The sequence below is a fragment of the Ruegeria sp. SAZD013 genome, from assembly GCF_059612525.1.
In genome coordinates, this window is record NZ_JBXWQT010000021.1 from 107182 (window position 1) to 164852 (window position 57671).

Annotated in this window: 52 protein-coding genes, 1 tRNA gene and 2 pseudogenes (2 of these 55 only partly in view); 30 read left to right on the forward strand and 25 right to left on the reverse strand. The window is 55.9% G+C overall.

Translation table 11 applies throughout. The features are described 5' to 3' along the window. A protein-coding gene (locus tag AC2FLU_RS12200; protein ID WP_480473962.1) for an acetyl-CoA carboxylase carboxyltransferase subunit alpha crosses the window boundary here: on the forward strand, positions 1–681 show its 3' portion. The gene continues 282 nt to the left of window position 1, outside the view; 681 of the gene's 963 nt are visible here — the last part of the coding sequence; the start codon falls outside the window, past its left edge; its stop codon occupies positions 679–681. A gap of 3 nt (positions 682–684) precedes the next feature. Here AC2FLU_RS12200 and AC2FLU_RS12205 read toward each other — a convergent pair whose 3' ends face one another. The 3 genes from AC2FLU_RS12205 to AC2FLU_RS12215 form a co-directional block, all read right to left on the reverse strand. Further along, the gene (locus AC2FLU_RS12205) at positions 685–1815 is read right to left on the reverse strand and encodes a lytic murein transglycosylase (protein WP_480554774.1); all 1131 of its coding nucleotides are present in this window, start codon (positions 1813–1815) and stop codon (positions 685–687) included. 113 nt (positions 1816–1928) lie between these two features. Continuing rightward, a complete protein-coding gene (locus AC2FLU_RS12210) occupies positions 1929–2576 on the reverse strand; it encodes a GntR family transcriptional regulator (protein ID WP_480473964.1) in 648 nt (215 codons plus the stop codon). A 30-nt stretch (positions 2577–2606) separates the two neighbouring features. After that, positions 2607–3302, reverse strand: a complete 696-nt coding sequence (locus AC2FLU_RS12215; RefSeq protein WP_496808192.1) for a M48 family metallopeptidase — start codon at positions 3300–3302, stop codon at positions 2607–2609. Between the two features lie 100 nt (positions 3303–3402). Here AC2FLU_RS12215 and AC2FLU_RS12220 point away from each other — a divergent pair, with 100 nt between their 5' ends. The 7 genes from AC2FLU_RS12220 (at position 3403) to AC2FLU_RS12250 (ending at position 7283) form a co-directional block, all read left to right on the forward strand. Then, on the forward strand, positions 3403–3729 hold the full coding sequence (locus AC2FLU_RS12220) for a TIGR02300 family protein (protein ID WP_480473966.1): 327 nt from the start codon (positions 3403–3405) through the stop codon (positions 3727–3729). Between the two features lie 144 nt (positions 3730–3873). Beyond that, positions 3874–3949 (forward strand) — tRNA-Ala (locus AC2FLU_RS12225). 797 nt (positions 3950–4746) lie between these two features. Then, positions 4747–5088 carry a hypothetical protein gene (locus tag AC2FLU_RS12230; protein ID WP_480473967.1) on the forward strand — a complete coding sequence of 114 codons (342 nt, stop codon included), beginning with the start codon at positions 4747–4749 and terminating at the stop codon, positions 5086–5088. A 96-nt stretch (positions 5089–5184) separates the two neighbouring features. Then, entirely contained in the window at positions 5185–5616 is a 432-nt protein-coding gene (locus AC2FLU_RS12235; RefSeq protein WP_496808190.1) for a c-type cytochrome, read from the forward strand. A gap of 10 nt (positions 5617–5626) precedes the next feature. Further along, the gene (locus tag AC2FLU_RS12240) at positions 5627–5968 is read left to right on the forward strand and encodes a copper resistance CopC family protein (RefSeq protein ID WP_480494746.1); all 342 of its coding nucleotides are present in this window, start codon (positions 5627–5629) and stop codon (positions 5966–5968) included. Positions 5969–5970: 2 nt separating this feature from the next. Further along, a complete protein-coding gene (locus tag AC2FLU_RS12245; protein WP_496715113.1) occupies positions 5971–6837 on the forward strand; it encodes a CopD family protein in 867 nt (288 codons plus the stop codon). Positions 6838–6848: 11 nt separating this feature from the next. Continuing rightward, complete coding sequence (locus AC2FLU_RS12250) at positions 6849–7283, forward strand: c-type cytochrome (protein WP_480473972.1); 435 nt, start codon at positions 6849–6851, stop codon at positions 7281–7283. Positions 7284–7954: 671 nt separating this feature from the next. Here the strand turns inward: AC2FLU_RS12250 and AC2FLU_RS12255 are convergent. Further along, the gene (locus AC2FLU_RS12255; RefSeq protein ID WP_496811993.1) at positions 7955–9691 is read right to left on the reverse strand and encodes a caspase family protein; all 1737 of its coding nucleotides are present in this window, start codon (positions 9689–9691) and stop codon (positions 7955–7957) included. A 290-nt stretch (positions 9692–9981) separates the two neighbouring features. Here AC2FLU_RS12255 and AC2FLU_RS12260 point away from each other — a divergent pair, with 290 nt between their 5' ends. Beyond that, on the forward strand, positions 9982–10479 hold the full coding sequence (locus tag AC2FLU_RS12260; RefSeq protein WP_496808187.1) for a hypothetical protein: 498 nt from the start codon (positions 9982–9984) through the stop codon (positions 10477–10479). 114 nt (positions 10480–10593) lie between these two features. Here the strand turns inward: AC2FLU_RS12260 and AC2FLU_RS12265 are convergent, their stop codons facing one another. From AC2FLU_RS12265 to AC2FLU_RS12280, 4 genes are read right to left on the reverse strand one after another with little or no spacing between them, the layout of a single operon-like run. Continuing rightward, positions 10594–11145 (reverse strand): VOC family protein, encoded by a 552-nt coding sequence (locus AC2FLU_RS12265; RefSeq protein WP_209505961.1) that lies wholly within the window; start codon positions 11143–11145, stop codon positions 10594–10596. Between the two features lie 41 nt (positions 11146–11186). Then, positions 11187–12719: a sensor histidine kinase gene (locus tag AC2FLU_RS12270; RefSeq protein ID WP_480473975.1), complete on the reverse strand. Its 1533-nt coding sequence runs from the start codon at positions 12717–12719 to the stop codon at positions 11187–11189. Continuing rightward, positions 12704–13396 (reverse strand): response regulator, encoded by a 693-nt coding sequence (locus AC2FLU_RS12275; RefSeq protein ID WP_496715120.1) that lies wholly within the window; start codon positions 13394–13396, stop codon positions 12704–12706. Before AC2FLU_RS12275 ends, AC2FLU_RS12270 begins: the two co-directional genes overlap by 16 nt. A gap of 13 nt (positions 13397–13409) precedes the next feature. Continuing rightward, on the reverse strand, positions 13410–14936 hold the full coding sequence (locus AC2FLU_RS12280) for a DUF4153 domain-containing protein (RefSeq protein WP_480554786.1): 1527 nt from the start codon (positions 14934–14936) through the stop codon (positions 13410–13412). Between the two features lie 280 nt (positions 14937–15216). Between AC2FLU_RS12280 and AC2FLU_RS12285 the strand changes: the two genes are divergently transcribed. Both AC2FLU_RS12285 and AC2FLU_RS12290 read left to right on the forward strand, forming a co-directional pair. Further along, positions 15217–16743: a malonate--CoA ligase gene (locus AC2FLU_RS12285; protein ID WP_480519355.1), complete on the forward strand. Its 1527-nt coding sequence runs from the start codon at positions 15217–15219 to the stop codon at positions 16741–16743. 65 nt (positions 16744–16808) lie between these two features. Next, positions 16809–18494 carry a tryptophan halogenase family protein gene (locus AC2FLU_RS12290; protein ID WP_496715123.1) on the forward strand — a complete coding sequence of 562 codons (1686 nt, stop codon included), beginning with the start codon at positions 16809–16811 and terminating at the stop codon, positions 18492–18494. Between the two features lie 73 nt (positions 18495–18567). Here the strand turns inward: AC2FLU_RS12290 and AC2FLU_RS12295 are convergent, their stop codons facing one another. From AC2FLU_RS12295 to ugpB, 5 genes are all read right to left on the reverse strand, one after another. Further along, positions 18568–19503, reverse strand: coding sequence for a glycerophosphodiester phosphodiesterase family protein (locus tag AC2FLU_RS12295; protein ID WP_480554787.1), 936 nt, complete (start codon positions 19501–19503; stop codon positions 18568–18570). Continuing rightward, positions 19503–20558 (reverse strand): sn-glycerol-3-phosphate ABC transporter ATP-binding protein UgpC, encoded by a 1056-nt coding sequence (ugpC, locus tag AC2FLU_RS12300; protein ID WP_480624180.1) that lies wholly within the window; start codon positions 20556–20558, stop codon positions 19503–19505. Before ugpC ends, AC2FLU_RS12295 begins: the two co-directional genes overlap by 1 nt. Positions 20559–20561: 3 nt before the next feature. Next, complete coding sequence (gene ugpE, locus AC2FLU_RS12305) at positions 20562–21398, reverse strand: sn-glycerol-3-phosphate ABC transporter permease UgpE (RefSeq protein WP_267365578.1); 837 nt, start codon at positions 21396–21398, stop codon at positions 20562–20564. Positions 21399–21418: 20 nt separating this feature from the next. Further along, entirely contained in the window at positions 21419–22300 is an 882-nt protein-coding gene (gene ugpA, locus AC2FLU_RS12310) for a sn-glycerol-3-phosphate ABC transporter permease UgpA (RefSeq protein ID WP_209505975.1), read from the reverse strand. Positions 22301–22363: 63 nt separating this feature from the next. After that, on the reverse strand, positions 22364–23674 hold the full coding sequence (gene ugpB / locus AC2FLU_RS12315; RefSeq protein WP_480914603.1) for a sn-glycerol-3-phosphate ABC transporter substrate-binding protein UgpB: 1311 nt from the start codon (positions 23672–23674) through the stop codon (positions 22364–22366). 178 nt (positions 23675–23852) lie between these two features. Between ugpB and AC2FLU_RS12320 the strand changes: the two genes are divergently transcribed. Beyond that, on the forward strand, positions 23853–24758 hold the full coding sequence (locus tag AC2FLU_RS12320) for a LysR substrate-binding domain-containing protein (protein ID WP_209598847.1): 906 nt from the start codon (positions 23853–23855) through the stop codon (positions 24756–24758). 99 nt (positions 24759–24857) lie between these two features. Here the strand turns inward: AC2FLU_RS12320 and AC2FLU_RS12325 are convergent, their stop codons facing one another. Continuing rightward, on the reverse strand, positions 24858–27098 hold the full coding sequence (locus AC2FLU_RS12325; protein ID WP_496811994.1) for a HEAT repeat domain-containing protein: 2241 nt from the start codon (positions 27096–27098) through the stop codon (positions 24858–24860). Between the two features lie 209 nt (positions 27099–27307). Between AC2FLU_RS12325 and AC2FLU_RS12330 the strand changes: the two genes are divergently transcribed. The 6 genes from AC2FLU_RS12330 (at position 27308) to AC2FLU_RS12355 (ending at position 30635) form a co-directional block, all read left to right on the forward strand. Next, entirely contained in the window at positions 27308–27679 is a 372-nt protein-coding gene (locus tag AC2FLU_RS12330; RefSeq protein WP_480483831.1) for a YciI family protein, read from the forward strand. 3 nt (positions 27680–27682) lie between these two features. Then, a complete protein-coding gene (locus tag AC2FLU_RS12335) occupies positions 27683–28918 on the forward strand; it encodes an RNA polymerase sigma factor (RefSeq protein ID WP_496808185.1) in 1236 nt (411 codons plus the stop codon). Positions 28919–28986: 68 nt separating this feature from the next. Continuing rightward, positions 28987–29373 carry a VOC family protein gene (locus AC2FLU_RS12340; RefSeq protein WP_496808184.1) on the forward strand — a complete coding sequence of 129 codons (387 nt, stop codon included), beginning with the start codon at positions 28987–28989 and terminating at the stop codon, positions 29371–29373. Between the two features lie 24 nt (positions 29374–29397). Continuing rightward, positions 29398–29619 (forward strand): MAPEG family protein, encoded by a 222-nt coding sequence (locus AC2FLU_RS12345; RefSeq protein WP_480624183.1) that lies wholly within the window; start codon positions 29398–29400, stop codon positions 29617–29619. Between the two features lie 5 nt (positions 29620–29624). Beyond that, on the forward strand, positions 29625–29963 hold the full coding sequence (locus AC2FLU_RS12350; protein WP_496808183.1) for a TfoX/Sxy family protein: 339 nt from the start codon (positions 29625–29627) through the stop codon (positions 29961–29963). 12 nt (positions 29964–29975) lie between these two features. Continuing rightward, positions 29976–30635: a DUF2461 domain-containing protein gene (locus tag AC2FLU_RS12355; protein ID WP_480554799.1), complete on the forward strand. Its 660-nt coding sequence runs from the start codon at positions 29976–29978 to the stop codon at positions 30633–30635. 150 nt (positions 30636–30785) lie between these two features. Here AC2FLU_RS12355 and AC2FLU_RS12360 read toward each other — a convergent pair whose 3' ends face one another. The 6 genes from AC2FLU_RS12360 to AC2FLU_RS12385 all read right to left on the reverse strand — a co-directional run bounded on the left by AC2FLU_RS12360 (position 30786) and on the right by AC2FLU_RS12385 (position 35264). Then, entirely contained in the window at positions 30786–32132 is a 1347-nt protein-coding gene (locus AC2FLU_RS12360; protein WP_480519333.1) for an adenylate/guanylate cyclase domain-containing protein, read from the reverse strand. A 230-nt stretch (positions 32133–32362) separates the two neighbouring features. Continuing rightward, positions 32363–33733 (reverse strand): N,N-dimethylformamidase beta subunit family domain-containing protein, encoded by a 1371-nt coding sequence (locus AC2FLU_RS12365; protein ID WP_496808182.1) that lies wholly within the window; start codon positions 33731–33733, stop codon positions 32363–32365. 6 nt (positions 33734–33739) lie between these two features. Next, entirely contained in the window at positions 33740–33991 is a 252-nt protein-coding gene (locus AC2FLU_RS12370; protein ID WP_496715128.1) for a hypothetical protein, read from the reverse strand. A 4-nt stretch (positions 33992–33995) separates the two neighbouring features. After that, positions 33996–34316 carry a hypothetical protein gene (locus AC2FLU_RS12375; RefSeq protein ID WP_496715129.1) on the reverse strand — a complete coding sequence of 107 codons (321 nt, stop codon included), beginning with the start codon at positions 34314–34316 and terminating at the stop codon, positions 33996–33998. Further along, positions 34313–34570 (reverse strand): hypothetical protein, encoded by a 258-nt coding sequence (locus tag AC2FLU_RS12380; RefSeq protein WP_496715130.1) that lies wholly within the window; start codon positions 34568–34570, stop codon positions 34313–34315. The genes AC2FLU_RS12375 and AC2FLU_RS12380 overlap by 4 nt, the downstream gene beginning before the upstream one ends. Then, positions 34545–35264: a CoA transferase gene (locus AC2FLU_RS12385; protein WP_496715131.1), complete on the reverse strand. Its 720-nt coding sequence runs from the start codon at positions 35262–35264 to the stop codon at positions 34545–34547. Before AC2FLU_RS12385 ends, AC2FLU_RS12380 begins: the two co-directional genes overlap by 26 nt. Positions 35265–35387: 123 nt before the next feature. Between AC2FLU_RS12385 and AC2FLU_RS12390 the strand changes: the two genes are divergently transcribed. Beyond that, entirely contained in the window at positions 35388–36167 is a 780-nt protein-coding gene (locus AC2FLU_RS12390) for a GlxA family transcriptional regulator (RefSeq protein ID WP_496808181.1), read from the forward strand. A 98-nt stretch (positions 36168–36265) separates the two neighbouring features. On the opposite strand, the gene AC2FLU_RS12395 is transcribed toward AC2FLU_RS12390, so the two are convergent. Genes AC2FLU_RS12395 through AC2FLU_RS12405 form a run of 3 tightly spaced genes read right to left on the reverse strand, consistent with a single transcriptional unit; the run spans position 36266 to position 41067 of the window. Further along, a complete protein-coding gene (locus AC2FLU_RS12395) occupies positions 36266–37381 on the reverse strand; it encodes an ABC transporter permease (RefSeq protein WP_480473994.1) in 1116 nt (371 codons plus the stop codon). Further along, the gene (gene rbbA / locus AC2FLU_RS12400; protein WP_496808180.1) at positions 37382–40075 is read right to left on the reverse strand and encodes a ribosome-associated ATPase/putative transporter RbbA; all 2694 of its coding nucleotides are present in this window, start codon (positions 40073–40075) and stop codon (positions 37382–37384) included. Then, the gene (locus AC2FLU_RS12405; protein WP_480623466.1) at positions 40072–41067 is read right to left on the reverse strand and encodes an HlyD family secretion protein; all 996 of its coding nucleotides are present in this window, start codon (positions 41065–41067) and stop codon (positions 40072–40074) included. Before AC2FLU_RS12405 ends, rbbA begins: the two co-directional genes overlap by 4 nt. 441 nt (positions 41068–41508) lie before the next feature. Between AC2FLU_RS12405 and AC2FLU_RS12410 the strand changes: the two genes are divergently transcribed. The 5 genes and pseudogenes from AC2FLU_RS12410 to AC2FLU_RS12430 all read left to right on the forward strand — a co-directional run. Further along, entirely contained in the window at positions 41509–43419 is a 1911-nt protein-coding gene (locus tag AC2FLU_RS12410) for a CHASE2 domain-containing protein (protein ID WP_480519321.1), read from the forward strand. After that, positions 43416–44096 (forward strand): DUF928 domain-containing protein, encoded by a 681-nt coding sequence (locus AC2FLU_RS12415; protein ID WP_480494782.1) that lies wholly within the window; start codon positions 43416–43418, stop codon positions 44094–44096. Before AC2FLU_RS12410 ends, AC2FLU_RS12415 begins: the two co-directional genes overlap by 4 nt. A gap of 38 nt (positions 44097–44134) precedes the next feature. After that, positions 44135–45964 carry a caspase family protein gene (locus AC2FLU_RS12420; protein ID WP_496811995.1) on the forward strand — a complete coding sequence of 610 codons (1830 nt, stop codon included), beginning with the start codon at positions 44135–44137 and terminating at the stop codon, positions 45962–45964. Positions 45965–46205: 241 nt separating this feature from the next. Beyond that, positions 46206–46822, forward strand: a pseudogene (locus tag AC2FLU_RS12425) (transposase family protein); the annotation flags it as partial. A 477-nt stretch (positions 46823–47299) separates the two neighbouring features. Further along, positions 47300–47443: pseudogene (locus AC2FLU_RS12430) on the forward strand (IS6 family transposase); the annotation flags it as partial. Positions 47444–47829: 386 nt separating this feature from the next. On the opposite strand, the gene AC2FLU_RS12435 reads toward AC2FLU_RS12430, so the two are convergent. Beyond that, a complete protein-coding gene (locus AC2FLU_RS12435) occupies positions 47830–49476 on the reverse strand; it encodes an arylsulfatase (RefSeq protein WP_496808178.1) in 1647 nt (548 codons plus the stop codon). Between the two features lie 882 nt (positions 49477–50358). Then, positions 50359–51012: a GntR family transcriptional regulator gene (locus AC2FLU_RS12440; protein ID WP_170328650.1), complete on the reverse strand. Its 654-nt coding sequence runs from the start codon at positions 51010–51012 to the stop codon at positions 50359–50361. On the opposite strand from AC2FLU_RS12440, the gene AC2FLU_RS12445 reads away from it, so the two are divergent. The 6 genes from AC2FLU_RS12445 to AC2FLU_RS12470 form a co-directional block, all read left to right on the forward strand. After that, positions 51011–52303 carry a Gfo/Idh/MocA family protein gene (locus AC2FLU_RS12445; protein ID WP_496808177.1) on the forward strand — a complete coding sequence of 431 codons (1293 nt, stop codon included), beginning with the start codon at positions 51011–51013 and terminating at the stop codon, positions 52301–52303. The two genes, AC2FLU_RS12440 and AC2FLU_RS12445, sit on opposite strands and share 2 nt — an antisense overlap. Positions 52304–52403: 100 nt before the next feature. Continuing rightward, on the forward strand, positions 52404–53414 hold the full coding sequence (locus AC2FLU_RS12450; RefSeq protein WP_480483577.1) for a sialic acid TRAP transporter substrate-binding protein SiaP: 1011 nt from the start codon (positions 52404–52406) through the stop codon (positions 53412–53414). A 30-nt stretch (positions 53415–53444) separates the two neighbouring features. Then, positions 53445–54020 carry a TRAP transporter small permease gene (locus AC2FLU_RS12455; protein ID WP_480520424.1) on the forward strand — a complete coding sequence of 192 codons (576 nt, stop codon included), beginning with the start codon at positions 53445–53447 and terminating at the stop codon, positions 54018–54020. Continuing rightward, positions 54017–55312 (forward strand): TRAP transporter large permease, encoded by a 1296-nt coding sequence (locus AC2FLU_RS12460; protein WP_170753386.1) that lies wholly within the window; start codon positions 54017–54019, stop codon positions 55310–55312. Before AC2FLU_RS12455 ends, AC2FLU_RS12460 begins: the two co-directional genes overlap by 4 nt. After that, positions 55312–57198, forward strand: coding sequence for a bifunctional sugar phosphate isomerase/epimerase/4-hydroxyphenylpyruvate dioxygenase family protein (locus tag AC2FLU_RS12465; RefSeq protein WP_496808176.1), 1887 nt, complete (start codon positions 55312–55314; stop codon positions 57196–57198). The genes AC2FLU_RS12460 and AC2FLU_RS12465 overlap by 1 nt, the downstream gene beginning before the upstream one ends. Continuing rightward, on the forward strand, positions 57140–57671 hold the 5' portion of the coding sequence (locus tag AC2FLU_RS12470) for a shikimate dehydrogenase (RefSeq protein ID WP_496808175.1). Its footprint extends 401 nt past the window's final position; the window shows 532 of its 933 coding nt (coding positions 1–532); its start codon is at positions 57140–57142; its stop codon lies beyond the right edge, outside the window. The genes AC2FLU_RS12465 and AC2FLU_RS12470 overlap by 59 nt, the downstream gene beginning before the upstream one ends.

The window sequence follows — 57671 nt, forward strand, 5'->3', positions numbered from 1 at the left end:
GATCTCGCCGTTATCGGTGGTCTTGCGCGCTTTAACGATCAGCCGGTGATGGTGATCGGCCACGAAAAGGGCAGCGATACCAAGTCGCGGATCGAACGCAATTTCGGGATGGCCCGACCTGAAGGGTATCGCAAGGCAGTTCGTCTGATGGAGATGGCCGGGCGTTTTGGACTACCTGTCATTACCTTGATCGACACTGCTGGCGCCTATCCGGGCAAAGGAGCAGAGGAACGCGGCCAATCCGAGGCGATTGCCCGGTCGACCGAAATGTGTCTGAAAATCGGCGTGCCGCTGGTTTCGGTCATCATCGGCGAAGGCGGCTCGGGCGGCGCTGTGGCGTTTGCGACCGCAAACCGCGTGGCGATGCTGGAGCATTCGGTCTATTCGGTGATCTCGCCGGAAGGCTGCGCATCAATCCTGTGGAAAGATGCCGAAAAGATGCGTGAAGCGGCCGAGGCGCTGCGTTTGACCGCTCAGGATTTGCACAAGCTGGGCGTATGTGACCGGATCATCCCGGAACCCAAGGGTGGCGCACATCGCGATCGACCGGCAACGGTTGAGTCGGTGCGCGCGGCCATCACCGCCATGTTGACTGAACTGGACGGCAAGGATGGGGCGGCCCTGATAAAAGACCGCCGTCAGAAATTCCTTGATATCGGGTCGAAGGGGCTGGCGGCGTAACCGTCAGCCACCCAAACTGCGCAGCAAAGCAACCGAAGGCTCACCTGTCACGGGCAGACCGTTGGCGCTTTGATAAGCGCTGATGGCTGTGGTGGTGTTGTTTCCGATCACGCCATCTGCGCCTTGCGTGTCATACCCCGCAGATGTCAGGCGGCGCTGCAATTCCTTGCGGTCGTCCAGCGTAAGCCCACTTGCATCCGGCCCGAACGAGGCCTGAAACGGCGCCCCGCCCGCGATCCTGTCCGCCAGATGACCGACGCCGATCGCGTAGCTGTCCGAGTTGTTATAGCGTTTGATTACCTGGAAATTGCGGAACACGGCGATGCGGGGGCCCGGTATTTGCGGCTGCAACACGGCCACCGGAGTACCGGAAACACGCCCCGCCTCGCCCCCCCAGGGCTGCCCCCGCACCCAACCTGCACGCGACAGGTAAGCAGCGGTGGAAGCCAGCGAATCCGTCGGATCATCCGACCAGATGTCGCGCCGCCCGTCGCCGGTGAAATCCACGGCATAGGCTAGATACGAGGTCGGAATGAACTGCGTGTGCCCCATCGCACCGGCCCAACTGCCGGTCATGTTGGCAGGCGTGGTATCGCCGTTCTGAAGGATCTTCATCGCCGCGATCAACTGACTTTCAAAGAACTGCCCACGCCGGCCATCATAAGCAAGCGTCGACAGCGCCGATACAACGGGCACATCACCGCGGCGCGCGCCGTAACGGCTCTCCAGCCCCCAGACGGCCACGACGATTTCCTTATCCACGCCATATTGCGCCTCGATCCGCGACAGGGTGCCGTTATGTTTCCGCAGCATCTGCTGGCCGGTGCTGATCCGTTCGTCCGAGGCCGCGATGGCTAGGTAGTCTTCGAGGCTGCGCTTGAATTCGACCTGATTTCGGTCGCGTTCGATTACGTCGGGCAAATACCCGGCCCCCTGAAAGGCGCGGTCAACGGTTGTCCGGGAGATCCCCTGCGACGCTGCCCTGCCCTTGAAACCGGCAACCCAGGCATCCCACCCGGCATTAGGAACAGCCCGCATCCGGGTTGCAGGCGTGCCGGACGGAGCGGCACCGCCTGTACAGGCGGCCAAAAGCGTTGATCCGAGGCAAATGGAAAAAGTCCGGCGAGTGATCATGGTTTGGGTCTGCTCTTGTTTGTGATTTGCCGCAAGAGTAACCCAGCCGGGTTGCACAGGCCAGAACAGTGACACCTTGGACGGGCGCTTTGACGATGTCGGCAGGAAGCCGCTCAGCTGACCAGCAAACGCAGCCCCTGCGTCACATCCGAGCGCACTGCCAGCCGCAATCCCGGCTCGTCCCCGGCCTTGAGCGCCGCAATGATCAGCTTGTGATAATGTGGCGGCTCTGCGCGCCTGAGACGTCCGTAAAGCGCCCGCATCGTTGGGCCAAGTTGCAGCCAGACGGTTTCAGCAATGGCCAGCATCGCAGGGGCCTGAGCGCGCAGATACAGGGTTCTGTGAAATTCCAGATTCGAGCGGATATAGCCAACCGCATCCCGTTTGGTCACCATCTCGGCAACTGTCATGTTGATGCTCTGCAACCTATCGATCAGGGCCATGTGTGCCCTGGGCAAGGCCCGGCTTGCCAGTTCGACCTCAAGCAAGGCGCGCAAGGCAGCCAGTTCCTCAATCCGGTCATTCGTCAGCTCCGGGGTCGAAACCCGGCCCGATGTGGACAGGAACAATGCCCCTTCTGCGGCCAGGCGGCGGACCGCCTCTCGCGCCGGAGTCATTGAAACACCAAATTCCTTGCCGATGCCCCGCAGCGTCAGGGCCTGCCCCGGTGCCATCTCACCATGCATTATCCGGGATCGCAGCGCCCGGTACACCCGGTCATGTGTTGCGGTCTGGGTTTCGGAAGGGCGCGCGGTCAACATATGCTCATGTGATCACAAAAAGGCGCCACGTCAACTCGGCTCTGTGTCAAATCTGTAGCGATGCAAATCGGCCCCGTTGTCGCGCAACCAACGGCGGGGCGGCTGATACGGGCCAAAGATCTTTTCAACCTGCGCCCAGAAGGCAGGCGAGTGGTTCATCTCGGCAAGATGTGCCACCTCATGCGCCGCGACATAGTGCAACACGTCAGGAGGTGCCAGAATAAGGCGCCACGAAAACATCAACCCGCCATGCGAGCTGCACGACCCCCAACGCGACCGCGTGTCACGCAGGCTGAGTGTCGTGTACGAACGCCCCAGCATAGCTGCATAATCATCACAGGCGCCGGTCAACCGGTCTCGCGCCAGTTCCTTCAGGAACCGGCCCAACCTGCGGGCCTCGGCCCCTGTCGGCACGGCAACCTCATCTGCATTCAGCATAACCCGTCGCCCGGTGGCAGGGACGATTCGGCGTGCTTTCCCCTCGATCGGGATCACTTGCCCAAACTGCACTGAGGCCATATCGGGCCGACCCTGAAGATGCTGCCGGATCCACCCTTCTTTGGTGCGCGCAAAGCTCAAGGCCTCGGATTCCGGCACGCCATTCGGGTAAGTCAACGTGACGCGCCCATCCAGCTGGGAGATTCGCAGGCTGATACGCCGCGCCCGAGCCGATTTGCGCAATCTCAGTGGCACCGGCGGTGTCCCTGGCAATGCGTGCTCTCCCATATCGCGACCTCTCTTGCGCAAAGACTTTGACAGTGCCCTCTGCCTGTGGCAGGTGAGCTGAATCATTTAGACGACTCACCTGATATCAAGGGGATTTGACATGCCCAAGGAAGAATGGGGCGTAAAGCGTGTTTGCCCGACAACTGGTAAGCGGTTTTACGACCTGAACAAAGACCCCATCATCAGCCCCTACACTGGCGAGATTGTGGAGCTTGAAACAGTCAAAAGCCGCATGATCGCGGCGGATGCGGAAGACGCGGCTTCGGTCAAAGCACGTGAAAACACGGCGGATGACGATCTGGTTCTGGACGATGATGACAGCGTCGACGTGGATTTGGATGACGATCTGCTGGACGACGATGATGACGACAGTGATGACGTTTCACTGGACGACATCACCGACATGACGTCAGACGACGACAACTGATCAAGTAAAAGGCGATCCCCTGGGATCGCCTTTTACTTGAGAGGGACAGCCCGGACGGAAATTCGCGTCCAATTCCAATTTTGGACTTGCACTCGCAGCCGCTGTCTCCTAAACGTCCGTCCACCATACCGATGGTACAATGATGGGGCCTTAGCTCAGTTGGGAGAGCGCTTGCATGGCATGCAAGAGGTCAGGGGTTCGACTCCCCTAGGCTCCACCAAAACCTAACAGAACAACTAGATAGCAAGCATTAGAGCGGTGTGACACACAGATGTGACACAAAATGAAGCTGCATGCGTACCTCTCACTGTCTAGACACGGCATATATTACTTCCGTTGGCCCCTGCCCGACACAAGACCAAAACCCCACACTGGACCAAGCACCACACATCGGACAGTGCATTGGGCTATCGCCCACCAGCCCCGGAAACCATCATTCCAATGGATCAGAGGCCGACGATGCACTAACAATCAAACTGGACTAGTCAAATGAGGCTGTTCACTATCAACAGCGGCCTCGTGATCAACAAACATAAACTGGCTAGACTGGTTGTTTGCGAGTGCGTCCTTGCAAAGTAGCTTACTCAAACGCCCCACAACGAGCTTCGCCGATAGCGTCATGGTGAGGTCCATAGCATCCCTCTGCACCATGGCCGTGCCAGTCACCGTGGTGATGCCTGTCCGTGCATGCGGCCATAGCTATAAGTATAGCCAAAAACGCCACCGTTCTCCGGGTTGCTTTTATGCTGTTGCTCTGACCCATTTGCGAAGCACCTTACCAACAATTTGGCAACCTACGCTTTGACACAAGTCAACACTCAACTGCGACGTCGTCCACATCACTGCAGTTAGGGGTTTAGTACGAAGGACCTTCTCATGTTGCTAGCTACGAGGAGGCGGGCCCAAAAAACTCGAAATTAAGTTGGTCACAATCCATAATTATAAACGTGATGGCGTTGTCATGCTTGGTCTGCTGCAGTAGCGTCCTGAACCATGGTCATCCGACGATACTCAATTGTGCTACTAGTCAGCGTTCTGGTCACCCTGACCGGTTTTGGCACCGTTGTTCATGCGCTATCAGATGGCTGCATCGGCCTTCACTGTGAAAGCCACATGCAATCAACAGAACACGCTTCCGTGGCTAAAAATAGCATCGATAAGTCGTCCCCAAACAGCCACCATGACCCGGACAGTTCAGGAACCGGCGAGTGTAATCCCTCTATCTGCCAAGCCATTGTTTTGCTCGCCCAGAACGGAGAAGCCGCGCAGGATCAACGTGAAATTGATCCAGAGTTTCAGATTGGAACTCAAGCCAAGCCGATTGAACCGGATAACCCATACAAGCCCCCTGACCTTTGAAGCAGCGTAAATCCTTGCGAACATCTGCGACCTGCGCGTGCCGCTGTTCGCAATGAACCGCAGCACTATAAGCTTCCAAAATGTCAGGACCAATCCATGAAAAAAAGTTACTTACTAGTCGGTGTATGCACCGTCGCTGCCGTCGCCGCTTTCATAACCCTTCGGCCCGGTTCAATCGAAGAGACTACGCCGCAGGAGGCACTTGAAGGCGATGCTATGGTCGCAATTCAGATGCCGTCAACTGAGGGCAATGCTGTAATCGGTCAGCGTGTCTTTGATGTCTCCTGCGCTACTTGCCACGGCGTCAACGCGGTCGGAGTAGAAGGCGCAGGACCGCCTCTGATCCACAAGATATACGAGCCCAGCCACCACGCTGACGAAGCCTTTCAGAGGGCGGTTTCACAAGGTGTAAGAAGCCATCATTGGCAGTTTGGTGACATGCCGCCGGTCGAAGGATTGACGCGAGGCGACGTTGCCATGGTGATCGCGTACATTCGTGAAATCCAGCGTGCTAATGGAATAAATTGAGGACAGAACCATGAAGAAGATCATAACGCTCGCAATCATGGCTGCTATTCCCAGCGGGGTACTGGCGCATTCCAAGGCCGAAGAAACGACACCTGCCAACGGGGCTACTGTAACCTCTGTGCCCGCCGAAATTGGCCTCAGCTTCACCAAGGACATCCGGTTGACACGGATTGAGATGGCCCATGAAGAGCAAGCGGCGATACGCTTGGATTTGGGGGACCAAACAAGTTTCCGTCAGGTGTTCACGATCCCATTGCCGGGCAATGGAACCGGCACCTATGTCATCGAGTGGCGTGGTTTAGGTAAAGACGGCCATGCGATGCAGGGCGAATTTTCCTTTTCCGTGGAATGAGCATGCCAGACATTTGGGGAGTTGTCGCAATCCTCGCAAAGCTGGTGCTCTACATCGGCTTTGCTGGGTCCACCGGGCTTGTCGTCGTGAAGTGCCTCTATTCCGAACTAGTCGCGCCGATAAGCCTTGCGATGAAGCGCCAAGCCATGGTCTTGGCGTGGCTTTCCCTCGCAGCAACGGTATTTGGCTTCATGCTCCGAGGAGCCGCCTTAACAGGCGGAGTTGACGGCATGGTCGATCCAGAGATGCTTGGCTTGCTTTGGCAAACATCCGTAGGCGACGTACTTGTTTATCGCCTTGCAGGCGCAGTGTTGATCCTTGTGGGACTGTCTGTTCCTCGCTTTGGCCTATGGATCGCGCTGTTGGGTGGCGCATTGGCCATGTGGTCCTTTGCACAGATCGGACATGTGCCGGAACTGGAGAGTTTTGGTGTCCAACTCTTGCTCCTGTTGCATCTTCTATGTGTAGCCTTTTGGGTGGGTATCTTTAGCCCGCTGCGGGGTATGGCTCTCATGCCTGAACACCTGACAGATGCTGCTGAACTAGGGCACAGGTTCGGACAAGCTGCTGCACTGATTGTGCCAACGCTGGTCGCGGCGGGTCTCTGGATGGCTTGGTTGTTTGTTGGCAATCTCCAAGGGCTCTTGTTCACTAGCTACGGTCAGACTCTGTTGCTCAAAGTGTTCCTTGTGGCGCTGTTGTTGATCCTCGCCGCTGCCAACAAGCTCCGATTTGTTCCGGCCTTACAAAGCGGAGAGGCTAAAGCAGCGCAACGCCTCGCCCGATCTATCGAGGTTGAGGCAATAGTCGTATTTGCGGTTCTGGCGACAACGGCGACACTCACCAGCGTACTAACGCTTCCGAGTTAAGGTAGGTAGAGATGAACAAACACCTGTATGCACTCGCTATATGCAGTATTGGTACTAGCGTCGCTGCAGATCATGAGTTGTTAGACCGGGACCTCGCGAATGGGCAAAAACTCTACGCAGAGTACTGTGCCTCGTGCCATGGAGTTAATCTGGAAGGCCAACCCGACTGGCAGACACCCGGCGATGACGGAGTGTTACCCGCCCCACCACATGACGTGACAGGGCACACATGGCACCATGATAACCAGCTACTGTTCGAGTATACCAAACTAGGTGGGGCAGACGCATTGGCAGCACGCGGTATTAAAGACTTCAACAGCGGCATGCCGGGCTTTGAGGGCACCCTGACTAACGACGACATATGGGACGTGCTGGCTTACATACGCTCCACTTGGCCTGACGATGTTCAGCAAATGCAGGCTAGTCGCAACCTTCCTCATCAGTAAAGGGCAGTAGTCTGGTGTCGGTTTGGGTATACACAGTTCAACGTAGCAGGTTGAGTGCTTCTAAGTGTGACACTAAGGTGAGACACTCTGTAAACCAGCACACTACAATAGTGTTTACTATCAGGGCATTAGGCGTTCGGCAGCGTTTCCCCCAGGCTCCGCCAAAACCTAACAATACAACCAGTTAGCAAGCAATAGAGCGGCGTGACACACAAGTGTGACGCAAAATGAAGCTGCATGCGTATCTCTCACTGTCCCGACACGGCATCTACTACTTTCGTTGGCCCCTACCCGACGCGGCACCAAAACACCGCACCAGACTAAACACACCGCGTAGAACCTTCGTGTTTCATTGCGTACTAGATGCCCTAATGAGACTGGTACTCTGGCACGGCGTCTTGCAGTGTGCGGTGACACAATAGCAAGGCACATAGAAGCATCGGGCACGAACCACGGCGAACTCCGCACAAAGGTGCATGAGCACTTCACTTCCTACATTGGCATCCAAACCCGTTGGAATGACCCTGACTTCTTTTTGTGACAATCAGCGCAGATACGCAGATCAGTTGCCGAAAGCGCCTGTTCCTGCTGATCCGCCACGTGGCGAACGCGGATGCGCTTGGGCAAGCGAGCCTGTCTGCTGGGCCGCGCTACACCCATTCCGACTTCACTCAGCGCCGTGTAATTGTCATATCAAAGAAAAATGCAGCATCAAACCGACCCTGATTGGAATGCACGGTTTTGCCACTGGTAAATTCCTTCGAAAAACTCTGAGTGACCGAGAATGGTACAACTCGGGTTTTTCCAAACAGGTATCCCACGTTTCCTGAGATCCGCAGTTTTCCGTTGTCAGACAGCGATGCGCGAAACTTTTGCGGACGCGACGCACCGGTTCCAGTATTGTCTTGAGCACTAATAAGTTGAAACCCGGCGGCTGATTTGCGGTACACCACTCGCAGCATTGTTTTAGGCTTTTCGTTGGCAAGTTCGCCGCCATTGTAACGTGGGTCCGGTCGTCTTTTGAATTCGATGACATAGTCACCATAGAAGGCGGTTTGGGCGTTCTCGTTTGGGGGCGACTTGGGTACGGCCACCAGTATCTGAGGGTCTGCTTGTTGGTCGCTTTGCGCGGATGGTTCTGGTTTTGCTACATTTTTCAGAAAGGCGTAGCTTTGTGCTGTGAGGTATCCGGTTCTTTCTGCGCCATTTTGCCTCTGAAACTCTTTCAGAGCTTCACGGGACCGAGGCCCGAAGATCCCATCCACTGATCCAACTGAAAACCCAAGCGCGTTCAGGCCGCGTTGAATGCTCCGGTATTCGTTTCGGTTCAGATTCAGACTGGCCTCGATGTCCGAATTCGAGCGTGGCAACGGTGCAGGCGCGTCTAGGCGGCTTTCGGTTCCAGGGGGTGAAATCGTCGTTTTCGGCGTGACGAGTGTGGCAATCTTCCGATTTGTGTGTCCGACCACATCCGTAACCTGTTGAGAATATTGCCCCGCGCGGGTGTCTGGATACAGCTGCGCGATCAGCTTTAAAGCGCCCTGCTTCGCGCTTTCGTCTTCCAGCTGCATGGCCTCGCCCAGAACACGTTGCGCCGACCGCTCGCGCTCATCGACAGGGCGAACGACATTGGCAGCATCTGCAGTGGCATCGTCACTATTGATTGGCTCTTTGAGTGCTGCTGGGACAAGGAAAATGTCATGACCGGGCAGAGACCCATAGGTGAATGGCTCCTGATACCCATCTGTAAGTTCGTAAACTGTATCCCGCACCTTCCGGAACATCTTCCCAAGCTCCAACCCGGGTACCTCGATATGTTCAAGAAAGGCCTCTGCATACGGGCTGTTGCGACCGTCACCATCCAGCGCCAAAGTCCCGCCTCGCGCTGAATACCCGACAAGAACCCCACTGGGATCGATGCGGCCTAACCCTTGACCAATTGATCGGGTTGCAGTGGTTCGAACCATATCGCTCACGAACGGGTTGTTCCGACACGCATCCACTATGACCAGCTTCAAGCCTTTCGCGGTCGAAACGGCGTTGAGCACCGTATCCAGACGGATTGCCTCGAATTCTACGTCCTTGTCACTCCCGAGTTCGGCATTGGTCGGTATCAGGTAGTTTGTGTTGTCGATTTCGATCCCGTGACCTGCAAAATAGACTAATACCATATCCGCATCGACTACATCCTCAGAGAAGTCTCTTAAGGTCAGGCGCATTTCGCGGTAGTCGAGGTTTTGTTTTGCTGTGACATGAAAGCCGATCCTCTTGAGGGCGGCAGAAATATCCTGGGCGTCATTGGCTGAGTTTGGGATGTTTGACACATGCTCATATCGTGCATTTCCAATTACCAAAGCCACACGTTTTGCATGAGGCGTTTCCGCAAGCGCTGCGTTCAGTCCGAACATCAAAACGAAGCTCAGATATATCCACGATCCAAAGAAGCATTGGTGCAATTGGCGCGTTAACATGGCAAAATCGTCCACTGAAACCGGACCTAATATAGCATAAATGGAGTTTATGGGCGACGTTGTTGTCAAACCAACTGCTTCACTTGGGCCTTGTGTGACGTCAGCACCCACCGGACAGATTTAGGGGTTTGAGCAACGGAGGATTTCTGGTTCTCCGCAATATCACCCGCACGATCGCGGCTTACTAACGCACGCTTGTCACGCCCGATACGCCCTATGATCGCTTTGTGAAAGGCGAGGATGCGGCGCTGTTACAAGCAGATTTGCGCGGCCTCGTGCTTTTCGACAAGATCGGCTGCCGAAACTGCCATATCGATGCCGCGCTCTCCACAGCGGGCACTGAAAAGCCACTTGGGACTTACCGAATATTCCCGGTGTTTTGGGACGGCAATCCCTATCTGGTAAAATACGATCTGCTTCTTGAGGAGCGTCCCGTCCGGTTTCGCGTGCCCTGCCTGCGCAATGTCGCGCTGACCGCGCCCTATTTCCACAATGGCTCGGTAAGCGATCTGGAAGAGGCGATCAGAGTTATGGCCGTTTCTCAGTTGGGACGCACCCTGAGCGATGATCCTTTGGCAGACATCCACATTGTGGCCGCGAGCGCTGAAGACACAGTTCCAGGGCGGAACACGGACATGCTCATCAATCGCGCAGTGAGCCGACAAGAGGTGTCTGATATTGGCGAATTCCTGCGGTCACTCACGGTGGCCACGCTTCCCGATTAGGTTTTTTGCATAAAGAAGACCCGTAAAGGGGCATTGGATCGATCAATCGACTTTGCCGGTTTCGATTTTGTTGGGGATCGCGATGCCCACCGCTCAGGTTAAACGACATGTGGGCTACATTCTTGGAGTACGCTCCGAGACGATATTCTCGATCGCATCGGCAAGGTGGACGTCGGCAATCGCAAGATCACCACGTTCAACGCGCAGCCTGTGCGCTTCGGCCAGAACGTCACCATGAGTCGCACCTTCAGGCGGCTCAAAGCGGTAACTCGCAAGCTCGATCCTCAAACCCAACGGATCGTGGAAATAGATCGAGTTCATGAAGCCCCGGTCTTTGATTGGCGTGTGCTTGATACCCCTCTCGTCAAGCCGTTCCTCGACCTGCATGAGAACCGAGCGTGACACCGCGAAGGCCAGATGATGAACCGCGCCAACCTGATCCCTGAGCAAACTGCCGGACGGTTTTCGATCTTCATTGGTGAACACCGTGATCGTCTGGCCGTTACCAGCGGCAAAGTACAAGTGACCCTGTGAATGATCGTCCAGGTTTGGTTGATCGAAGATAAGCGAAAACCCGAGAAGACCCTCCCAGAAGTCTATTGACGTTTGCCGGTCTGCACCAGTCAGGGTGATGTGGTGAATGCCCTGTGCCTGCAATTTGCGCATGTTGAGTTTCCTCCCGTTTGATGAGTTCTCACCTCGCCCGGCTAGTTGAAGGTGAGAAGAAAACAAGCGCCTTGATTGCTTGGTACAACACTGAGTTGCCCACCAATTGCTTCCATGGTCGCTTTGACAATATTCAGGCCCATACCTGTGCCACCGGCCTCTCTTTTTGTCGTAAAGAAGGGCTGCAAAATCTTGTCCTTGTTCCCTTCACTGATACCGGCGCCATTATCCGCAATTTTTAGACTGATGACACCGTCGTTCTGATAGGCTGTCAGCACGGCATTCTGCGCGCCGTGTTGCTGAGCGTTCTCGAGCATATGTGTCAGTATGATGTGCAGGGTGGGTGCCGCGACGGGCAAGGGCAAGTTATCGTTTTCAGCCTTGATGGCAAGCGCCGGGAACGTCTGGACGACCTGATCAGTGATGTCGTTCAGACAGCATGTACCGTTGATGGCACTCTGATCGGCCAGGCTGAAGGCGCGCATGTTGGCCAGCAGATCCTCCATCCGCTTTCCGCCCTTTTCTACAGTGTCCAGCAGGCGGTGTTTCTGCGCAGATGGCAAATCGTCGTCGCGCAGCAGCTCTGCCGCGCCTTTCAGGGCGGTGAGGGGTGACTTCAGCTCGTGGGTGACATGGGCGGTGTACGTTTTCAATCCGTCCTGCTTGTCCTGCAAGCGTTCCGTCAGCGATTGGAAACTATGGCTCAGATCCGCGATTTCCCGCGTGCCAAGCTGGTCTGGTGGTTCCCATGCCTGACCACCGTGGCCCGCCATCTGGCTGCGCTGGATCAACAGGTGGATCGGCCGGGTGATGAACCGCCAGAATACGTACCCGATAAGCGCCGCAGACAAAGCGACAAATGCCGCGGCCTTGGCAAGGTTGAAACGTTCGCCGTACAGAAAGCGGAAAATATGGTTCGGGGTGCGGCTCAGGTAAACCGCCCCGATCAAGGTCTGATCCACGTACACTGGCATCGCCACGAAAACGCGCACGCGGGCACCGCGGCTGAGGGTATAAAGCGCAGGCGTTGCGTCCTCGCGCACGCGGGTGCGTGCGACCGAGACGGTTTTCCCTGAAAGGGCCTCGCGAACCTCGTCAACATGGCCCAGCTTCTGCCCGATTTCCGCGGTTCCGGCAAACACGTTCCCATCGACATCCAGCATCCGGTAACCCGCAAGGGTTTGCGCTTGGGCGGCGTTGGCGATGCGGCTTAGCGGGGCGGCGATGGCCTGATAAACCGAACCGGGTCGGACGGTTGCGGGCCGCGCGTCCGGGCGCGGTGGCAGAACCGTTTCGCGATTGACCGACAGTGATGGGAACACCGCGTGCTCGGTTGAGATTGCACTCGGGCGGGGCGGCTTGATCCCGGCTGCATCTGCATAAAGCTCGGCATACGCCGCTGACATAACCGCAGCCTGTGTCAGCAGGCTTTCTTCGGTCTGTTGCACCAGTTGACTATCATAAAAGCGGAACAGGACCAGCCCGGCAAAGGGCAAGCACAGGACAATGCCCAGCACCAGCAGAACGATGGTCCACAATCTGGGGCGCCATTTACGGTTCAGCCGGGCGTGCATGCACCCATCCTGAGGCCGACACCGTGAATGGTCACGATCCCCTCGGCACAGCCGGCCTGGGCAAGTTTGGCACGGACATTGCGTATATGGCTGTCAATGGTGCGGTCCGAGACGTGGATGTTATAGCCGTAAAGCGCATCAATCAGCTGCGCCCTGGACAGAACGCGGTCGGGACGGGCCATCAGAGTTGCCAGCAGCCGAAATTCCGATCCGGTCAGCTTCACAGGGGTTGAAGCGAACCTGCACAGGTGCCGCTCTGCATCCAGGTGCAGGCTGCCTTGCGACAACACCGGGTCGGGCTGGGCAGGTGTCGGCGCGCTGCGTTTCAGGATGGCCTTGATCCGGGCCACCAATTCGCGTGGGGAAAAGGGTTTCGTCAGATAATCATCGGCGCCCAGCTCCAGCCCGACGATACGGTCGACCTCGTCATCGCGGGCGGTCAGGAACAGGATCGGCACGTCCGAGGATTTGCGGATGTCCCTGCATACTTCCAGACCATCCTTTTCGGGCAGCCCGATATCCAACACGATCAGGTCGGGGCTTTCCTGGCGGTTTGTATCAAGCGCGGTCAGGCCGTCACTGGCCAGAAGTGGCGCATAGCCTGCCTTTTCAATCGCGAACCTTGTTACCTCAAGGATATCCGGATCATCGTCGACAACAAGAATGCGTGCAGGCATCAAATGGGGTCCTTCAACTCTGCTGCCGATAATAGGCTTGGATCCGCCATCTCCGAAAGCCCCATTCGCGCCAGTTGGTGATTGCATCCTTTTTCAGGTCATATTGCATCCACGCGTCACAGACCTGCTGTCCGGTTCTGGTTTCATGATCGCGTATGGCTGGGTAAGCATCAGCACCAAGGCTGCATATGTAACCGGTATCCTGTTTCGTCAGAGCGCTGCCGTGGCTCAGATTGTAGCCGGCTAAGACTGATGCAAAATTCACAAAGTTGCAGGTATACAAGACCACCAGAAGCGCTGCAAAACAACGCCGCAGTAGCCAGGTTGTACCGAAGCCGCGATGGATTTGCACCACGGTCAGCAGCAAACCGGTGAGAACCAGCGCCATCCATATGAAGGCGGCCACCCGCAAATAGGTAAGCGCATAGGCGTCGACGTAATGATGCAGCCGGATAGCAGCTGTCAGCACCAGGAACATGTTCTGCGCCAACCACATGTAGATCAGAAAGCGCAACGTCCGGTCCGCGCCGATCATGCTGTGAGTGACCAGAGTGAATACGCCCGCCAAAAGGGCCGTCACCACCAGCGGATAAGCGCCCCGGTGGGCATAAGCGGCATAGCTCATCCCCTGAGGCAGGGATACACCGCCGGTCAGGATACCGAGGTCCATCACGGTTTGCACAAGGAACATCAGGTTGAACAGCAACAGCGAATTGCGCACCGAGATTGGATTGATCAGAAATGCGGCCCGGCTTGGGCCCGTCTTCGGCATGGCGGCGGGGCGGGCAATGCCACCCAGCGACGGATCGCTGAGGTTAAGGAACGGCCACAGCAGCGAGGCCATTACACTCCAGAACAGAAGCCGCAGCCAGAAGTCCCCCTCGAACAGAAGACTTGGGTCCAGCTCGGCCAGAAGGTCTTCCAGCACTGGATTGGCGGCGGCCAGCAAAGCAAGGAAGACCGCGCCCAATAGCAACGGCAAGGCCAGCGAGGCTGCGTGGCGGCGGCTGTCGGACCCAAGATCGGCGGCCACAGCGGTGCGACATGTGTCGCGCAGCAAAAGCGTCGCGCCGATGGAAGGCAGTCGCAGGGCGGTTCGCAGCAGCAGACGTTCGTTTACGGTCTGACCGAATAGCGCCCAGGTCGCCAGACTGACCAAACCAGCGAGGCTGAACAGCATAGATAGAAGCTGTAAATCGATGGCCACCGGTAGGTTGGTGATCAAGGCAAATGCGGCGGCTATGCGCCACTCCTTTGCAGTCGCACGCCGGGGTTTCATCGCCATGATCGCGGCGGACAAGACCAGCGCGAAGACTGAGACAGAAATGCCTAGCGGCTGTTCCCAAAACAACCAATCAGCAAGCGCTACCAGCGATGCAAGAAGCGGGATTGCATGGCGCATTTTCAGCGTGGACATCAGAGAACCACTCTGCTGTCGTCTGTTGCCTCCCCATCGGGGGACTTCGTCCATCTTTCCCAGCCACCACGCGTCCAACACGATGCTGTCCGGTACGCCGCGAATTGTCAGTTCCTGCCTCATGTCCTGTCTCCTGCTTGCAGGTTTGTGTTCCCGGCAGATTGCCTGCGGCGCTTGCATCTTTGGCGTGACGTATCCGCAGCCTTCATGGGGCTTTCGTGCAGAAAATGTGCAGAGGCGGTGAAAGGCATTACCAACCACAATTTTCGAGCTGCAACTCGCGCCGCGCAATAAATGCGACGTGTCCAGACATTGAACTGCAAGCAAAAGCGCAGTGTGACACAGTTGAACCTTCCCCTGAGAAGCGGTTCGCCGTTATGGCTGAGGAAACGGAGGATCGAACATGGCCAACCCTCTCTATGATGATCTGTTTGGCATTCACGCCGGCAAAGATACGGCTTTCCTGCACCTGACAGACGGGACGACCATCACCTATCGAAACTTTCTGAGCACAGCCGCCCGGATCGCCCATGTGGCCACGCAACTGGGTCTAAAACCCGGGGACCGCGTTGCGGCTCAGGTCGATAAATCGCCTGAGGCGCTGGCGCTTTACGCGGCATGCGCGCAGGCCGGTCTGGTTTTCCTGCCGCTGAACACCGCCTATACCGTGGACGAGTTGACGTATTTCATCGAAAACAGCGGCGCATCACTTGTTGTCTGCGATGGCCGAAGCAAAGACCAACTGACCCCGATTGCCGCGCGTTTTGGGGGCAGGGTTGAAACGCTGAATGCGGACGGCTCTGGCTCGCTGATGGATTTGGCGGCTGCAATGCCAGACAGCTTTGCGACTGTGGATCGGGACGGTGAGGATCTGGCGGCGTTTCTTTATACGTCGGGCACCACCGGACGTTCAAAGGGGGCGATGCTGACCCAGAACAACCTGCTGTCCAATGCGCGGACACTGGTCAAAGAGTGGCGGTTTGCGTCCGAAGACGTTCTGTTGCACGCGTTGCCTATCTTTCACACACATGGTCTGTTTGTGGCCACGAATATCATTCTGGCGGTTGGCGGAAGCATGATCTGGCTGCCAAAATTCGACCCTGATCAGATCATTGACAGGATGCCCGGAGCCACGTCGATGATGGGCGTGCCAACCTTCTACACGCGCCTGCTGGCAGACGCGCGTTTTACCAGGGGGCTGACCGAACATATGCGCCTGTTCGTATCGGGCTCAGCCCCTCTGCTGGCGGATACCCATGCACAATTCCAAGAGCGTACCGGTCATCGTATCCTAGAACGCTATGGCATGACCGAAACCAATATGAACACCTCGAACCCCTATGACGGCGAACGTCGCGCGGGCACGGTCGGGTTTCCCTTGCCGGGGGTGGAACTAAAGATATGCGATGCAGACGGTAACCCTTTGCCGCAGGGTGAAATCGGCGAGATCGAAGTGCGTGGTCCGAACGTATTCAAGGGATATTGGCAGATGCCGGAAAAGACGGCTGCCGAGCTGCGTGAAAACGGGTTCTTCATCACCGGTGATCTGGGACGGGTCGACGAAGATGGGTATGTCCATATCGTCGGGCGCAACAAGGACCTGATCATCTCGGGTGGCTACAATATCTACCCCAAGGAAATTGAGCTGGTTCTGGACAGCCAGCCCGGTGTTCTGGAGAGCGCAGTGATCGGCGTGCCGCATCCCGACTTCGGTGAAACCGTGCTGGGCCTGATTGTTGCCGAACCTGGTCAATCTCCGGATCTCGACGCGTTGATGGATACAGTGCGCGACAGCCTGGCGCGGTTCAAACATCCCCGCACGCTTATTCAACTGGATGAATTGCCCCGCAATACAATGGGAAAAGTCCAAAAGAACATCTTGCGCGACCAGTTCAGGGACATGTTCAAAGCCGGGTCACAAGGCACATAATGGCAGAGCCTAGATAAGCGTCGGAAACTTGATATAGTCCTCAAAACCAATGGGGATAGAAGAATATGAACAATCGTTTGCGCAAGATCACCATCGTAGGTGGCGGCACGGCAGGCTGGATGACCGCGTTGATCCTGGACATGGTGTTTTCACGCACTTCATCAACAGCGGACCGGCCACATATCTGCCTGATCGAAAGCCCTAATATTTCGACCGTGGGTGTGGGTGAGGCTACGGTGCCGCGCATGCCGGTCACGCTCCGTCAGGCGGGCATTTCCGAACGGGATTTTTTTCGCGAGACGAACGCGTCCTTCAAACTGGGCGTGAAGTTCTGCAACTGGAACAAGGACCCCAAAGGAAAACGCATCGATTACGTGAACCCCTTTGCCCATGGCCAGATGCTGGAAGGGTTGGACGCCGCCGAGTATTTCCTGCGCTTTGGCAATGGAGAGCGGGACTTTACACAGTCCATTTCGCCCCACGATCATCTGGGCCGTCTGTGCAAAGGCGCGCGGCAGCTGGGTCAGCCCGAGTTTGAACAGCGTTTTGGCTATGCCTATCATCTGGATGCCGTGAAGTTTGCGGGCATGCTTACCACGGTCTGCACCAAGCGCGGCGTCGAGCATATCCAGGACGAGGTACAGAAAGTCGAGCTGGATGAACAGGGCAACGTCAGCCATCTGATGCTGGAGCGGGCAGGACGTCATGACATCGAAATGGTCATCGATTGCACCGGGTTCCGCGGCCTGATCATCAATCAGGCGCTGGGCGAGCCGTTCTTGGATTATTCGGACTATTTGCCCAATGATCGCGCCATGGCGTTGCAGGTTGAACACCGCAATCCTAACAAGATCGAAAGCCTCACGCGGTCGACCGCGCTGGGCGCGGGGTGGACGTGGCGGGTACCGCTCTACAATCGTGTGGGTACGGGCTATGTGTTCTCCTCGGCGCATCGAACGGATGATCAGGCGGCAGACGAATATCTTGAATGGCTGGGTGACAGCGGTAAGGGTTTGACGCCGCGGATTATCCCGATGCGCGTCGGGCGCGTGCGCAATGCCTGGGTCAAGAATTGTGTGGCAATCGGTCTGTCCGGCGGGTTTATCGAGCCGTTGGAAAGTACCGCGATCCACATGATTGACCACGCAGTACGCTGGTTTGCAGAACACTTGCCGACGCGCGACGTCGCCCCGTCGCTGCGGGCAAGATACAACCGGCAGATGGATAAGCTTTATAACGAGGTTCTGGAATTCATCTGCCTGCATTACCGATTGGGTAACCGAAAGGATGACCCGTATTGGATCGACGCGCGAACAGAGATGAAGATACCGGATCGGCTGGCCGAGAATCTGGAATTGTGGCAGCACCGTCTGCCGATGGATCACGATGTGGAATTTGCCACGCTGTTTGATCATCGCGTGTACCAGACGGTTCTGTTGGGCAAACAGGTCTATGATACGGGTTACGGTACCGGCATCCGAGATCGTTTGCGGCCGTTGAAGAAGGTGATCTGGTTCCAGGGCATGCAGCGTGCGAAAGAGGATCTTGCGCAGATCGTCAAAGTGATGCCGGATCATAAAACGCTGCTGCGCGATATCCGGGGTGAGCTGGAAAAACCGGTCTTTGGAATGGCGAACGTGGCGAAACCGACGGTTGCGATGCCGGGCACGAATCCCGCACCTGTTACGATCCAGAACATGCCGAACTTTGCTGAAATCCAAAGCGGCGCGAAGGATTTGCAACTGTTCTAGCGGTTCTCTGCCCTTACGAAGGAAATTTGATAAACTGAAGGGCGAGGCATTCAGCCCCGGCCTTCAGGGCGGTTTAACGCCAGCTCATACCCCGGTCAGACAAGTGTCTTTGAACCCGACCCGGATAATCAGAAACAATGGCATCCACACGCAGGTCGATCATCTTGGCAATGTCTACAGGGTCATTGACCGTCCAAACCGCAACGCAAAGGCCCAAATCCTTGGCCAGTTCGACGTTTTCGGCAGTTACATCTGCATAATACGGGCACCACAGTGAGCCGCCCGCTTGCTTGACCAATAGCGGAATTTCGCCTTTGCGGCCTCGAAAATCCGGGCAGACTGCTTTTGAAGAATCCTCCCCTACATCCTCGGCGTTTTCGGGAAGTTGGGTCAGATAAGAAGATGGCATATCAGGCGCTTGCCGCTGACATTCTTCCAACAGATTCCAGTCGAAACTGTGCAGCACGGCGCGCGACGACAGGGCCCTGGAACGGACCTCTTGCAGGACAAGGCGGACAAACTTCTCTCTGTAGCGCGCGTCATGAGCCAAATCGGGGTCCGACTTCAGCTCGAGCATCAGACAGGCATCGCTATGTTGGGGGTCACTCACTAGATCCAGCAGGTCAAGCAGCCTTGGAACGCGAACGCCATCCATTTGTGCCTGATCAGGAAAACGCCGACCATAGGCAGAATTCCCATCCAACCGCCCAACATCGAACTTCTGAATCTGCTCGAACGTCAGGGTTGAAACCTTCGGCTCTTCCCCGGTCAGAAACTGGCCGTCAACATCGCGAAAACTGGGGGCGTGCAGCCGGTGATTATGGGTTATGACAGGGATGTCGTCAGCCGTGAGGACAACATCAAACTCCAGAAGCGGCACGCCAATGGAGAGCGGAAAGTCGAAGCCAATCATGCTGTTTTCAGGCAACACACCTCGCGCACCCCGGTGGCCTACGATGCGGATCAGGTTGTCGCCCCCCCGGAAAGCCTCGACCTGAGGGAATGCCATCAGCCTTCCAGCCTTTCACCGGTAGATCGGTCAAACAGATGCAAATGGTTTGAGGACACAGAAAACCGCATGTTCGGATGTCGGCCTTCAATCGGATGCACACCCGGAAGGCTGATCGTGATCGGATCGCCCGAGCCGGACAGTTGACCGTGCAACAGCGTGTTTGCCCCCAATGGCTCTGCCATCTGAATCATGGCCTCAATCGGGCCATTGTCATCCAGCAATAGATGCTCGGGTCGTACCCCCAGTTTAAAGGCAGTATCAGGGCCCGGCGACGAACCAACCGCGACCTCACCAATCATGGCGGTTCCGTTCTCGCGTCGGGCTTCAAAGACATTCATCGCGGGGCTGCCGATGAACTGCGCCGCAAACAGGGTTCTTGGTGTTTCGTATACCTCTAGCGGTGTGCCAACCTGTTCGGCGATACCGCCGTTCATGACGATCATCCTGTCGGCCATTGTCATGGCTTCAACCTGATCGTGTGTTACATAAAGCGACGTGATCCCCAGTTTTTCCTGGAGCTCACGAATCTCAAGCCGCATCTGCACGCGAAGCTTGGCGTCCAGGTTCGAAAGAGGCTCGTCAAACAGGAAGACCGCAGGTTCACGGACAATCGCGCGACCCATAGCCACCCTCTGACGTTGGCCGCCTGACAATTGTCTGGGTTTGCGGTCCAGCAATGGTTCAAGCTGCAATAGCCTGGCCGCCTCGGTCACTTTTTGATCGATCTGGGCCTTGGGCAACCCTGCAATCTTCAGGCCATAGCCCATGTTCTGCCGGACCGACATATGCGGGTAGAGCGCATAGTTCTGGAACACCATGGCAATGTCGCGATCCATCGGCTCTTTTTCGTTGGCCCGTTCCTCACCAATCCGGATTTCACCCGAGGTCACGGTCTCAAGCCCTGCCACCATCCGCAGCAGCGTGGATTTCCCACAACCCGAAGGGCCGACGATGACAATGAACTCGCCATCTTCGATTTGGATGTCGATGCCATGTATGACATCTGTCGGGCCAAAGCTCTTTTTGACATTCTCCAGAGTTACTGTTGCCATTTCTTATTTCTCGCTATCGACAAGGCCGCGGACAAAAAGCTTTTGCATTGACACCACCACGATGACTGGCGGGATCATTGCCAGAATGGAGGTCGCCATGATGACCGGCCAATCTGCCACATCATCGCCAGACGGGAACATCTGCTTGATGCCCATCACAATGGTGTTCATTTCAGGGTCGGTGGTGATAAGCAGCGGCCACAGATACTGGTTCCACCCATAGATAAACAGGATGACGAACAGTGCCGCAATGTTTGTCCGGCTCATCGGAACGACGATGTCGATGAAAAACCGCATTGGCCGGGCACCATCCACACGCGCAGCTTCGGCCAGCTCGTCCGGAATTGTCAGAAAGAACTGACGGAACAGGAAGGTCGCCGTGGCCGAGGCGATCAGGGGAAAGATCAGCCCGTAGTAGCTATTGAGCATTCCGAACCCGGCCACGACCTCAAATGTCGGTACGATCCGCACTTCGACCGGCAGCATAAGGGTCAGAAAGATCAGCCAAAAGAACGTTGTTCGACCGGGAAAACGAAAATAGACGATTGCAAATGCCGACAGCAGTGAAATGACGATCTTGCCCACTGCAATCCCGATGGCCATCACAAGGCTGTTGAACAGCATCGTTGCGACGGGGACATTCACGCCGGAAAACAGGGCTGCCTTGTAGTTCTCCCAGAACTGATCACCCGGCAAAAGCGGCATGGGTGGTGATACAACTTCCGGCTGGGTAACGGTTGAGGCGACAAACGCCAGCCAGATCGGAAAGAAGATGACCAGAACGCCAAGGATCATCAGGGCATGCGTCAGCCAGATACCCGCTCCGCGCTTTTCGACCATTCCGTGCTGCTGGGCTGCCATCAGTAATGCACCCTCTTTTCCACGTATTTGAACTGAATGACGGTCAGCAGGCCGACGACAATCAGCAAAATGACCGATTGCGCCGAAGACGAGCCCAGATCCTGACCGACGAACCCGTCTGAAAAGACCTTGTAGACCAGTATGGTCGTGGCCTGCTGCGGCCCGCCGCCGGTGATTGTGTGGATTACGCCAAAAGTTTCAAAGAACGCGTAAACCACATTCACAACAAGCAGGAAGAACGCTGTAGGTGACAGCAACGGCAGGACAATCGTGAAAAACCTGCGCCAGAATCGTGCGCCATCGATCGCGGCGGCCTCGATGACCGACCTCGGAACCGACTGGAGTGCGGCGAAGAAGAACAAAAAGTTATAACTGATGCGCCCCCAGGCCGAAGCGACAACCACAAGCCCCATCGCTTCGGTGCCATTCAAGACGTGGTTCCAGTCATAGCCCAGCTGTCCAAGATACCACGACACGACACCGACGCGCGTGTTGAACATGAACAGCCAGAGTACACCCGCAACCGCCGGTGCGACTGCATAAGGCCAAATCAACAGAGTCCGATAAGCTCCGGATCCTTTGATCAGCCGATCTGCAATGACTGCCAGAAACAGGGCCGGGATCATGGAGCAGAGCGTAACAAGCGTCGAAAACACCGCCGTGGTTACAAAGGATGCGCGATAAAACTTGTCGCTCAGCAGAAATTCAAAATTGCCCAGACCGACGAACTTGGACGACAACCCGAACGGATCTGGGATGAACAGCGACTGCCATACAGCTTGTGCAGCGGGATAGAAGAAGAATACGGCTGAAATGACGACCTGTGGGGCGATCAGTGCCAATGGCAACAGCCAGCCGCGAAAAGTGACGCGTTTTTCCATCCTGATGACCCGCCGAGAAAAGTGGATGCGGGCTCTGCCGAGCCCGCACCGGATTTCAGAGGTTTATTGATTTGCCGATTCGAACCTGCGCAGAAGCGCGTCACCGCGTTCTTTTGCGCTGTCCATGGCTTCCTGGGCGGTTTTCTCACCGGACCAGATGGCCTCAAGCTCCTCATCGATGATACCGCGGATTTGATCGAACGACCCCAGACGCAGACCTTTCGAGTTTGCTGTCGGCTCTTTCGCGGTCATCTGGATCACAGCGATATCGGTGCCCGGGTTTTCATCATAGAAACCGGCCGCACGAGTCGCTTCACCGGCTTCTGCGGTAATCGGAAGATAGCCGGTATTCTGGTGCCATGCTGCCTGAACGTCGGACGAGGACAAGAAGCTCAGGAACTCACCAACGCCTTTATATTCTTCGGGATCATGACCTTCCATCACCCATAGGGATGCACCGCCGATGATGGTGTTTTGAGGCTCGCTTGTAACCGCTTCCCAATACGGCAGCGGGCGCACATCAAAGTCGAACTCGGCCTCGGCTTTTATCCCGGCATACCCGGCCGAGCTTTCGGTGAACAAGGCACACTCACCGGCCCTGAAGTTTGCGCCGCCTTCATTTCTGCGACCGGTATAGATGAATTTCCCATCCTTGGCCCAGTCGCCCATGGCGCTCAGGTGCGCGACCTGTACCGGGCCGTTTAGCATCAGTTCTGTGTCCAGACCGGCAAAACCATTGTCCTGCGATGCAAACGGAACGTTGTGATAGGCTGACAGGTTTTCCAGGTGAATCCAGCTTTGCCATGCCGTCACCAGCGGGCAGTCCTCGCCTCCGGCTTTGAGTTGCTCCAGCACATCGCCGACTTTTTCCCAAGTTGACAGGTCAGTATCAGGATCAACACCTGCCGCCTGCATGGCGTCGCGGTTGACCCACAAGACCGGCGTGGACGAGTTGAACGGCAGCGACAACATATCGCCGTCGGTGGTGGTGTAGTAACCCTTCACCGCGCCGATATAGGCATCGGGATCAAAAGACGCGCCACTTTCAGCCATGACTTCGTAGACCGGCTTGATCGCGCCTTTTGCCGACATCATCGTTGCGGTGCCAACTTCGAAAACCATCAGGATGTGTGGCTGTTCGCCAGCACGGAAAGCGGCAATGCCAGCGTTCAGGGTTTCTGAATAGTTGCCCTTGTGGCTTTCGACCACGACAAACTCATCCTGACCGGCGTTGAATTCTTCAACCTGCGCTTTGACAAGTTCGCCAAGGCGGCCGGTAAAGGCATGCCAGAATTGAACTTCGGTTTGTGCCATTGCCGCCAAGGGGGACAAGGCAGTTGTAACGGCAAGAGCGCCAAGCAAATTCTTTTTCATGATTCCTCCCATGCATCAGGTTTGATGCTTCGTTGAGTACCGACTGCAACGCGTATTCGACACACATGACGATTTCACGACGTTACCGTTACAGAAATATAATTCAAGCCCTACTTATTGGCAAAAAACATAATACAATGTTATAAAGCGTGAATGAAAAAGCGGAACTGGGTCTGCAATGAGACAAACTTTGAGAATTCGGCAATTGGAAGCACTCATGGCGGTGACCACCAATGGTTCGGTCACAGCAGCGGCCGCCGATTTGGGGGTGAGCCAACCAGCTGTCAGCAGGTTGCTGTCGGATCTTGAAAAATCGTTTGGATTTCAACTTTTTGATCGCCGCAAAGGGCGATTGGTGCCAACCCAGGAAGTTCGCTATCTGCAACCCAGCGTGGACCGTGTCCTGGAATTGATGAAGCAGATATCGGACGCGAGTCAGAATATCACGCAGCGTAAAGCCGGGCATATCCGCGTCGCCTGCCTGCCCGGTTTCGCCACCAGCCATCTGCCGGATGTTGTGGCAAGTTTTCTGAAAGACCGGCCAGGTGTCACCATGACGATCGAACCGGACAGGCCGGAACGGATATTGGAATGGATGGTTGGCGAACAATATGACTTTGGAATCACCGATGGCTTCAACGGTCATCCGGGGGTCGAAAGCAGAAATGTCGATGTGCGCACGGTTTGCGTATTCCCGAAAAATCACGCGCTTGAGAACCTCTCGGAGGTGACGCCATCCGATCTTGCAGATGAGAACATCATACATACGCGGCGCGACAGCGACTTTTTCGGACGGCTTTCGAAGGCATTTCAGCAGGCCAATGTTACACTCAACTCTCATATCGAAGTCCGGCAATTCACGGCGGCATGTGAATTGGCGATAAAAGGCGTTGGTGTCTCAATCGTCAGCGAACTGGACGCTGTCCATTACACAGACCGGGGGCTAAGCTACAGGCCATTCAAGCCGTTTTTGCCGCATACACTTTCGCTGGTACGCCCGGTTCTGAAGCAGCCGTCTTTGATAACACTGGAGTTCATCGAGCATTTCAGCGAAAGTCTGAATGCGTTCAGAACACTTGCGTGAGGCTGCGGTCACCGGGACGAAGGATACCTGCCCGCGTTTCCAGCCAACACTCTCCAGAAAAAGCAGGAGCAAAGAGGTCGATAGCGCCCAAAGTCGTCGTTATTGTGAGGCTCCGCGTATCTGTTCAATGGCTCGGGCGGCAAATCTTCCCGACAAAGACTCGTCTGCGGCTGCTTCCAATGCAGGCAAAGCGGGGAATGCTTTCCCGCCGATTTCACCCAAGGCGTTGGCGGCTTCTTTTCTGACAAAAACCGAAGGGCTGCCCAACAGCATGATCAGTTCCGGAACGGCTGGGGCTGCGTCAGCTCCAAAGAGCGCCAAAGACTGAGCCGCGTCACGTTGTTCCTTGGCATCTCCGCGCATCAGATCAGCTTTTAGGCTTGCAACTGTCGTGCTCGGCGGAAGCGCGGCCAATTGAAGGCCGTTTTTCAAGCGATTGTTCAAATGCTGATGCTCGCCGATCCATCGCACGATAAAGAAATAATCGCGCACCGCTTCGCCCAGAACCTTCTCGTTTTTTCCATTCTGCCATTGTTCGATCATTGCACGCGCGCTGCTTCGATCGCCATTCAAGGCCAGAACCGACGCTGCAAATGGCATCAACTCAACTGCCTGCGGGTTTCGGTCCAGCTCGGACCTAATAACGGCCTCTGCACCTTTCAGATCATTCATCGCAAACAGCGCAGCACCTTGAAATAGCGCGTAGTGGCTGGGGTATTCCGGGTCGAGGCGCATTGCAGCCTGTACAAATGCCAGCCCTTCTTCTGGCTCGCCACCCGCGATCAAGGCCCATCCCATTGTCACATGCGCTTCGGGGTCGCTTGGTTGCAGGGCAATGGCTTTCGCGGCTTCTTGTCTCGCTTCTTCTGTTCCCCGACTTACACCCTCGGCGCTGTCCCAGTCCGGAAGGTTGAGAGCGACAATTGCCCTGATGACGTGGATAAGCGAGGTGTCCTGATGCGTCAGTTCACGGTAGTATTTATAGAACAGCCCGATATGCATCTGTTCTTCAGCATTCGCAAAGCCTGACCAGTGGTGGAAGATGTGCGGTCGCAAATGTACCATAGCTAACATCGCCCAGGCGCGCGCATAATTCGGGTCCAGCTCGACAGCCCGCTCAAAATGCGGAATTGCGGCCAGATTGTCCTGTTCATTGAAGCGTGAATAAAGCGCCCATCCGCGCTGGAACGCTTCGCGCGCCTCAATCTTTTCAGTCTCTATGCTTTCGATAGCAATCCGGCTTTGCGTGTCGAGCGGGACATCCAACTCGCGCGCAATCGCCAGTACAATGTTGTTTTGCAGGTCGAAGATCTCATCGATTTCACCGTCGAAACGTTCCGCCCAGATCAATCTGCCGTTCAACGTGTCCGTCAGGCGGATGTTGACCCGAAAACCCTCTCGGCTGCGTCTAAGGCTTCCATCAACGACATAGCGAACGCCCAGTTTCTCGGCAAAACCTGCCACATCAATGTCGCGGTCCTGAAATGCAAAGGATGTGTTTCCGGCGATGACAAATAACCCTGATATGCGGGACAAGTCCGTTATCAGATCCTCGGAAACGCCATCTATCAACATCTTGTTGGACGCGTCGCTGGTGAAATTCGTCAAGGGAAGCACGGCGATCGAGGGCAGGTCCGGCAGAGGGTAAGCCATCTGTGCTTCAGAAGCGCGCAACTGACCCTTTTCCCATGTCTTTGTCCCGATATACCCGGTCGCGCCCAACACGATCAGGATTGCAGCTAGCTTCATTAAACGCGGCGCTTTCTTCGTTTTTTGCTTTACCGCCGGGGTCAACGCATCTGTTTCGACGCGGAACGCCTCAATGGGGTCCGCGATATTCTTGACGGATTGCGGGCCAATTGGCGTAAAGGCGAAGGGCACCTTGTTGCGCGCGTATCCGACAATCGCCTGCGAGGCGATAATCCCCCCAGGTTCTGCCAGCGCCTCAAGCCGTGCGGCCACGTTGACACCATCACCCAGGATGTCGTCGGCGTTTGAGACGACATCGCCGACATTCAAACCGATCCGAAAAACGATTGCGCGGTCGGGTTCGGTATCCGAGTTTCTTTTCGACAGTTCGGCCTGTATCTCGACTGCCGCGCGAACCGCATCGACTGCGCTGGGGAATTCGATCAGAAAACTATCACCGGCTGTGTTCGCAATGCGCCCTGAATACCCGGCGATCAAGGGCTCGATGACTTCAGCGCGGATCCGGCGCAGCTTGTCGATGGTGCCTTCTTCATCCAAGCCAACCAATCTTGAATAGCCTGCGATATCGGCGGCTAAGATGGCTGCTAATCGACGATTTGGCCGGCTTTCCATAGTCTCGCAGCCTACCATTTGGACATTTTTCTGGGAACCGGTTTTCAAGGTACCGGTTTTGCTCCGGTTTTTGAAATCCACCGACCTGTTATCTGGATGGCAATGGAAGCCCGGGCTTCTGGGTTTTCAGCCAAAAGCGGTCTGGGCAATCTGTCGGCTCTGCGTGTTGTCGGATTTGCATGGCGTCGCGCGTCCTTGCACAATGCGACCAACGCATGGAGGCGAAAATGATCTACGCAATCACAATTTATGGGGAACCGGGCGTGTTCGAGGCATTGCCGAAAGATCGCCAGGACGAAGTGATGTCAGGCCATCGCGCCCTGCAAGCGGTTTTGTCGGAACGCGGAGAGTTCGTGTCGATAAAACTGATGCCGCCAACGTCAGCGGTAATGGTCGAACCGGCGGCGTCCGAAGGTGCTGCCCCCCTGATCACCGATGGCCCGTTTTCCGAGACCAAGGAAAACTTCCTTGGGTTTTACGCCGCTGATTTCAAAGATCTTGAAGAAGCGTTGGAACATGCAAAACTGATCTCTTCACCGGTCGCGCGGCTGGAAGTTCGGCCTGTGGCCTGGGCCGGGGGTGCCATATCGTCGGAATAGATCATGTCAGTCTGGCTGGAGGCCACATTTGCTGAACAACGCCCGCGCGCCATTGCTGCCCTGACGCGGGTTTTTCGGGACTTGGACACCGCAGAGGAGGCCTTTGCCGACGCCTGCCTGAAAGCCTTGGCAGTTTGGCCCCAGGACGGGGCGCCTCGTGATCCATTGGCATGGCTTCTGGCCACGGCCCGGAATGCGGGTCTGGACGAATTACGCAAATCCCGGCGGCGCGCGGCAATCCTGTCGCGCCACGCAGAGGAGTTTCAACCGATGCCGGCGGAAACACCCGACCCAGACGAGATGCGGGACGATGTCCTGCGCTTGCTTTTCATCTGCTGTCATCCGGAACTGGATCGGCGGGATCAGATCGCCATTGCTTTGCGGGTGGTCGTGGGGCTGAGTGTCGATGAGATCGCCAGCGGATTTCTGGTCAAATCCAAAACCATGGAGCAGCGCATTACCCGCGCCAAAAAGAAGATCGCAAATAACCCGGTCGCCTTTGAAACGCCAAGCCCGGCTGAGAGGCAAGCCCGGTTGGGCGAAGTCTCGACAATGGTTTATCTGATGTTCAGCGAAGGGTGGTCGACCTCGGCCGGGCCACAGCAAATCAAGCTCACGCTGTGTAAAGAAGCCATCCGGCTTGCCCGCCTTCTTGTCGCATTGTTCCCTGCAATGGGCGAGCAGGCCGCATTGCTGGCGCTATTGTTGTTTCAACACGCCCGGCGCCGGGCCCGGATTGACGTGGAAGGCAAGCTTGTCGCACTCGACGATCAGAACCGCGATCTTTGGGATCGCTCGAATATCGCTGAGGCTACATCGCTGTTGCAAAAAGCCCAGCGGACTGGCCACCGCGGGGTATATATCATCCAGGCTGCAATCGCAGCGGCACATGCCTGTTCCGCCTCATCGAAAGAAACCAACTGGGCGTTGATCGAAAGTCACTATGCTGCCCTTTACGAATTACAACCGACACCGGTGATCCGGCTCAACCAGATTGCCGCAAAGGCCAAGCTATACGGCCCACACTATGCATTGAAAGCAATGAATCCGCTGTCACAGGAGTTGTCCAACTATCGTTGGTTTCACGCGATGCGAGGTGGCCTTTTGCAAGAAGCGGGGGATCATAACGACGCCATTTCCGCCTTTGAAACCGTGTTGGCGCTTTCCCCCACCGCGTTGGAATGTGACGTGATCAAAGAAAAAATCAAAATCAGTCAAAAAGAATTGGAGGGCCTGTAGGAACACACACTCCTCATACGTCCTTGGGTCAGACCCGCATGTGGCGGGCGTAACCAACGGAGGTACCCATGAGTATACTTGAGATGACGGCTGTCGGAAATTCAGGATGGATCGGGCATTCCGGGCCGGATCAGAGCAAAGCCAAGTCCTTTTACCAGGATGTGCTGGGCTGGACGATCAGCGATATGCCGATGCAGGATGGGTCCAGTTATTCAGCTGCAGTTGTGGGCGAGACCGCTATCGGAGGCTTTTCACCAATGCCAGAGGCGCGTGGAAGCTGGACGATCTTCTTCACAGTGGACGATGTGGATGCGAGTGTTGCAAAGGCCGAAGCCAAAGGCGCCAAAGTTCTTCAACCCGCGATGGATATGCCGGGTGTCGGGCGCATGGCCACGCTGAACGACCCCCAAGGTGCCCGCTTTGCATTGATCACGTATGAAAGCATGAGACCCTGAGAACTGTCTGAAAGGAGGGCGCAGATGGAACAAAATTCGCACATTGTGCAGGTTGTTGCAGCGTTATTAGACTGGGTAACCGTTCCACTGGCGATTGCTGTTGGCCTGCGTCGATTCAGGACGGTTGCCCATCCGCTATGGGATGGGGGCGACAGGTTCGTGCGCGTAATGCGGTCACATGGAAACTTCGTCGATTATATTCCGTTCACGCCATCAATCCACCGGCAGCTTGAGGCATCCAGCTGATGCCGGTGGATGAATCCCTCAACGCACGCATTCGTGACGCTTTGGCCGCGCATGTGGGCATTTCAGAAAAGCGTATGATGGGTGGCAATTGCTTTTTCTTGAACGGCAACATGCTGTGCGGGGCGCGGCGGCATAACGACGGGCTGGGCCGTTTCATGTTCCGGGTGGGCAAGGACAACGAAAGAATTGCGCTGGCGGACCCTGCGGCTCAAGAAGTGATTCACGGTGCACGCAAGCTGGGTGGTTTTATCCGCGTGGATGAGAGTGATTGCGATGACGCCGCTTTGCGGCGCTGGTTACACCTTTGTCTCGAACACGCCGCGGCCCTTCCCGCGAAAGACTGAACGGAGAAGGCAATGGCTCAGTTTGAAAGTTTCTCACCCGAAGCGCTTGGTTTTCTCAGGGATTTGCGGGCCAATAACACGAAGGAATGGTTTGCAGCCAACAAATCAACTTACGAGACCCATTTGAAGCAGGCAGGCACGCAGTTCGCGAATGACATGGCGGATGCCTTGCGTGATCTGACCGGCCAGACCCATAGCAGCAAGATTTTTCGTATTCATCGGGATGTCCGATTTTCCAAGGACAAAACACCTTACAACGCACACCTGCATATTGCGTTTATTCCAGACGGGAGTGCGGATCAGCCGCCGATGTGGTTCTTCGGTCTCTCACCCGATGATCTGGCGCTTGGCTGCGGGGTGTTTCAGTACGAAAAGGAAGCGTTGGATGCCTTCCGAACAGAGATGGCAGGCCCCAATGGGGCAGAGGTGATACAGCTTGCCGCTGAGATGCGAAAGCGTGGTTTCCGGGTCGGGGATCCTGAATTGAAACGTGTTCCCTCCGGTTTCGACAAAGATCATCCAAATGAAGAGGCATTGCGCCGCAAAGGCTTTACCGTCTGGACAGATTTGAGCAATCCTGCCTTAGCTATCGAACCAAACCTCATTGAACGAACGAAAGGTGTTTTTGGGCAACTCTTGCCGGTTTTCCAATTGCTTTCTCGGATCGAGTAACCCCTGCCTGGTTTACGGGGGGGCGGAGGTTTGACAGGCCTCACTGCCGTGCCGGTCTCAATCGCCCAATGCCTTGATAGGATCACCGTCTACAAGTGAGCTCGGAAATAAATGCGAGCTCAACTGTCGCGATGCTGTCGCGCTGAGATGTCATCGGCTTGCCGGATAAACCCAAACCTTAACCAGAGCGGCGCGCCCCCGGATTTTTTGTTCTCCGGCGTCAGTCAACCGGCTTAAGTTTGGGATTGCATCGTTGTGCCCGATGGCCTGCACCAAATCGTGGCTCACGACCAATTGCGTGTTCAGTTCTCTGGTCAGGTGCTCGATCCTGCTTGCGACATTCACATTGTCCCCAATCACGCCGTATTCCAGTCGCCGCTCGTTGCCTATGTCGCCAGCTACAACCGATCCCCAATGCAGCCCGATTCCCACACGCACCGGTTCCTTCCCGGACAACTCTCTTTCTGCGTTCCATTTGTCCAACGCTTCTATCATCTCGAATGCGCAGTTCAACGCATTGGCAGGGTCGTGTGCACTGGGCGTTGGAGTGCCAAACGTGGCCATAAGACCGTCGCCGATATACTTGTCCAAAGTGCCAGAGTTATCGAATACCGATTTACCCAACCGATCATGGTAGTCTCGTAAAAGTTCGATCACCTCGTCGGCAGTCGCGTTCTCGCAAAGCTTCGCAAACCCCATTATGTCCGCGAATAACACGGCAACGTTTTGTTGCCTACCAGCCGCAATTCCGGCTTCCAGACTGCTCAATTCGTCAAGCACGTTGGGTGAAAAATACCTCGCCAGGCTGGCTCGCTTTCTTTCGGTCGAAATGAAATTCTGAACCAGCCTGCGAGAGCGCGCGACGACGATTGCAAGCCCGGCAGACACGATCAGCACGACCATCAATTCTATGGCTGCATAGCCAAGAAACAGAAAGTTCAAGTCTCTTGCCCCGGCAAGCCAGGCTTCAACGGATTGCTCGGTCAACTCCAAGTTACTGCGTACGTCAGGCTGACTCAGAAACCATGCCCACATCCCGAGGCGGGACACAATGATGCTGACACCGCACCAAACCACAAGGGAAGGCCGAAAACTGAAAGATGTCTGCATCAGAAATAGGAAGAAAAACAAAAACCGCGCCGTGTCCATCGCTATGGCGGGTGGCAAGGGGCTGTCGATATATGGTGATCCCAAGGTAAAAACGGCTGCAAGCGAAACACAATCTAACGTAACGAACACATACGGAAGACCACGCCCGCCGCGACGCGTGTAGGCAGCGACAAACTGCAAACCTCCCAGTAAAATAAAGAAAAAAATTTCCAGAAGATTGAAGTAATAAGCCGGTCCTGTTTCCGGGCTGTCGATCGCCTGCCAAAGAAGAACAACGGCCAATGCAAGTGTTCGGACTTTAGCTGCCAGCAATGTCCCTTGACGCTCTTCTTCGGCGAACGCCACATTGCTGCGCGATTGTATTCTGGTTTGTACGGTATCGGACATTTGCCGGATATCTTAAACGGCCTTTGCTAATTCGCTAAGCCATTCCTGTTGTGTGGTGAAACCTGAAAAAACCAGTTCGGCTTGGGCTTAAATTTGCTGATCGTCTCTCGTCTGATCGAGTTGTTAGTCACCGCATCACTTGCCGGTAGTAAACGTGAAGGTCATGTATCCGCGAAACAAGTAATTCTTTGGAAAGGCAATACGCCCCAACCTTCATTTGAGCACTTAACCTAACCCTTTCCCAACCTGTCGAGCACATTGCGGGTGATCTGTTCTACCTGCTCGTCCCGGCGGATCAGCCCGGCAACCCATTCGCAGGTTGCGGCTGTAAAGATCTGACCCTTGCCGCGACGCCACGAGATGATCATCCCATTGCCACGTTTACAGGTGTCGAGCGTCTCGGGCGTGACTTCGCCGAACAGCACCTGCGCCTTGAACCGCGCATCGTCGGCACCGATGTAGAGCGTTTCACCCCAGACCCCGTGATCTGCCTCGATATTGGTGGCAAGCCCCATGGCAAGTATCTCGATCTCTGGAACAGCGCCGTCGGTACAGGTGGGAAATGGCAGACCGTCTTCGAAACGGTAATCCAGACCATCGACCTCATAGCCAAAAATCCGGGCGTGCGCGCCTAAAATGTCGCCATAGCCGACCCCGACTCCGTCAAATGCCCAATGGTCGGGGCGGTAGACCGTAAAGCCGCCTGCGCCGCCGCCAACGCAATTCCCTAGACCGGCGTAAACACCGCGCAGAGCGTTAACTCCGAATGTCAAGGCACCCGGGCGGTCAACTGGTGCGACCTCGAAGGCACCCGAGAAGAGGTGCTCTTGTTCGGTGCCCATAAGCGGGTCCTGATCCGCGATATACTTGTAACAGATCTGCGTGTGACCCTCGTCTTCGATCCGGGTCTGCCACAGGAAGTTTCCGGCAAACCGTGCAACGTTGCCACCGCCATCGACATAGGCGTCAACAGCATCACGCATAATCGCGCTCCAGTTTTCGTCATGGCCGACAAACACGGCACAGGCATACTGGCCAAGCAGCTTCGGGTCGTGCTCAAGATCATGCAGCGCGATCACGTCGAAATCATAGCCTTCCCCCTCGGCCCAACGGGCGAAATGGCGTTCATAGCTGGCCCACCCAGCCGAGGCGTATTTCTTGGAATAGCCATAAGCGTAAGCCCATTCCATATAGGGGTAGCGCACCATTTCGCCCGGTCTGGTCAGCTTTTCCCGCAGCGCCCGCGGGGCGCCTTCAGGCAGCCTGCAAAACCCGCGCGACCAGGGTCGCTGGGTCGAAAGAACCGGGGAAAAGGCGTTACCTTCGGGACCGGTGATGCCTTCGTAATGGTTCGAGCCGCCCCAGCAGTTATAAGCCAGCCATGTGCCGGTGGCACAAACCAGAACATAGAGTGATGGCGTGGCATCAGGGGCGCTTCTTACAAGGATGATGTGATGCTCTTCGACCATCTCGTCGCCACTGCGGGCGCGGAAGGTGACAAGGTAGCCGCCAGGCGCCCAGTCTTCGGGAATGCAAAAACCATAGGCCTCGGGCCAGCCACAACCCTTGACCGAGCAATCCTCCGGCGTGGGGTGATACACCCCCGGCTAGCCCGTCTCGGTCAGGAGTGGTTGATAGACCAGCCCGTCGCGACCGATCTCAAGATCCCATTCACGCGCCGTGGTCGACACATGAAGTACCACGCGATCTCCGGGGGCATAGCTCATCTTTGGGGTATATCCCCAGATCTCGAGAACCGCAGCATTTCGGGACGGGCCGATGTAATAATGATCTAGGATATGGCGCGCCTTGGCGCGGGTGCGTGGCGTGATTGCCGGTCCGAACTTGTTTTGGGTCATGTGTCTATTCCGGCAGATATTTTTCCGACCAGCTCTCAGCTGCCACGGCTTTTTCGATCATACTATGTATCTCGGTGTCACCATAACCCAGACGCGCAAGGATTTCGCGCTTGTCTTGTCCGTATTTTGGCGCCGGGCCGGGCAAGGTTATCCTGGCATTCTGCGGTCGCACCGCATTGGGGGCAACCAGATCAACCCAGCGCCCCATCGGGTGCCGGTCATGTCGCACGGCGCGGAAGGTTGCATTGCGGATGTCGATAGCGCCTGCGCTTTCAGCTTGAAGGCCCGCGTCGCGGGTGTCGTGCAGCGAACCGAGGCGGGTCACACCCACCGAGCTCCCAGCGAAAGCCTGAGCACTGGTTTTTGCGCGAAACGCTCGGACAGAGCAGAGTCCAGATCAGTATCGTCCAAGCCGGCAAGTTCGGACAGGTCAGGCACGCGTGCCAAGGCGGCGTGACGCTCGGTCGGTGCGGCTAAGAACATCCAGCCGTCGGACGCGGCATAGCAGCGATAGAACGGCCCCCAACCAAGCGTTTTACGCCCCGAAGGTTCGTCAAACGGCGCGCGTGTCGAAATCATACATGAACTGCGCTTGAATCAACTCTCTTGCGGCGGCTAGCGACGCGCGGGCGATGCCACCCTTGCCTGTCATTCTAAGCCGCTCCAGCGCGGCGCCCAGCGCCACGCAGGCGCAATGCCCCGTCAATGCATCAATCGTGCCAAAATGGGCGTGTTCCTCGGGCGTTTCCGGCCCGCCGCCAAAGCGGGTCATCGCGCCGGTCGCGGCCTGTGCGAGATCGTCATAACCCAGATGATCCGATTTTGGTCCCCGACGCGGCCCGCCCCAGGCATCAAGCTGCACAACGATGAGACGCGGGTTAACCTCGGTCAGCCGGGCTTCACTCAGCCCCAAGCTTTCTCGTTGCTGGTCTGTTCCGTTCATTGTGATTACGTCTGCTTCAGCGACCATTTGCCAAAAAACGTGCTGCCCGCCCTCCGAACGCAGATCGAGCAAGATGCTCTTCTTGCCGCGCTGAGCATGCAGGCCAAAAAACACCGCGTTCCACGGATCGACCGAAGGTCGTACCGGCTGTACCAGTGTGACCTGCGCCCCAAAACGGGCCAATGTCGACCCGATGGTCGGCCCGGCGATGACGTTGGTCAGATCCAGAACCTTGAGCCCATCAAGCCAATCGCCTTGCCCTTCTCCAACGCTGAAATTTCGGGTTGGTTCCGCGAAAACACGGGCAAGCTCGCTGCGATATCCATCCACTTAAGGGCCAGCGGTTTTGGTCATCACACCCGGATCGTCGGCCAGCCAAGCCACATTGCCCATCTGACGCATCCGCCCGTGGCGGGGGTCATCAAGTACGGCCACCAGCCCCGAAGTGACTGCATGGTCGTCGGCCAGCCATTCGGCAGTGCTGCGCTGCGCCGTGGCCGGAGCCTTGGCCCGCTGATGCAGGGCGCAACCGTGATTGCAGCGGATACAGGAGCATCGGTGCTGGCGCGGGGCGGGTTTCTGAACCACCGGAAGGCGACGTTACACCGGCAGCTTCTTGAGGAGTTTGCAGAGGAGTTTCCCGAAACCCATGTCCTCTTTGACCGTTATGTTCAGGATGGCCGTTTCTGGACATGCAGCAGCGCCGCAGCGGCCCTAGACCTGATGCCGCACTTTATCCGGAGCAGGTTTGGCCCATCAGTTGCCTTTGACGCCGCGGCGATGTTCCTGCATGACAATTCCAGGCGGCATGGTGCCTCTTATCCAGATCAGGCGCTGTCGTCAGCGGTGACGCCAAAACTCAAACGGATTGTCGCATTGGTGTCCGGAGCACTCGAAACACCGCAGCCGGTCTCTGCCCTTGCAAAACAGGTTCATATGTCCGAACGCTCCTTGCGCCGTCTGTTCTGGACGGAGCTTCAGACAACACCGGGGCGGTATTATCTGCTTATACGACTGGCACGCGCCCGCGAAATGTTTCTCTACAGTGATCTTGCGCCTGGGGAAATCGCTCTGCGTTGCGGTTTTGCGAATACGACCACTCTTATCCGCAGCCTGCGTAAAAAACTCCCCACACGATCCAAAGATGTGGCCCGGAAGAGGTGGATGATTGAAGGTTCTGCCAAACGACGCGTGCAAGTTTTCGAAGCGGGAGAAGGGGATTCTAACAGCTGATCGGCGGCCGGGGTATTCGGTCACATATGAATAAATCAATCGTCCCAGAGGCATTATGACATCGCCCTTGAACATTATCCCAAACCGGTTTGGCTCAATTACTCAACAGATCTCCGAAAGAGGGCCAGACTTGTTGCCAGCAGGACAGCGCCCAGCAAAGCCATCCAGATGAACTCTGGCCAAACTGTTTCGAGACCGGCACCCTTGAACACAATTGCCTGACTGGCGGCCATATAGTGACGAGACGGCAATAGCAGCGTCCCGACCTGCAACCAGTCTGGCTGCCCTTCAACCGGCGTCTCTCCTCCGGACAGCATCAGCATGGGAAGGACGATCAGCATGACCAAAAGCGCAAACTGCGCCATCGAACGCGCAATCGTAGCGAGAAAAACCCCGAGTGCGGTTGCGGTGAACAGAAACAGGGCAGTGCCAAACAGGAACAGTCCTTTTGACCCCGAGATTTCAATTCCCAGCGCACCCTGCATGACAAAGGTCAGCGACAGGCTGGCCGCGATCAGGACAATTGCAGCATTGGCCCAGATTTTGGCTGCTGCAATGTCAAACGGGGTCAGCGGCATTGCCAGCAGATGCTCGATCGTCCCGTGCTCCCTCTCTCGGATCATGGCAGCGCCGGTCAGAATGGTGGTAAGCCACATGATCTGTCCGATCAGGGCAACGATCCCGGCAAAACGCACGGTATCACGGTTGGGGTTGAAAGCGCTTCTTAGGATGACATCGACCAGCGGTGGATCTACAAGATCGACACCGATCGCAAAGCGGCGAATTTCGGCACCCAAAATATTGGTGATATAGCTGGCACCGATCCCGGCCTGCTCCATCGCCGTGGCGTCGATCAGAACTTGGATTTCAGGCTTGCGCCTTGCCCTTAGGTCTTTCTCGAATCCCGGTGGAACAACAACTATGAAGATGAATTCTCCGGCGTCCATTTGCGCTGGACCGCTACCTGGTTCGATTTGTACGACCGGCTGGAACTCGGGTGGAAAATATGCTGTGGCAAGCGCTCGGGACAGTGGAGAATTGTCCTCATCAGAAAATGCAATCGACGCGTTGTTGACCGAGGTCGCTACGCCGGTTGCCTCCATCATGGGTGCCAGCGTGAAAGACCAGACCAACAGCGCCATCATCACCCAGTCCCGACGCAGGCTCATCACTTCTTTCAGGCCAAGCCAGAATATGCAGGACAATCGCTGCATTCACTTCTCCTGCGCGCGAAGGCAAAGCGCGGCGATCAGTGTCAACGCCGGTCCAAAGCAGGCCAGTGCCAAAATGTCCGGTGCGAGCGCCTCCCATCCAAGCCCTTTGGTGAAGGCCCCGACATTGAGGTGCAGAAAGTAGGATGAGGGCCAGAGAGAGCCGATAAGCTGCGCACCATCCTCAAGCGTTGATACGGGCTGCAAAAGACCCGAGAACTGGATGGTAGGCACGACCGAAGCGATAGCAGTGGCAAAAGTCGCTGCCACCTGGCTCGATGTCATGGTTGCGATCAGCAATCCATAAGACGTCGTCGCCCAAACATACAAAAACGCACCCAATGCCAAAGGCAGGGGATCGCCCTTAAGCGGCACATCGAAGACAAAAATAATCATTGCGGCCAGCAACAGGAAATTCACGTAGGCAATCATGATATAGGGTATCTGTTTGCCGATCAGGAACTCGAGCCGCGTTGTCGGTGTTACGTAGAAATTGACGACCGAGCCCAGCTCGCGCTCTCGTGCGACGCTGACCGCAGCCAACACGGCAGGCAGCATGATCAGCAGGATGGCGGGCATGGCCGGGGCCATCGCGGCAATGCTCTCAAAGCTCTGGTTATAGCGAAACCGGGGTTCAATACGGGCGATCTCAACCGCGTGTTCGCCTGTGGTCCTCGCCTGCCCGTCAAGAAACGACTGGTGCAGCCCGGCGACATACCCCTCGACTGTTTCCCCTTTGAAGGGGATCGCGCCATCAACGGTTGCCAGCACTTGGGTAGGTTCACCTGTGCGCAACTTGCGCCCGAAATCAGGTGGCAACTCGATCACCATTGAAACGTCCCCTGCCTGCAACCGTCTGCGCCCTTCTGTGGCGCTGATCAAAGGCGGCGTTTGCTTGAAATAAGGCGATCCCGAAATTTCTTCCGTGTAGGCCCTGCTTTCCGGGCTCTGAGACAAGTCCAGAACGGCAAACTCAAGATCTTCTATGTCGAGTGATATGCCAAAGCAGAACACCAGCATCAAAATCGCCGAGCCAAGAAATGCAAATGCCAGACGAACGGGATCGCGGACCACTTCAACCGCTTCGCGTCGTGTGTAAGTCAGGGCACGACCGATACCTTGTCCGGTGACCTTGGTCTTGGTGACAAAGTCAACTTTGGGTGCCACGACAGGTGCAGGTTTTTCTGCGGCCTCCAAAACTGAAATGAAAGCTTCCTCAAGGCTGCCGGTGCCTTCTGCGGCGATCAGGTCCGCGGGCGTACCTTCCGCCAGAACACGGCCCGCATGCATGAATGATACGCGGTCGCAGCGCTCTGCCTCGGCCATGAAATGGGTGGAGACAAAGATCGTCACCAAGTCCTTGCGCGAAAGTTCGATCAGCAAAGCCCAAAAGACATCGCGTGCTTCGGGGTCCACACCCGAGGTTGGTTCATCAAGAATGAGAACTCGGGGACGATGGATAACCGCCACCGCCAATGACAAACGTTGTTTGATTCCAAGAGGCAGCGCGGCAGCTAGTGTGTCGCGATGGGCCGTCAGACCAAAACGTTCGGTCAATTCCGATATGCGCTCCTCTCGATCAGGGATTGCAAATATCCGGGCATGAAGCTGTAGGTTCTGATGAACTGACAACTCGCCATAGAGCGAAAAAGCCTGGCTCATGTATCCGATGTCGCGACGCATCTTGCGATCACGTGCATCAACCGGGTTGCCAAACAACAATGCCTCTCCGGAACTGACTGGCAACAGGCCGGTCAACATCTTCATCGTGGTGGATTTGCCACAACCGTTTGACCCAAGAAAACCGAATATCTCTCCGCGATGGATCGAGAAATCGACACTGTCGACAGCGGTGAAATCCCCGAACCGACGTGTCAGGCCTCGGGCAGAAATCACAGGGTTCGGGTTGACCTGCCGAACAGGTGTTTGTTCCGACGCCAATCCAAAACCATCGTGTGACCGCAAGCGCCGGTATGCGGTTTCGAGATCCCGGTCCTGCCCTTTCAGTTCAGCAGGTTTGCCTTGAAAGATGACGCGACCTCCGTCCATTGCAACAATTCGGTCAAAGCTTTCCGCCTCCTCCATGTAAGCAGTGGACACAAGGACGGACAGTCTGGGATGCTCTGCCCGAATGGCATTAATCAATGCCCAGAATTGACGGCGTGAGAGTGGATCGACACCGGTTGTCGGTTCATCCAAAACCAGCAACTTCGGATCATGTATCAGAGCACAGCACAGGCCGAGCTTTTGCTTCATCCCGCCCGAAAGCTTGCCCATAAGCCGGTCTTCAAACGGCGACAGCCCTGTCGCCGACAACAGCGCATTGATCCGGATGTCACATTCTTCTTGCCCTTGGCCAAAAAGCCCCGAAAAGAACTCAAGGTTCTCGCGTACTGACAACTCAGAATAAAGGTTTCGACCCAAGCCCTGTGGCATGAAGGCAATGGCCGGGCAGATAAGGCGTCGGTGCGCGGCGTCGTCGATCAAGCCACCTAGAACATTGATTGATCCGGTTTGCAGTTTCTTTGCACCGGTGATCAACCCCAGCAGGGTCGACTTTCCCACCCCATCCGGTCCGATGAAGCCGACCAGCTGGCCCCTGGGAAGATCAAGCGAAACCGACTGCAACGCGACATCGCTGCGATACCGGTGCGTGACACCCGTGATGCGAATCTCAATGTCGGCCTCTGGCGTCATTCGAACAGCTCGGGCGGGATACCCTGTTCCAACGCCTCTGGCCACGCAAGGTTTGGATCGATCCGGATCACGGCAACACCGCGAAGCCCGGTTTTGACGTGCTCAATCCGGCGTTGGACCAGATTCTCGGGGATGCGCACACGGACGCGGAACACCAGTTGTTCGCGTTCATCCAAAGTCTCGACCTGCTTGGGTGTGAATTGTGCTTCAGGAGAGACAAAGGTTACAAAGGCTGGAATGGAATAGTCCGGCAGGGCGTCAAGAATGATGCGAGCTTCGGCACCAATAGGCAGCAATCCGGCTTCGCGCGCAGGCAGGAACACCTCCATATACACATTCTCAAGGCTGAGCAGGGTCAGGATTGGTTCACCCGCGGCAACGACCTCGCCAGGTTCTGCCAGCCGATAAAGCACACGCCCACGTGTCGGAGCCAAAAGCGAGCTGTCTTCGATCAGTGCCTCAATACGGCGCACTTCGGCCTCGGCGGCAGCAATCTGACTTTCTGCGGTTGCCACACGTGCCTGTGCGGCGCCCAGAACCGCCGCAGCAACCTGGTGTATGGTTTCGCGTTCTTCGAAAACCGTTTCAGAGATATTCTGCCCAGTCAGAAGCGCCGTTGCGCGCTGAAGCTCCTGCGCGGCCCGGCGCAGTTCGCTTTTCCGCTGCACAACAAGTGCCTCCGCTTCCACTTTGGTCTGATGTGCCAGCGCCACTTCGGCCTTGGCACGATCTAGCGTGGCGGACAACTCATCATTGTCCATTTCCGCCAGCACGTCTCCGGTGGCGACCATGCCGCCTTCAACTGCCATGACGCTTTCGACACGTCCGGCTAAGGTCGGCGCAATTTCAATCTGTTCCGCCTCAATTCGACCATTCCCCTGCGCAAATCCATCAGGCAACTGGTTCCCGTTTTCAGAGACCAGGGAATAGACCACCACGCCCACCATCGCGAGCGCAGCCAAAGCAAGAAAAATCAATGAGTTTTTCTTCATTTTCCACCGCCTGAAAACTCGCTGCGGGTATTCCTCTATACTGCTGCTGAGCCTTGGGCTTTGCTTTGGATCAAGCCAACGACGTCAGGGCAAAGAAAGACTCTGCGACCCTGTCCCGGACATGTTCAGCCTTTGTGACCTGAAACTTTACCACAAAAGAGAAACAACATGGCATGCAAACCAACCCTGGCTTCGCACACTAAGGCAATGCGCACCGCGTTGACAGCCAAGCTGAAGTGAAAACGAGTGGTGGCCGATATCGGAGTCAATTTCTCGACCCTGAACCGATAGCTTTAGCAGGTTCCTCAAAAGACCGCCATGTACAGTTCACCCTCAAAGACACGGTTTGAGCGGCGTTCAGCCCCGCAAACTCCCCGATGGTCTTGAGAAAACAACGAACGTAAGTTGCTATTTACCTTCGAACAACTGCAAACTTGTAAGATGAACAGAAGGCTTCTTAGTCCGGTGCAGGCGCTTTTCGTGGCGGGTCTTGCCGCGCTTGGAGTTTTCACGATCCTCGCAGGCCTTCGTTCTGAAGGTTACCTGCAGCGGCCCGAGCTTGCACATTACGATTGGGTTTTGGACCGCAGGGCCAGCGATGCGTTGGCACAGGATGTTGTCGTGGTCGCGGTCGATGACGAGGATTTGCGCACCTGGGGCTGGCCCCTCTCAGATGGTCAGATTGCGAATATTATCGACGCACTGTCGTCGGCAGGTGCCGCTGTAATCGGTATCGATATCTATCGCGACAATGAGGTGATCGAGGGGCGGCAGCAACTCGAAGCGGCGTTCCTGAAGACCAATGCGATCTGGGTTGTGAAACTGAACGACAGCGGCGGGCTGAGCATCGAGGCGCCGGATTTTGCGCAGAACGACGGCAGCGTGGGGTTTGCTGATATCCCCGTCGACGCGGATGGTGTCGCCCGGCGCAGTATTCTGCTGGTCAGCGGCACCGATCGCATTTCTTTGGCGTTCAGCACACAGTTGGCCCTGCGCGCCACGGGTCAAAACAGCCTGAAAGCCTGGCCGGACGATCCCCGGACCCTGTTGTTTGGTCAGACGCCGGTGCGACGGCTGGAAGACAGGTTCGGCAGCTATCGCGGGCTAGATGATACGGGCTATCAGGTGCTGCTGGATTACACCAACGCATTGCCGATGGCCCCGATCATACTGGCCCGCGACTTGCTCGCCGGACAAGCAGACGCGGACATGATCGAAGGAAAAGTCGCCCTGATCGGGGTTACCAGCAAGTCGATCAAAGACGATTTCCGCACACCGCTGAACAACCCGCCACAGACGCCATTCAGCTATGGCGTATTGGTGCATGCAGCCACCACCCAGCAATTAATCGATTATGCCGCGGGCCGCAGCCAACCGATGCGCAGCCCCGGGCAAAGTGCGCACTTGGCGATAATCTTCGCCAGCGCATTGTTCGGGGCATTAGCTGGGGTTCTGTCGCGCACTGTGCTGACCGTCATACTACTTGGACCAGGCCTTGCCATCGCTATTGGAGTGGCGCTTTCGAACCTTTTGTCTCGTGGCATATGGTTGCCGGTCGTTCCGACATCGGTTGCTTGGTTTACCGCCTTTCTTTTAGCGCTCCTCACTGTCGGGATCATCTCGCGTCGGCAACGCCAGGCCATCGCCAGACTGTTCTCGGATCATCTGTCCCCGGAACTCACAGCCGAGATATGGAACGCGCGTGATATCCTTTTTGCTGGCGGAAAGCCGCGCCCCCGCCGCTTGCGCGTCAGTGTCCTTCTTGCTGATCTGGAAGGCTCGACGACCGTCGGCGGCTCGGCCGAACCGGGTGCCTTCATGGACTGGACAAGCCGGATTTTGGATGAAATGAGCCAGGTCGCTCGCGAAAATGGCGGGTTCATTGAGAAGTTCACCGGTGACGGAATCCTGGTGGTGTTCGGTGCGCCGCTGCCTCGAACGACCGAGGAGGACATCCAGAAGGACGCTGTCGCGGCCTGCCGGACGGCACTGCAAATTTCTGACCGGATTGACAGACTGAATGCAGAAGGTGGTCTGTTGGCACCTTATGGTCTGCGGATCGGGCTCCATAGTGGCGTGGTTTTGGGCGGCACGTTGGGCAGCGCGGGCAGCCTTCAATACAACATCATGGGCGACACGGTGAACATCGCAGCCCGTATCGAGGCATTCGGAAAAGCGTTGCAAGTTAGGCGCGCGTCGGCAACCACGATCTGTGCCAGCGCTGATCTTCGAGAACTCGTTGGACGCTATTTCACGTTTCAGTTGGTCGGGCACCTTATCCACGACGACAAGTCGCGGGAAATTGCGTTATTCTTGCTGACAGGATCGGCACAGAGGGGGGCATCGCAATGATGACACCGGCATGTTCGGGAAACACTCTTGGCGCTTTGATAACCGGTCTGCTGCTGCTTCTGGGCTCGACCATTTCCCTGTCGGCGCAAGAAAGCGAAGGCAGTCAGCAGGCTGATCCAGACGAGGTCATTTTCATTCCGCCCACCATCGGTGCCCCGGCGGACCGCGTCGGCGCTGCCACGCGCGATGTCGGGCAAGAGGCTGGAGCACTGGCCGTGCTCGCACCGGCTGGCGGCGGCGTGACCACATTGGGCAAACCCCCGCTGATCTGGCACTTGGCTGATAATTTTTCAGGCCAGATGTCCGCGCAGTTGGCCCCGGTCGGGTCGCAGCAGAACGGAGTCGGTATTTCCGGCAACGGTCGGTTCCGAAAAGGGTTCTACGCGCTCGACCTGTCGCGCTCGGAACTCGTGCTGGAGCCGGGGCGTATTTATGTCTGGACAGTGGTTCTGGCGGAACCTGAGGCGGGGGCCGTCATCGCGACGGTGACGACTTACGTGGAACGGGTCACCGCCCCAGAGCCCGCCGCAGAGGATGTGCCGGCCTTGGCCGCCAAGGGATTATGGTTCGATGCCCTGCACCCCTTTGTCGAAATCGAGTTATCGGGTAAAGTTCGGGTCAACCGGAATGCGGGGTTTGCGAGCCTTGTCCGGTCTGCTGGCATTTCGCTGCCATAGGACACGCTCCAACCCCTCGGCAAACAGGCGGGGGACGCATGATGATATACCGGTCTTTTTCGGGTCTGGCTCTACGCTGCGCTCTGCTGGCCGTTGCACTGATCTGCACCATTTCAGCAGCGGCCTTTGCGGCGACGGAAAAACGCGTGGCTCTAGTCATTGGCAATTCCGCTTATCAGCATGTCTCGAGTCTGGAGAACCCGATCAATGATGCTCAGGACATCTCGAAATCGCTGGCACGTATAGGGTTCGAGGTCACCACGGGTCTGGACCTGGATTACAACGGTATGCGCTTCGCGCTTCGGGACTTTACCGAAACTGCCGCGGGTGCCGATGTGGCGCTTGTCTATTTCGCGGGCCACGGAATTGAGATCGAGAATACCAACTACCTGATCCCGGTGAACGCAGCACTGAAAAGCGACCGCGACGTCGACTTCGAGGCCATTCGTCTGGATGCAATCGTGAATTCGATTGCCGATACGCCGGGGCTGAAACTGGTTCTGGTCGATGCCTGCCGCAACAATCCTTTCGTTGCGCAGATGTCGCGCGCGTCGGCCACTCGGTCGATCGGGCGTGGGCTGGCCGCAGTGGAACCTGGTGGGGTTGTCGTGGGCTATGCCGCGCGTGGTGGAACGCTGGCGCAGGACGGGGGCGGCCGGAACAGCCCCTATGCGACGGCACTTTTGGAACATATCGAACAGCCGGGGTTGGAGCTTGGGAAAATGTTTCGCCGGGTGCGCGATCGGGTGGTGGAGCTTACGGATGGATTTCAGGAGCCATTTACATATGGCTCACTGCCTGGCGAAGACATCTACCTTGTGCCACAGGTCGAACAGGTGGCAATGCTGGCACCTGCAGACCAGACGACCCAGCCCGTCGCCGTGCGCCCCCTTGCGACCCGCGACACTGCAATCAGCGCCGCGATGAAAGTGAACACCATGCGTGGCTGGTCGCTGGTCGCCGGCAAGTACCGGGCGGCCACCATCGTCGAGCCCGAGATTCTGGGGCGCATGGCCGAGATTACGCCGGATTGGCTGAAGAAACAGGGCCACCTGTCCACAATGGAGGATTTCCTTTTACCGGACCGCGAACGGAAACAGCGTCTGCAAGAGGCGCTCAATACCGCCGGTTTCGAGGTCGGCGTGCCGGATGGCGCGTTCGGACTGAAGACGCGGGCGGGAATAAAGGCTTTGCAGGAGGCCCGAGGGCTTGATCCGACGGGCCATGTCGATGCGGCCGTTCTGGCAAGCTTGCGAATGGAATGGCAGGATGGGTCTGACGATAGTTTTGTCAGCAATCCATTTGTTGTGCGTCAAATGCCGGATGACCTTGAAATGCTGGGTGAAAACGAAGAGATCATAACAGTGCTCAAGTGCCTTGGCTTGCGGAAAAGCATCTATGGCAAGTACCGGGGCAGCTTCTACATCGCCATGATTTATTCCGGCTCGATCGACGACGCGCGCCGCCTCGCCGAGAGCTGTGGCATCGATCTTGCATCCCTGACATCGGCTGACGAGAACGCATTCGTGGTGCGCATGATCGCCCATGATCCGGCCTTGTTTGAACAAGGCTATGACAGTCGAACCAACACCAGTTACAAGGCTGGCCCCTATTTCGGCTTCCGGAAGGACCCAAAGGAAGAAAATGCCGTGACAGGCTGGCGGTGGTACACCGGAGAGCCGGTCAATTTCACAAATTGGTTACCATCGAAACCGAACAAGACCCATGGGAAAGGCAACAAGGCTTTCGCTCAGTTTCAGTATGAACGAAACGGACGCCGAGACCTGAGTGAGATCGTGCCGACACAATGGTTCGACGGGTCGGGACGCTTTGCACGTTCAGTCGTTCTGGAAGGCAGGTTGCCCTAACCGGGATAAGTTCAAATGGATTGCAGCCCAGGTGCATTGCTCAGCTCTACAAAAGATTCAGACAGGGGCTATCCCGGCTAGTAATACTTGCAATGCAATCGAAATCCGATCGCTCTCAAGCCCGATCTGGACGTGTCGCGGTTTGATGCCGCTCCTTTGATGGCACTTATTGCAGCAAAGGAGACGGACTTTGGGACTGAAACGGACGGACGATTTCCGTGCTGATGCAGTGTAGACTCCGCTGACGAGCGGGCTGACACGTCGGCGGGTTGCTTTAGACTTAGGTATTGGCCTTTCGACGCTGAACAAGTGGGTACCGGCGCATCGTAACGCCGGCGTTGTGTCGGACAAGGATCTGGACCTCGCCCGTGAAAACGAGCGACTTCGACGGGAGAACCGGGTTCTCAATGAGGAGAGGGGTATTCTAAAAAAGGCAACAACCTACTTCGCGAGCCAGAAGCCATGAGGTTTAGTTTCATCTAAGAGCATGGAAGCGAATTCCCAGTTAACCGCCTTTGCCAAGTTCTGAATGTCAGCTCATGTATCCTGCGCGCTTATTGCAGCCGCCCAGCCAGCCAAAGGCAGCGGACCAACGCGGTCGTGCTGACTCATGTCCAGGAGCGATCTCGTCTCAGCCTGAGCAGCCACGACCGTCCACAAATGACTGGCGAGTTGAAGGAACTTGGTCTGAGCGTCGGGCGTCGTCGTGTTGGTCGGTTGATGCGTGAAAATAGCATACGAGTCGAGAGATCGAAGTAATACAAAGTGACGACCGACTGCAATAACGCCTTCAATATCGCGCCGAACCTGTTGAACCGGGACTTCACAGCATACGAGCCCAACTGGAAATGGGGAGGCTCGCCCCATCCGCGTTCGTCACGTGGCAGATCAGCAGGAACAGACGCCGTCGGCGTCTGATCTGCAAATCAGCCCTGATTTCACCAAAAGGAAGTCAGGATCAATGAAATCGGTCTAGGTGCTGGATGAAGGAAGTGAGGCAAAAAAGTCAAGGTTCTGTCGCTGGTGGCAGAACTATGTGTCGCCTGACAAATTACTGTGGAACGTCACTGATATTTGACTCAATCGACAGCCAAAACCTCAATAAATCTACAAATCGCGTCATTCAATTCTGACCCAAACGTCAAGCATTTCTGACCCAATCTGAGTAAAGGTCCTTCGTCGACGCTGCGGCTAAGGTCTTAATAGAGCCCACTTTGACCGGTGCTGCGCGATGCCCGAATGACGGCGATGCGCAGTTTACTGACTTTACAAAGTCGACCCAGTGCTCTGAATCTGATATTCACAAATCGTCGGAAATTGGCGATGTGAGCCCTTATGCGAAGTTTGCAGAAATTCGCCTCCGTCCATTCCTCCGTTTACAACCACTTCAACCAGGAAAGATCGTTAGCCAGTCGAGACACCTTCAAGCTGACCCGCGCCGCCGCTCTTAGCGAGTGGCGTCAACTTTGTTCCGGATAAGTTCGCGATTTCCGCGGCAAACTGAGACTAGTTCGAATTAGTCTGACAGCACCTCTCATCCGATACAGTCTTCACGAAGTTGATTATCTCAGATTTCGTCGCACCGCCGTTCCAAGACTTCAGGGGGTCAGAGAAGGCTTGTGTGCTGGCGATTACCAGACAAGCGGATCCAAAGGCTGCTTTGATCAACCAGTGCTTTGACATGTAGATCACCTTTTAGAATCACAAGTTAAGGGGATTGCGGGCGCTGAGCGAAAGTCCGTGGCATTCGCCAATAGTATCCAAAAAAACTCACTCCAGCCTAGAGAAACTGTGAAGAAGCACTTACTCCGTTTCACATTTTCGATGTGTCGAGGCGCCGCATAACGACGCCCCGACCATTTGCGTCAGTTGCCGGTTGGCAGGCTCAAATTGAAGCCGTCCTTTTTCAACTGGTCACGCACCGTCGTGAAGCGGTGGTACTCGCTGAGCGTAATTGGGCCGGAGTAGGATTCGCTCTGCACCGGACGTGGGGGATAGTCGATGTAGGTTCTCACAACCCGCTCAACCTCGCCCATCAGTGTCGGCATCGTCCAAGTGTTCTCACGCCCGGTGGTCATGAAGATGTCGTAGCGCTCCATAGGGTCTTCCCAAAGGTTGAACACCTGCGGAACGGTAGCAACGTACATTTCGGCCCCACGCCATCCCAATTCGGCAGCAGGAGCTTCGGATCCGGCACGCGCACCGTTGTCGCCGCGCATGTTGAAGACGGCCTTCCATTCATTGACGCGCACCGCGCCTGGAGTGAGTTCATTCTCGGTAAAATACGCCCAGGTGTTGCGCTGTGGATCGGCCTCTCCAAACAGGACCGGAGCCATATCAATGCTGTCAAAAATCGTCGGCTGCCCTTCCCGGTCTTCGGTCGGCAACGGAACGCCGGCGAGGTTGGCAAAGGTGGCCATCAGATCGGTGCCGCCGGTGATGTCGCTCGACTTCGTGTTCGGCTCGATCTTACCGGTCCACTTTGCGAAGAAAGGTACGCGGTATGCCCCTTCACGGTCAGTCCCTTTGGTGCCACGAAACGGTGTCATGCCAGCATCAGGATGCACATCCTGCCATGCGCCATTATCAACAGTGTAAATGATCAGGGTATTTTCCCCAATTCCGAGATCTTCCACCTTGTCGAGGATCTGACCAGTGTGGAAATCAAGCTCTACCACCTTGTCGCCATACTTGTTCTTTACCGCCGACTTGCCCACAAAATCAGGCGACGGCAGGTTAGGCTGGTGGTTCGCAGCCCAGTTGATAGACATGAAGAATGGTTGGTCCAGGCCAGCAAGACGCTCCAGTTCTGCCACCGCCTTTTCCGCACCAACTTTGTCCAGCGCGGCCAAATCAGCAGTCGTCATGTCTTCGATAGTCAGCACTTCCTTGGCAGGATCTCCGGCCACGCCTTCAAAAACGCCGGTGGTGTTCTCTTTGTAAAATGCTCTCTGATCATCGGACATCTGCACATTCCAGTCGTCCAGCGCATAGGTGTACGCATTCAGGTGATAGAGAAATGTGTTTTCCATCTTGTCGTAGCCATGGGCTGTCGGCATGGCATAATCTGCTTCCCCGAGGTGCCATTTTCCCATGAAGTAAGTGTTGTAATCAGCCTGCTTCAAAACAGACGCAATCGTCCATTCTGCCGCCGGTAGTCCACCTCCCTGACCCTGAAAAGCAACCGTCGTCATGCCCGAGCGGTTCGGGAAACGCCCGGTCTGCATCGCGGCACGCCCCGGCGTGCAAGAGGATTGAGCGTAGAAATCTGTGAACATCATCCCTTGCTTGGCCATTTGATCAAGATTGGGCGTGTCCATGCCGCGCGCGGCGCCCCCATGATAGGCACCAAGGTCCCAATACCCAGTATCGTCAGAAACGATCATAATGATGTTGGGCTTGCTGCCATAGGTCGACAAAGACGTCGGATCGAAATCCTGAGCCGTCGCGGAGATCGCGAAAGTACAAAAGAAAGCAGCCAATGGCGTGGCAACTTGGTGAGGTTTAATCATGTTTATCTCCTACTCCGGGTAAAAAGTATTAAAGTTTTGAAACTGCGCGTTTCTAAAGGTTTTGATACAGTGCAGAACTGAACACACTACGACCTATTCCGAATGGCCTCTTATACTTTTGGATACATCGGCCTCTCGGGGCGCCGTTTAATCACACCGAACAACTAGTCGATAGGACACTAAACTTTGGATGATCCTTGCGATCATCCTCAGTAATCTCTGTCGTCGATTTTAAGTCTAAATCAACGTTTCACTTTTTTGAGTGATTTAACCCACGAATAGCGCTTGCTTTACCCGCATAAAAGTTTGACCGTCTCATGTTCAACGAAGGTTGTCAGTGGAAAACGGCAGAGAACCAACAACTCACATTACATTATTGCGATTCATCTATTTGTCAAAGTTTCGTCGTGTGCAAATCCGCCCCGGAAGTCTTCGTCCTGATAGATCAAAGGCCAATCATGCACTAACTTTCAATTTGGACCACTAAAATTGGGCGGCTCAGTTCGACCAACGCGCTAGAAGCGGCCGTAATCGCGAATTGGGTTGGGCGCACCCAGAGCAGGCCATCGCTTTAGACCGTGGGCAACTTTGCGTAGCCAAAATTTTGAGACCTTCCTATTTAATGTCCGGTTTGCACTGTTTGCGGTCCTCCGGTGAAAGCGGGCCAATGGCCGAAAAGTCCGCAGACTGTGAGTTCGTGCACCCTGAAAATTTGCGCCTGCAGCGAACGGCCGGTTCGACGGGCCGCACCGCAGCGGCGACATGTGTCGATGAACGTCCGCTTCGGGCCGCTCACAAACTTCTCGATCTAGATGTGGAATATTGAGATATTCCCTGCCAAATCGACCTGAAGACGTCGAAGCACACAATCAGCATGTCGCATTACATAGCCTCCAACGTGTGGGTGAGGCCGTTTCGGATGTGATCTTCCAACAGTTTCTTGGCCGTGTCAGCGTCTCTGGCCAGCGCGGCATCGAACATGCCCTTGTGTTCCTTGACGGCCTCTTCGCCGCGATATGTCAGCACCAGCATCTGATACCGCAGATACTTGTCGTAGATGATCGAGTGCAGAGACAGAAGGTTCTTGGAGTTGCAGGCCGCGATCATCGCTTGGTGAAACTCCCAATCATATCGTTTCCAGGTTTCTTTCTCGGACTCGTCGCCCTTGAGAAGCTGCTGTTCCATCAGGTGCAGTTTGTGGTGTGCGGCAACGAGGTTGCCTTCCCAGTCCGTGTCGCCATTCGCAATGGACAACTCTAACGCGTGGCATTCCAACAGAACGCGCAGCTCTGAAATCTCGGTCAGGTCTTCTCGTGAAACTGGCGTGACCAGAAAACCCCGTTGCTCGGGAGCTTCGACAAATCCATCGCTGGCGAGCCGGTTCAGCGTTTCACGAAGTGTCGAAAGGCTTGCCGAGTAGCGTTCCTTCAGGGCGTCCAGCTTCAGTTTGGAGCCGGGCTGCAACTCCCCGAAGATGATGTCCCGCTTGATGCGCTGATAGGTACTTGCACCTATCGTAGACGGCTGTTTCGCCATGCGTTTCACCCGATATTATCAGTTTCCTCGTTCAATTAGCATTTTTCAGAGACATCAGCAATCCAAACTGATGTATGGTAAAAATAAAAATATCATACATTATTGCGGAATCGCGAAAACCCCAATACGGTCGTGGCCAAGTTGGGCAAAGCAGCCCGATCGCAATCATCGGTTTCGGGATTTTCCGGACCCTCCGGAAGGAAGCAAAGTGTCTAAGAACTTTCGCATTGCCATTGTCGGCATTGGCCTTGTTGGACGCCGCCACGCAGACGCTATACGAGCGTTGCGCCATGTTGATCTCGTCGCGGTGGTCGACCCCAGCGATGAAGGCCGTGCTTACGCCGTTGAGCACGGGGTCGCATGTTACGAAACCCTCGAGGAAATGTTTGCAATTCAGACGCCGGACGGAGCTGTTCTTGCGACCCCGACCACGCTTCATGTTGAACAAGGCCTCACGTGTGTTCGACACGGTTGTCCTGTTCTTGTCGAAAAACCGATCGCCGTAGAAGCCACCGCTGCACTTGAGCTTGTTCAAGCTGCGGAGAAGGCCAATGTGCCACTGATGGTCGGCCATCATCGCAGACACAATCCTCTGATCAGGTCGGCTAAGGAAGCCATTGTCGATGGAAAAATTGGAGATGTGCGCGCTGTCCATGCGAATTGCTGGTTCTATAAGCCAGACGAGTATTTTGATGCTGCGCCCTGGAGAAAGAAACCCGGTGCAGGGCCCATCTCGGTCAATCTTGTCCACGATGTGGATCTGCTGAGGTACCTGGCCGGAGAAGTTGTGACCGTACAGGCTCAGTCGGCTGCATCGCAGCGGGGCTACGACAACGAAGATGTTGCTGGTGCGCTGTTGACGTTTGAAAGCGGGGCGATAGGGACCATAAGTGTGTCCGACAGCATCGTTGCTCCATGGAGCTGGGAGATGACGTCTCAGGAATATCCAATCTATCCTTCGACCACAGAGAGTAGCTATATGATCGGTGGCTCTCATGGTTCGTTGTCCGTTCCCGATCTTCGCCTGTGGAGTTACCAGAGTGAGCAACGGGACTGGTGGACGCCAATCTCATCAACCGCGCTGAAGAAGGGTGCGTCTGACCCTTTGGTCAATCAGCTCAGGCACTTTATTGAAGTAGCTCGGCACGAAGCAGTGCCGATTGTGTCTGGATGGGAAGGTTTTAAAACACTCCAAGTTATTGAAGCTATTCAGAATTCTTGCAGAACAGGTGAAACGGTCAGAATCAAAAACTTACAAAAAACACCAATGGTAGATATGACGGCAGTATAAAATATCTGATATTTTGCAAAAAATCTTGCAAAATTTCCAAAATAGGTCAAAACTCTGAATCGCAAAAAAGAAGCATCATGATGTCTCAGGGAGGAGCAAAGTGATTACCAAACTTACCCGCCGGGCTGCTGTATCAGCCCTTGTTGCAACCGGTGTTCTGTTTGGCGCGACAAGCGGTGCGCTGGCGGAAGACAAAGTGCAACTTCGCCTCGCAACATCAGGATCGGAGACCGACCAGCGCTCGGTCGCTATGGCCGAGGTTTTCGCGCCCATGGTCGCTGATTTCGCAAGCTACGAGCCCAGCTATAATGGAACCATCTTTGCCCAAGGCACCGAGTTGGACGCCATCAGCCGGGGTAACCTGGAAATGTCGATCACCTCGGCGCAGGAACTGGCACAGTTCTTCCCCGAGTTTTCGATCTTTACCGCAGGCTATGTCCACCAGGACGCCGCGCATCAGGTAGCTGTCTTCAACGATCCCTTGATGGATGCCTTTAAGCAGAAGGCCGAAGAAGAACTAGGCGTCAAACTGCTGTCGGTCATGTATCTGGGCCGTCGTCAGGTGAACCTGCGCCAGCCCAAGGATGAGCTGACAGTCACGACGCCCGCAGACTTGGAAGGCGTGAATCTGCGGATGCCGGGCACCGACGCATGGCAGTTCCTTGGCAAGGCGCTGGGTGCCGCGCCGACACCGATGGCCTTCTCCGAAGTCTATACCGCGCTGTCGACCGGTGCCGTTGACGGGCAGGATAACCCGTTGCCGACCGTCGTTGACGCCAAGTTCTATGAAGTGACCAATCAGATCGTCCTGACATCGCATCTGGTCGACCTGAACTATATAGCCATCGGCAAAGAAGTTTGGGACGGGCTGACACCGGAACAGCAAGCTAAGGTTCAGGAAGCTGCGGACGCAGCAGCTGAATCAGGCCGCCAGAAGCAGCTTCAGAAAGAAGAGGATCTTGTCAGCTTCCTGAAAGAGCAGGGCATGGAGATTTACGAACCCGATCTCGCTGCGTTCCGCGATCAGGTACAGTCTATGTATCTGGACAGCGAATTCGCTGGCTCATGGCCCGAAGGCGTTCTGGATCAGATCAACGCTCTGGGCAACTGAACCCAGTAAGACAGGGGAGGGAGAACCATAATGAAGGCCATTATGAAGGGGTTCTCCCGACTGACCGAAGCGATTGCCGGCGGGATGCTGGCGGCAATCTTCCTTATCTTCCTTCTCCAAATTCTACTACGGTACTTCTTCACCCCAGCAGGCTGGACGCTGGAATTGATCGGCATTCTTTGGGTCTGGGTGATTTTCTTCAGCTGCGCTTTCATCGTGCGCGAACGGGATCACGTGAAGTTCGACATCATCTATCTTTCGGTGCCGATGCGCGTACGGCAGGTCTTTGCGATGCTGGCGGCCGCAGCGATCGTAGTCGGTATGCTCTACAGCTTCCTTCCGACGTGGGACTACATCGACTGGATGAAAATCCGCAAGACATCGACTGTCCGCAATCCGTTCTCCGGTGAGAAGATACCGCTGCGCACAGTATTCTCGATTTACGCGGTATTCATGCTGGTCGTCGCAGCGCGCTACGCGTGGCTATTCTTCGACGTCATGCGCAATGGCCCACCAAAGACAGAGTTGGAACTGGTCGTTGGGTACAACGTGGTTGACGATCATCCCCGTGTCGACGTCGAAAAGGATGAGGAAGTTAAAAAATGAGTTTTGAACTTCTTTCCTGCCTGCTCGCTCTCTTTCTTCTGGCAGGCATCGGGACACCTATCGGCTATTCCATCCTCCTGGCCTCATTAGTGTACCTGGGCACGGCCGGACTGGACGTCGCCCTCGCGGGCGAGAAGATCCTGCAAGGCTTTTACAAAAGCACGATCCTGCTTGCCGTGCCTTTGTTCATCGTCGCCGCGAATATCATGAACGCTGGATCGATCACGGACCGTCTTTTGAACTTCTGCGTCGCTGCTGTCGGTCGTTTCAAGGGCGGCCTCGGGCACGTAAACGTGGTAGCGTCACTGATCTTTTCGGGTATGTCCGGCTCGGCCGTCGCGGATGCTGCGGGGATCGGGAAGATCATCATTGAAATGATGACCAAGGATGGCCGCTACAGCCGAGGCTACGCAGCTGCAATCACGGCAGCGTCGGCAACGATCGGCCCTATTATTCCGCCCTCTATCCCGATGGTTTTGTACGCGCTCGTTTCCAAGGCCTCCATCGGGTCGCTGTTTCTCGCCGGTATTCTGCCGGGCCTGATCATGGGCGTCGTCCTCATGGCGATGAACTATTATCTGGCCGGAAAGCGGAACTTTGCATTGGAAGAACCTGTTCCACTGCGCGAGTTGCCGGCTAAAACCGCCAACGCATTTCCGGCACTGCTGATGCCCGCAATCCTGCTATACGGCATATATGGGGGCGTCACCACTCCGACCGAAGCTGCCGCCGTAGCTGCATTCTACGCCCTGCTACTGGCAGCGTTGTTCTACCGAGCGCTGACCTTTCGCGGCCTTTATCAGGTGTTCGTCGACAGTGCGCGCTCTTCCGCAGCCGTCGGGGTTGTCATTGGTGGCGCGTTCATTCTGAACTTCATCGTCATTCAGGAGCAAATTCCTCAGTCTATCTCGGCGCTGCTGGAGGGTTCCGATGTTAGCCCGATTGTGTTCCTGATCCTCGTAAACCTGCTGATCCTCGCGCTGGGATGCGTGTTAGACGCAACAACGATCATCCTGGTGATTGTGCCCCTGTTCATTCCAACCTGCGAAGCGCTTGGGATTGATCTGGTGCATTTCGGGGTGCTGGTCGTCGTGAACTCGATGATCGGTCTGATCACGCCGCCCTATGGCATTCTGCTCTTTGTGATCAACGCCGTGACGGACATTCCGCTACGCGAAATCATCTCGGAAATCTGGGCCTTCCTCGCGGTTCTCATCTTCGCCCTGGTGATCATGATACTGATGCCTGATTTGGTCCTGTGGTTGCCGCGTATGTTTGGATATCAGGGATAATGTGCCTCTCGGTTTCGACAACGTCGATCCCCGGTGATCTGGCCGAAAAGCTGAGTGCTATCGCTGACGCGGGATTCGGGGGTGTCGAATTACACGAACCGGACTTGACCGCTTTTGACGGGCCGCCATCGCAAATTCGGAACATAGCATCAGATCTCGGCCTGAAGATTTGCCTGCTGCAACCTTTCCATAACCTTGAAGGCCAGTCTGGCGGCGGACGGGAGCGCGCCTTTGATCGACTGAAGCGCAAACTCGACCTGATGAGCGAGTTGGGTACGGATCTGCTGCTAATTGGGTCCGCATTCGAGGTCGATGCCGCTGCGACCGAAGAACAGGTAATCGCAGATCTTGGCGAGGCGGCCCAGATCGCAAAAGAAATGGGGTTGCGTCTGGCCTATATGGGCTTGCCATGGTCGGATCTTATTCACTCGGATGAACAGGCGTTAGGCGTCGTTGAAGCTATCGACAGCCCTTATTTGGGGTTGGCCTTGAATTCCTTCTTCTCGCTTGCCGACGGGTCCAAACCAGCCCGCCTTCGGGACATTCCTGGAGATCGGCTGTTCCATGTGCAGCTATCCGATGCACCCCGACTTGAGATGGATATTCGCAGGCTCAAACGGCACTTTGGGCTTCTGCCGGGGCTTGGGTCACTGAACCTTGCGGGCTTTGTGCGGGTGTTGTCCCGCGCTGGGTACAAGGGGCCTTGGTCCATTGCGCGTGTCAATGAAGCAGCTCCTCAACCCGGTGGCCTGACACTGGCCCGAGACAGCTACAGGTCGCTGGTGAACCTGTTAGATGAGGTTTCCCGGACCGAACCGGGAACAGATTTCGGCATCCCGGACCTGCCGGAACGCGTCTATGCGTCAGGCTTCGAATTCGTCGAATTTACAGCCGACGAAACAAGCGGCGCGCAGCTGGCAGATATGCTGTCAGCAATGTGTTTTCGAATGGAGCGAAAACACGTAACCAAGTCCGTCGAGCTGTGGCGGCAGGGCGCGATAAACATCGTTGTGAATACCGAAAAGGAAGGTTTCGCCCATTCGGCGTTCCTGGGTCACGGCCCCTCCGTGTGTGACATGGGGTTGCGTGTCAAAGATGCGGATCAGACGGTTCAGCGAGCGACCGCGTTGGGCGCGCCGAATTTCTCACAACCGGTAGGGACTGGGGAACTGGACATCCCGGCCATTCGAGGTGTTGGTGGCAATGTTGTCCATTTCATAGATGAGAAATCCGATCTGCATCGGGTTTGGGACATCGAGTTCGAGCCAGTCGCCAAGACCAAAGCGATCCAGCCTGCCGGTCTGCGCCGCATCGACCATCTGGCGCAGACGATGCGTAACGATGAGATGCAAAGCTGGCTGCTCTATTACATTTCGACTTTTGAGATGGCAAAGTCCCCGATCGTAAACGTTGCCGACCCATCAGGTGTTGTGCAAAGCCAAGCCATCGAGAGCCCCGAGGGCGAAGTGCGTTTAAACCTGAATGGTGCAGTTGGGCGTCGAACACTGGCGGCTTCATTCCTTGAAGACGGTTTTGGTGCCGGTGTTCAGCACATAGCCTTCCAGTCGGACGACATATTTGAAACCTCAGCCCAATTGCGGAAGTCCGGCTTTCCCAGCCTGTCCATCCCAGAAAACTACTACGCTGATCTGCAAGCGACATTCGGGTTAAGTGAAGACCTGATCGCCCAAATGCGCAGGGATAACATTCTCTACGACTGCGCAGCGGGTTCCGAGTATTTTCAGATCTACAGCCGACCTATCTTTAACGGCTTCTTCTTTGAAATTGTTGAGCGCCGATCTGGCTACTCCGGCTACGGCGCGCGCAATGCTGCGTTCCGATTGGCGGCCCAAGCGCGACACCACATGGCGGAAGGAACAACCTGATATGAAGGCGGCACTAATCGGCCAAGGTATTGCTGGCTCCATGACGCCTGAGATGCACGAGGCAGAAGGTCGGGCGCAGGGTATCGATCTGAGCTACGGTAGGATCGACACTGCAAAAGAGCCATTTCGTGGAATGTCGGTCGCTGATTTACTGCATTATTCCGTTGAATTAGGCTGCGCGGCGGTCAACGTGACGCATCCCTACAAAGCATCAGTCATTGATCATCTTGATGAGCTTTCCAAGACTGCTGAGGAGCTTCAAGCTGTCAACGCGGTGGTTTTTTGTGACGACCGAATGGTTGGCCACAACACCGACTACATAGGTTTCCACAGTGCCTTCGGAGATTTTTTGGGATCATCGAAGACTGAAACGGTTCTCATGTTTGGAGCTGGTGGCGCGGGCAGTGCAGTCTCTTTGGCTTTGCTTGATTCAGGTGTTCGAGACCTGGAGATAATCGATCCTGACTTCCACC

What these genes read in the sequence shown, in the direction of transcription:
- AC2FLU_RS12340 (WP_496808184.1), top strand. Translation starts at nt 28,987, where the DNA reads ATGAGTATACTTGAGATGACGGCTGTCGGAAATTCAGGATGGATCGGG.
- AC2FLU_RS12215 (WP_496808192.1), bottom strand. Translation starts at nt 3,302, where the DNA reads ATGGGAGAGCACGCATTGCCAGGGACACCGCCGGTGCCACTGAGATTG.
- AC2FLU_RS12435 (WP_496808178.1), bottom strand. Translation starts at nt 49,476, where the DNA reads ATGATTAAACCTCACCAAGTTGCCACGCCATTGGCTGCTTTCTTTTGT.
- rbbA (WP_496808180.1), bottom strand. Translation starts at nt 40,075, where the DNA reads ATGACGCCAGAGGCCGACATTGAGATTCGCATCACGGGTGTCACGCAC.
- AC2FLU_RS12335 (WP_496808185.1), top strand. Translation starts at nt 27,683, where the DNA reads ATGTCAGTCTGGCTGGAGGCCACATTTGCTGAACAACGCCCGCGCGCC.
- AC2FLU_RS12290 (WP_496715123.1), top strand. Translation starts at nt 16,809, where the DNA reads ATGAACAATCGTTTGCGCAAGATCACCATCGTAGGTGGCGGCACGGCA.
- AC2FLU_RS12255 (WP_496811993.1), bottom strand. Translation starts at nt 9,691, where the DNA reads ATGTTCGGACTGAACGCAGCGCTTGCGGAAACGCCTCATGCAAAACGT.
- ugpB (WP_480914603.1), bottom strand. Translation starts at nt 23,674, where the DNA reads ATGAAAAAGAATTTGCTTGGCGCTCTTGCCGTTACAACTGCCTTGTCC.
- AC2FLU_RS12330 (WP_480483831.1), top strand. Translation starts at nt 27,308, where the DNA reads ATGATCTACGCAATCACAATTTATGGGGAACCGGGCGTGTTCGAGGCA.
- AC2FLU_RS12245 (WP_496715113.1), top strand. Translation starts at nt 5,971, where the DNA reads ATGCCAGACATTTGGGGAGTTGTCGCAATCCTCGCAAAGCTGGTGCTC.
- AC2FLU_RS12370 (WP_496715128.1), bottom strand. Translation starts at nt 33,991, where the DNA reads ATGACCCAAAACAAGTTCGGACCGGCAATCACGCCACGCACCCGCGCC.
- AC2FLU_RS12420 (WP_496811995.1), top strand. Translation starts at nt 44,135, where the DNA reads ATGATGATATACCGGTCTTTTTCGGGTCTGGCTCTACGCTGCGCTCTG.
- AC2FLU_RS12210 (WP_480473964.1), bottom strand. Translation starts at nt 2,576, where the DNA reads ATGTTGACCGCGCGCCCTTCCGAAACCCAGACCGCAACACATGACCGG.
- ugpA (WP_209505975.1), bottom strand. Translation starts at nt 22,300, where the DNA reads ATGGAAAAACGCGTCACTTTTCGCGGCTGGCTGTTGCCATTGGCACTG.
- AC2FLU_RS12220 (WP_480473966.1), top strand. Translation starts at nt 3,403, where the DNA reads ATGCCCAAGGAAGAATGGGGCGTAAAGCGTGTTTGCCCGACAACTGGT.
- AC2FLU_RS12320 (WP_209598847.1), top strand. Translation starts at nt 23,853, where the DNA reads ATGAGACAAACTTTGAGAATTCGGCAATTGGAAGCACTCATGGCGGTG.
- AC2FLU_RS12440 (WP_170328650.1), bottom strand. Translation starts at nt 51,012, where the DNA reads ATGGCGAAACAGCCGTCTACGATAGGTGCAAGTACCTATCAGCGCATC.
- AC2FLU_RS12460 (WP_170753386.1), top strand. Translation starts at nt 54,017, where the DNA reads ATGAGTTTTGAACTTCTTTCCTGCCTGCTCGCTCTCTTTCTTCTGGCA.
- AC2FLU_RS12285 (WP_480519355.1), top strand. Translation starts at nt 15,217, where the DNA reads ATGGCCAACCCTCTCTATGATGATCTGTTTGGCATTCACGCCGGCAAA.
- AC2FLU_RS12415 (WP_480494782.1), top strand. Translation starts at nt 43,416, where the DNA reads ATGATGACACCGGCATGTTCGGGAAACACTCTTGGCGCTTTGATAACC.
- AC2FLU_RS12280 (WP_480554786.1), bottom strand. Translation starts at nt 14,936, where the DNA reads ATGAGGCAGGAACTGACAATTCGCGGCGTACCGGACAGCATCGTGTTG.
- AC2FLU_RS12390 (WP_496808181.1), top strand. Translation starts at nt 35,388, where the DNA reads ATGGTCGTCGGCCAGCCATTCGGCAGTGCTGCGCTGCGCCGTGGCCGG.
- AC2FLU_RS12405 (WP_480623466.1), bottom strand. Translation starts at nt 41,067, where the DNA reads ATGAAGAAAAACTCATTGATTTTTCTTGCTTTGGCTGCGCTCGCGATG.
- AC2FLU_RS12355 (WP_480554799.1), top strand. Translation starts at nt 29,976, where the DNA reads ATGGCTCAGTTTGAAAGTTTCTCACCCGAAGCGCTTGGTTTTCTCAGG.
- AC2FLU_RS12250 (WP_480473972.1), top strand. Translation starts at nt 6,849, where the DNA reads ATGAACAAACACCTGTATGCACTCGCTATATGCAGTATTGGTACTAGC.
- AC2FLU_RS12295 (WP_480554787.1), bottom strand. Translation starts at nt 19,503, where the DNA reads ATGGCATTCCCTCAGGTCGAGGCTTTCCGGGGGGGCGACAACCTGATC.
- ugpC (WP_480624180.1), bottom strand. Translation starts at nt 20,558, where the DNA reads ATGGCAACAGTAACTCTGGAGAATGTCAAAAAGAGCTTTGGCCCGACA.
- AC2FLU_RS12445 (WP_496808177.1), top strand. Translation starts at nt 51,011, where the DNA reads ATGCGTTTCACCCGATATTATCAGTTTCCTCGTTCAATTAGCATTTTT.
- AC2FLU_RS12345 (WP_480624183.1), top strand. Translation starts at nt 29,398, where the DNA reads ATGGAACAAAATTCGCACATTGTGCAGGTTGTTGCAGCGTTATTAGAC.
- AC2FLU_RS12380 (WP_496715130.1), bottom strand. Translation starts at nt 34,570, where the DNA reads ATGATTTCGACACGCGCGCCGTTTGACGAACCTTCGGGGCGTAAAACG.
- AC2FLU_RS12360 (WP_480519333.1), bottom strand. Translation starts at nt 32,132, where the DNA reads ATGTCCGATACCGTACAAACCAGAATACAATCGCGCAGCAATGTGGCG.
- AC2FLU_RS12205 (WP_480554774.1), bottom strand. Translation starts at nt 1,815, where the DNA reads ATGATCACTCGCCGGACTTTTTCCATTTGCCTCGGATCAACGCTTTTG.
- AC2FLU_RS12410 (WP_480519321.1), top strand. Translation starts at nt 41,509, where the DNA reads ATGAACAGAAGGCTTCTTAGTCCGGTGCAGGCGCTTTTCGTGGCGGGT.
- AC2FLU_RS12395 (WP_480473994.1), bottom strand. Translation starts at nt 37,381, where the DNA reads ATGCAGCGATTGTCCTGCATATTCTGGCTTGGCCTGAAAGAAGTGATG.
- AC2FLU_RS12270 (WP_480473975.1), bottom strand. Translation starts at nt 12,719, where the DNA reads ATGCACGCCCGGCTGAACCGTAAATGGCGCCCCAGATTGTGGACCATC.
- AC2FLU_RS12455 (WP_480520424.1), top strand. Translation starts at nt 53,445, where the DNA reads ATGAAGGCCATTATGAAGGGGTTCTCCCGACTGACCGAAGCGATTGCC.
- AC2FLU_RS12240 (WP_480494746.1), top strand. Translation starts at nt 5,627, where the DNA reads ATGAAGAAGATCATAACGCTCGCAATCATGGCTGCTATTCCCAGCGGG.
- ugpE (WP_267365578.1), bottom strand. Translation starts at nt 21,398, where the DNA reads ATGGTCGAAAAGCGCGGAGCGGGTATCTGGCTGACGCATGCCCTGATG.
- AC2FLU_RS12465 (WP_496808176.1), top strand. Translation starts at nt 55,312, where the DNA reads ATGTGCCTCTCGGTTTCGACAACGTCGATCCCCGGTGATCTGGCCGAA.
- AC2FLU_RS12325 (WP_496811994.1), bottom strand. Translation starts at nt 27,098, where the DNA reads ATGGTAGGCTGCGAGACTATGGAAAGCCGGCCAAATCGTCGATTAGCA.
- AC2FLU_RS12265 (WP_209505961.1), bottom strand. Translation starts at nt 11,145, where the DNA reads ATGCGCAAATTGCAGGCACAGGGCATTCACCACATCACCCTGACTGGT.
- AC2FLU_RS12235 (WP_496808190.1), top strand. Translation starts at nt 5,185, where the DNA reads ATGAAAAAAAGTTACTTACTAGTCGGTGTATGCACCGTCGCTGCCGTC.
- AC2FLU_RS12275 (WP_496715120.1), bottom strand. Translation starts at nt 13,396, where the DNA reads ATGCCTGCACGCATTCTTGTTGTCGACGATGATCCGGATATCCTTGAG.